Origin of the sequence: Spirosoma spitsbergense DSM 19989, from assembly GCF_000374085.1 — a bacterium.
GTDB classification, from domain to species: Bacteria; Bacteroidota; Bacteroidia; order Cytophagales; family Spirosomataceae; genus Spirosoma; species Spirosoma spitsbergense.
Window position 1 is genome coordinate 57,672 of the sequence record NZ_KB893400.1, and the last position, 53,180, is coordinate 110,851.

The window sequence follows — 53,180 nt, forward strand, 5'->3', positions numbered from 1 at the left end:
AAGGCTAAATACAAAAGCACTAAAGACATCAGGGTTATAAATGTATTTCGTCATATGGCAAGCATTAGCGTGTGTGTAGCTTCTTATAATGGAGAGTTTTTTATTCGACGCCAATTACAATCAATTTTAGAACAAATAGGCGTAGATGACGAAATTATTGTATCAGATGATGGATCGACTGATAACACATTACAAGTGATAAATTCGTTTGGAGATCCGCGAATTAGAATAGTGGTTAACGAATACCGACAGGGTCCGGTGGGAAATTACGAGAATGCGCTCAAACATACGTCTGGTGACTATGTTTTTCTGGCCGACCAAGACGATATATGGCTTCCTGATAAAGTACTTATCTTGAGTTCGCTGTTAAAAAGTTATGATTTGGTTTTGTCTGATTGTGAAGTTGTTGACAACTTTGGAACTGTTTTGCACGCATCATTCTTTAATTTTAGGCGCAGTCGACAGGGTTTTTTGAGAAATCTGTATAGGAATTCTTATATGGGTTGCTGTATGGCATTTCGACGTGAGGTTTTATTATACGTTCTTCCCTTCCCAAACTACATTCATATGCATGATTGGTGGATTGGCTTACTTGTCGAAGTTAAAGGCAACGCGTTTTTCTACCGCAAACCATTAATTCAGTATGTGAGACATGGAAGCAACGCATCACCCACGGGTGATGATGGATATGGGTTTACGAAGCGCTTTATTAACCGGTTTTTTCTTTTGTCAAGTGTAGTTAAGCGTCTGTTGAAGTGAATTTGTAAAGTTCATTTGTTGTCAGAACATAAAAGTGAAGTTTTAATGGTATCCGTTGTCATTCCCACTTATAATGCTGCTCCAGTATTACCTGCTTTACTGGATAGTCTGCATCAGCAGACTATCCAGCACGAACTAATAATAATAGACTCAGAATCAAAAGATGATACGCAAGCTATAGCTTCTCAGTGGGATGTACGACTAGTGCAAATAGAGAAGGCTTCTTTTAATCATGGTGCCAGTCGGAACTTAGGCTCCCGTTTAGCGAAACATGACATAATCATATTTATGACTCAAGATGCATTACCAGCCTCTTCCGATACTTTAGAGAGGTTAGTGAAGATGCTGAATAGCCAGGGTAATATTGCTATGGCCTACGGAAGACAGATACCATATGTTGAAACAGGTATTCTTGGCCGTTTTGCCCGTCTAACAAATTACCCTGATTGTAGTATGATAAAGACGAAAGCTCTTATCCCCAAAATGGGTATAAAGACCTGTTCTTGTTCAAACTCCTTTGCTGCTTACCATAAGACTGATCTGGAATCAGTGGGCGGCTTCCCTTCTGACACAATTTTAGGGGAAGACGTGTCAGTAGCTGCCCGTTTCATACTACAGGGGAAAGCAGTAGCTTACTGCGCAGAATCAAAGGTATTTCACTCACACGATTATACAGTTGTAGAAGAGTTTAAACGTTATTTTGACATTGGGGTGTTCCACCACGAGCAAAGAGCAATCTTAGGTGAATTTTCAAGAGCTGAGTCCGAAGGTTTTAAGTATATTATTCAGGAATGGAAATACCTTATTCGAAATGGATATAAGACGTTGATACCAGCTCAACTTGTAAGAACGTTGGCGAAGTATGTCGGTTACAAGATAGGACGCAATGAAGAACGGCTTCCTGTCTCCTTGAAGTGTCGCATAAGTATGCACCCTAATTTTTGGTTAAACAGTTCTAGAGTGGAATAACGTCGTAAACCAAAAAATCACTTTGTACTTCGGCATACCCTTCATAATTTACAGGTTCCCCAGTTGAGCTCCCTGACATTCTTGGCGTAACAGTTACGGTGCCAATTCGATTATTGAAATTGATGTCAACTATGACGCCGTTAATGTCAATGAAAGATGGATTTGTGACACTTTTATCTAATATAATGACTGTGGCAGAAGGTAAATCTAGAATACCTAAATAGTTCTGATTGACAATAATTTGTGCCTGAAAAGAAAGTACTGCTCCATACGCCGAACCATAGCTCCCGGCTTGAATGACTCCGTCCAGCCAGACACGATAATATCCTCCACGTCCGTTGGTAGAAGCAGGATTGTCTGCTTGCAAAAACCTAAATGCAGCTGCTGATGTTGGTGATCCAACCGTTCCTGCACCGACTTTACTATTGGATAATTGTCGACTCCTTCCTCCCTTTTTTTCAAAGGGAATTGACGTATTGAAAACTACATTAGCTGAATTTTTAAGTAGGTTGGGCGAAATGATATACTGGTTAGAAGAAATATCGTAGCAGGTAATTTCGCTATCTATAATTGAGCCAGCCGATGGCTGGTTTGCATTAGCATCAGGTGCATAATACACCACATAACGGTTATCACGCTCAGCCGATATAGGGAGAGAAATACGCAGCTTGAGTCCTCGAATCGTACATCCTGTCACATCAACGAGGGGAGCGGTTGGAGTAGTTACACTAGAGGAAACTACTGTTATCTCATTACCTTCAAATCCTCCATTCGTCGCTCTAATAACCTGAGAGAACGACTCAATTGTAGCATGAATACGCATATTCGTAGTGTATTGATTACACAGAATAGCTGTTTCATTTGAACCCGTAGTGCCAGTAAGTCGACTTAAATATCCTTGGAAACTGAGACTATTTGTCCCGTTCAATATCAAAGCTGGTTGTCTCTTTTCATAATTCTGTAGCGATAGTGCTTGTAGACTTAAGACGCCCATTGAACCGGTTCCTGCTGACAGAGTTTGATAAGTGCTCGACGCAGTGAAAGTTGCGCCGGTGCCCGAAAGATTAAGTTGGGTAGTATTACTTAAAATTACAGGCACGTTGGCACGGATAAGGCATTCATGAATGTAAAACTCCTCTGATCGAACCCCTAAAATGCCGATAGTACCGTAGCCACCATTAGCGGTTGGGAAATCCTGTAGTTGAAAATAGCAATTTCGTATACCACAGTTGAGTCCTCCATTAGAGGTTAGAGCAAATTGAACTCCAATTGTTGAACGGCCAGCACCATTGCCAGAATTTGACAGAAAGGTGAAATTTTCACATCCTGAAACTGACGAACCACTAAAATCAAATATAGAACGACCAGTAACGCCTATAATGCTGGTGCTTATATACTTTCCCCCGTCACCCATAAGCCAGATACCCACAGCATTCGTGATATTAATGGGAGCTGTGATATAATAGAATCCAGCCGGGAAGAAAACGCTGATTTGGTAAGTTCCACCACCCGTTGGATAACTTTGACTTTTGGCAAAATTGATTGCGTTTTGGATCGCTGCTGTGTCATCATGACCTCCGTCGCCAAAAGCTCCGTAATCTTTAACGTTTATCATTATAATAAATGGCTGAAAACTGACTTAAATAGCTTTACCGTTGCTCAAGGTACAATAAACTTATACAAGCTAACTATCTAATGATTTTTTCGTAAGTAACAAAGACGGGGTCAAGATAATAATTTCCTCCCTGTAAATTTTACTCACTGTTATATCTATAGTTGAAACGTCGGTCTGGTGCGCTGTCTCCGTTCTGGAAAAATTCTGTTATATCATTCATTTTTAGAATGTTGTCAGCCCAATGGAAGTCTATTCTGACTCTGTTTTTGGTCTGGCGAATCATGGTAACAGGTATGCTAAGCTCAAGTTCGCTATCAGTATAGCGAAAAGAAACTGTTGTAACGGGAACCCATGTTTTTCCACTCCATCTACTGAGCGTAGATTTATTGTTCTTTATGACTTTGTCAATAAGGAAATCGTAACCTGCCCAGCCAGTTTTAGCTGACTGATCAGCGTCAATGAACAGCAGCATCCAGTTCTTATCCGTTGAGCGGGTAAGGTTACGAACGGTTTTGGCGTAGAAGTAAACGTTTTTACTATCGTGTGCCACCCGACAGAACCTAATGTCATTACGCCCGGTATTATTTACGTATTTCACTTTATTGTCAGCCCTTAGCCAGTTACGATGCAATACATCTCCTGCTGGATCTACGAAGTTGGGCCTTACTGCTGTCCATTCATCAAATTTTCCGTCAATAGTAATAGCTTGGGGTGGGCTAGCTTTATCGGGAGGAGGTATCCCTTTGAAATGACGAATGTTAGCAATAAGCTGATAATAATAATTATCCGTATATCCACCCTTCATGGGGTCAATATCCCGATTATATTCGGAATTGTACAAATCTACGAAGAAGGTCTGTCCAGGATTCAAGGGTTTCCCCATAAAATTAGGTGCTTTCGTTTTGGTGCCAGCTTCTGGTTTATTGACAAAGCGTTGGCCAACCCATTCATTCCATCCCGTAACAAACACCACAGCAGGATTTACATCTAAAGCTCGTTTCCATTGTTCATCGAAATACAAACCCTGTTGTGTCTGGGGCGTTGTACCTTGTCGGTTGATAATACCGGCTCGTCCCTGTCGAAAGCTTTTACCTATATTGTTATCAAAGGGATGACTAGCCACTGCTACAGGTATTTCTTCAGCAACGGCCGGGTCTTTATCCCAACCGTAATTTTGTGGTGTTCGATCAAGCCATTGCCAGTGGTGTGGTTCGTTACGAGTGTTTGTCCATGCCCAACTGTATCGCCATGCGAAGAAATTCCGAATAATTGGATCGGTCATTTCTTCAACCTTGCCTAATATCAGCGGTTTGCCTTGCCAGCGGAACCACAGTTCCGAATATCGATTCTGCGAATAGAGTTGTTGATAAATATTGGTAACTGTTTGGGCACTTCTCGTGTAGGTAACAAAACATATGTATGGAGTAGGCATGCCATTCTTCCTCATATCAATGGATATTTCACAAAGTTTGTTTACCACAGACAAATAAGGATCTGCATTTGTTGTATCAAAAAAAAGAATGTCGACTCCTGCCAACGTTAATAATTGTAGATTACGCCTGATAACCCAGGGATCGTCTGCCTTAAAATAGCCAACTTCCGGCTCCCCCCACCAGTGCCAAGTTGCTTCTGGTCCAAACTTTGGATTACTTGGATTTGCTTTCGTTATGGCTGAAATGTTATATATTGCTTTATCATTGTACTGTCCATGCAACAGAAAATAGAAAATGCCAACGTACTTGTTCGTTTTATAGTTGCCAACTTGGGAATGCGTGGGTAATGAACGTCCCACCCCGTCTGTAGCTATCCAGTTTGAACTGATTGGTGCAACGATTGGGGAACCTATTGCTGGTTGTTGGTAATCTGCATAGAGGCAGTGTTCAATTTTTGTCGAAGAAAGAGTAAAGAACAATAAGCTGATTGTCAGTGTAGTGGAAATTATCCATTTCATGTAGTCAGAAGTTTGAATGTGAAGTGAAACGGGTATAAATCGGTGGGTTGCTTTCGTGACAATCTGGTGTTTAGCTCTTAAGCGATCTTGAAAGTGGATATCTCATGCTAGATCAACCATTTGACTGCTTCTTTAAAAAGTATACATTTGTAGGCTATTACAAGCAAAAATAATTTAGCGAAGATATATCACGGCACAAAAATTGCACGTATTTTAATACACATACTGGATGCGAAGAAGGACTTGCAGGATAAATACTTGTGGTTTGTCTTGTAAGAAAATAACCTTTGTGGGGATTATCACGGATATGAACGGAAAAATTTTAACTAGATCAGATGTGAAAAAGTTTTTACTAACAATTGGCTGTTGCTCGTTAGGCCTGACAGGTTTTTCTCAAACTAATTACGTAGCAACTACTCCCTCATCGGCAACGCCTGGGTCCGATAATACGCTTGTAGGTGTTGGAGCTGGTAATTTGAATATGAGTGGTGCTAGTAATTTATTTATCGGGCGCGGTACTGGTATTCAGAATATGTCCGGGACACAGAATGCTTTTGTAGGTGCTTCGGCGGGCAGCAACAACAGTTCTGGGGAAAATAACTCATTTTTAGGGTATAGCTCTGGGTTTAGCAATACTACTGGTAACAATAATACTTTTATTGGCTCGCGTGCGGGATACACAAACGGTGCAGGATACAACAATACATTTTCAGGCTTCAATGCTGGTTACTTCAATACGCAGGGAAACTACAATGCCTTCTTTGGTAGTGGGGCTGGCTACGCCAACTCACAGGGAAGCAATAACACATTCGTGGGAGCAGATGCCGGAAGTGCTAATACTACAGGAGTGGGTAACACCTATTTGGGATCACTATCTGGCTCTTCAGGAGCTAACGGGGTTCAGAACACGTTCGTTGGCGCAAATACAGGGACAAGTAACACTGGGGCAGGTAATACCTTTATGGGGTATCAGGCTGGCCAAAATAATCAATCTGGAGCATACAATGTGTTTATTGGTTCGGTAGCTGGAGCAAATAATACAACCGGTATAGGAAATCTTTTCCTAGGACAACAGGCTGGATTTAATAATACGAGTGGTAAGTACAATCTGTTCATGGGTAATAGTTCAGGAAGTGGTACAACAACGGGATTCGGTAATACGGCTATTGGAGACGGAGCAGCACTCAATAACACCACAGGCATTCAGAATACCTTTATTGGTCAGTATTCTGGCTTCGACAACTATACGGGAATTAACAATGTCTTTATAGGATTTGGTGCAGGTGTACCTACAGGGGCTAATAGTTTAACTAACGCCGTAGCTATTGGCGCATCATCCCGAGTTGCTATCTCCAATGCGTTGGTACTAGGCAATGCTGCGAACGTAGGCATTGGCACATCCGCTCCTGCAAACAAATTGGAAGTAGTGAGCAATGCTGCCAACACATCTGGCTTACGTTTAACCAATCTAAAAAGCACCAGTCCTGTAACGATAACTGCCACCAAATATCTTACCGTAGACGCTAACGGGGATGTGGTGTTAGGTAATGCCAGTGGAGCAGGTCGGGTTGGTGCTGATGAAGGTTTTTGGCAGGCAGAAGGTGAAAACCTGAAAAACACGAATGCAGGGGGTGTACTCATCGGTAATGTCGCTAAAACACCCGCTGGGTATCAATTATATGTAGCTGACGGAATATTGACAGAGAAAGTAAAAGTAGCGGTTAAAAATACGGCTGCCTGGTCGGATAAGGTCTTTGACCAGGGGTATAAACTGCGGAGTTTGGGAGAGGTTGAGTCGTATATCAATCAGAAAAAGCACCTGCCCGGTGTACCCTCGGCCGAAGAGGTAGTAAAAGAAGGCGTAGACGTTGGGCAGATGCAGGCCAAACTGCTGGAAAAAGTAGAAGAACTCACGCTCTACGTAATTGAACTGAAGAAGCAGAACGAGTCCCTCAAAAAGAAAAGCGCAGAACTGGAGCAGCGAGTCAATAAACTTCAACCAAAAGCCCGTAGATAACATGCGACTTTTATTCCTATTTATGGGATGCTGCCTCACATTGACTTGCCTGGCGCAGCAACCGCAACGGACATTACGTATTCAGCTTAGCTATGAAAACGCAGATCAACGCCTGGAGCAGGCTGTTGAAACGATTGTAGCTACCGGTAGAGTTGGAAAGACCGCCAGCGTTGAGTACAGAGCAGGCCAGTCTGTAACGATGCTACCCGGTTTTGAAGCGCAGCAGGGCAGTACATTCCTGGCGCAGATAAAGGCCGTTCAGGTGAATGGGGAGCCTTCGCTGCAACTTGCCGCGTTTCCCAATCCGTTTGAACAATCAACCACCATCAACTACTATCTACCTGCCGAAGGAAAAGTGAACCTGTGGGTTACCGACGCGCAGGGTAAGGTAGTAGGGCAGTTGTTACGGGATGAAAACCAATCGGCCGGTCAGCATACTATGGAATGGAAACCCACTTCTCTATCTGACGGGGTATATATTCCTGTCATTGAAGTCAATCAACAGCGGGCTGTTAGCCGAATTGTGAAGAAGTAATTGAGTGCCGTTCACGAACATAATGAAAAAGACCCGAGCGATGAACGGGTCTTTTTTACGTAATTGCGGGTTGTTTTTCCAGGTGTTATCTGGAAAGTAAAGACATCCATAGGAAAATTGACGGTCGGCATCATTATTGTCACCGCGTTCATTCACGTTATACCCGACAGTCAATGCGTACTTGCTCAAGGTCAGGTTTTTTAGTCGTATTGTTTTTTTTTGTCATTATCCCTCCCTGTTTACTGGCTCAACCAATCCGTAAGCCTACCCAATATAGCGCCGAAGCAGGCAGTTACTTTTCTTCCTCTACCGAAACACCATTCTGGCTACGGGCCAATCAGTACGGAATTGTCCCAAATCGCTCCCCTACATCAACCCTGCGCCTTGGCCTGTATAGCGACTATGATACCAGTAGGCATAGTACCGGACACTGGCGGGACGCGAAGTTTGATGTTGGCTATGGATTGACTGTTGTGGCCAACACAACCCAAAGCCTGCTACCGTACGAAAAAAGTGTGCTGTTGCCGGAAGCATACGTAAAAGTGCGTCGGGGAATTTTTGAAGCGTACATCGGGCGTCGGCGGGAACTGTTTGGATTGGCTGATTCCACGCTGTCAACGGGTTCATATGCCTGGTCGGGCAATGCGATGCCAATTCCTAAAATACAAATTTCCATTCCGGACTTCACGCCCATTGGTTTTACAAAAGGATGGGTGGCTGTTCAGGGTACATTTGCCCACGGCTATCTGGATGCGAATGGCTACATTAAGAATACCATGCTTCATCAGAAATCGCTTTACCTGCGATTGGGAAGGCAACGGGATGTGGTTCGTTTATATGGCGGACTGAACCATCAGGCCGTTTGGGGAGGGCAGGCGGCTGATCCGACGGGTATTCCGGGGACAATACCCGTTGGCGGTAAGCTGCCCAATGGGTTGATAAACTATTTTTATGTATTGACTACGCTCAACTACGGTCGGACTGATACGCAGCAGTACTCATTTTTTGATTTGACCAATCGGGTGGGGAATCACCTGGGTTCCATCGATATGGCCGTGGAAGTTGATTTGGTGCGTCATGTACTATACCTGTATAGGCAAAATCTTTATGAGGACGGGTCGCTGTTTTATTTGCTGAATATTGCCGACGGATTGAACGGCGTGCGACTGCGACGAAATAACCCGAAGGCAGTTGTCCGTGATATTTTGTTTGAGTTTTTGAATACAACCAGCCAGGGGGGGGACGTATTTGTATATGATGATCCCAATCGGCGGGGTAAAGACGATTATTTCAATCATCAGCAGTACCGGGATGGCTGGGCTTACCGAAAACATACCATCGGAACGCCTTTTATCGCCCCTGCTCCTGGGCCTCAGGACCAATATCCATACGGCACTTTTACGGCAAATAACCGGGTGTACGTGTTCCATGCCGGATTGGCAGGGAGTTTACCCATACGCTGGCGTACCTTATCCGGCCCGGTGACCTATCAAACTAAACTTTCGTTCAGCCGTAATCTGGGTACGTACGATAATCCGTATCAATCGATTCGAAGTCAGTTTTCAGCGTACGTAAATTTGGTTGCTCCCCTGTCTATTTTAGGGGGACTGCAATTTACCGCAAGCATGGCTGCGGATGCTGGTACGCTCTATCAAAATGGCGTCGGTACGTTTATCAGCGTAAAGAAAACATGGTATTCGCGTGTGTCTAATTAGTTTAGTGAAAGAATATCCCAATATATTGTATTTTTTTAAGAACGCATTTGTGTTTAATTTGCGCCTTGGTTCGGTGAACCGTTAGATAATATTCGTGTGAAACCGTAGAATTTAACTAGTAATTTAGCAGACTATAACTTAGTAGGCTTCTTGCCAAATTCTTGCTGAGAAAAAGTTGAGAGGTATGAGGCATCGTTATTCTATACTGTTCTTTCCGCTCCATGTAATCATTGATTTCCTGAGCCTGAATGCGGCCTTCGTTGGTGCTTACTGGCTCAAGTTTCAGGCACTTGAGCCGGTTTCTGAAGCCCCTTACGCGTCGTTTTGGTGGCTTTTCAATATAATATGGTTAGTTGAGGTATTAATTCTAAAACCATATATATATCCCCGCCAGCTGTTCAAATCCGGGCACCTGATCAAGCAGTTATTTTTGCTGGTATTTATCCATATTGCTATTATAGCGTTATACTGGGTCATTATTCAGGGGTATTATTACTCGAGGGAGCATCTGTTTATAACGTACGCGCTATTCCTTTCAGTTGGTATCGTTTTTCGAATTGGGGGAGTCGTTTTTCTCAAAGCCTATCGGGCCCGGGGATATAATAACCGACGCTATATTATTGTCGGCTACGGTAAGCTGGCTAATACCATTCGGGCTTTTTATGATGCCCATCCTGAAATGGGCTTTCACTTCTGTGGCTATTTTGATGAATCGACTACCGAGAACGCTGGCTTGCTGCAGGGAGGATATGAGTCTCTTCTGGAATACATTGGAAATAACCGGATCGATTGCGTTTACTGTTGTATGCCCTATATGGACAATCAACGGTTGAAATATGCCGTTGACAATGCCGAAATGGCTGATTATCAGGTGAAAATTCTGGTCGATTTCAGGGGTTTCCTGGCACGTGGCACATCTGTAGAATACCACGATTTCCTGCCCGTATTGAATTTGTCATCGCAAATGATGGCTGATTTACAGATCGATATTCTCAAGCGTTCTTTTGATATTTTGTTCTCGGTGGCAGCCCTTGGGTTAGGAATGCCTCTATTTATTGTTATAGCCATAGTGACACGGGCTACCTCTGTCGGCCCTATTCTCTATGCGCAGGAACGTATCGGACGCGAAGGTAAACCATTCAGGATATACAAGTTTCGGAGTATGTATGTGGATGCTGAAAAATCAGGGCCCCTCTTATCCGGTGGATTACTCGATAGTCGCATTACACCCTGGGGGCGCTTCATGCGTCAAACCCGCCTGGACGAAATCCCGCAATTCTATAATGTACTGATCGGCGATATGTCGGTAGTAGGTCCCAGACCGGAGCGACAGCATTTTATTGATCAGATCGTGGAGATTGCACCCGAGTACCGTTCTTTATTGAAAGTAAAGCCGGGTATAACCTCCATTGGCCAAATTAAGTACGGTTACGCAGCCAGCATCGAAGAAATGGTACAACGACTACGCTATGACCTGCTTTATCCTAAACGCCGGTCCTTTTTATTTGATATGTGGATCATCGCCCAAACGCTGAGGGTAATGGCCCAGGGGCGTGGTAAGTAATTGCTGCTGCCGCTCCATTCGTATAACCGGCTTATTATATGAGGGCTTTTTTTGCATGGGCTTGCTATGGCGTACTTATCTTTTCCAGTTGTACATCGGTCTACGCCCAGCATATACATCAGTACAGTATAGAAACCGGTGCCTTATTTTCCTCAGGCCAGACACCTTTCTGGCTACGGGCCAATCAGTACGGGATTGTTCCGGTGGAGAACCCCGCTCTACGATTGAATGCCAGATTATATTCCGATTATAAAGCAACGGATAGTACTGGCCACAAAGCCATCGTTGACTGGGGTTATGGTCTCAACGTTGTCACGAATGTAGGAGCAACAAATCAGTTTATTATTCCTGAAGCTTACGTAAAAGGGCGTTTTGGTGCCTTTGAAATCTATGCAGGCCGTCGAAAAGAGATCATAGGCCTTGTCGACACGCTTCTTACAAGCGGCTCCTATATCTGGTCTGGAAATGCGTTGCCATTTCCCAAAATTCAGGTTGCCTTACCTGCTTTCACGCCCGTACCTTTCACAAAAGGCATTGTATCCATTATGGGTACTTTTTCGCACGGCTGGTTCGAAAATGCTGATCGGTTGGTAAAAGGTTCCTACCTGCATCAATCATCCGTTTATGGAAGGCTGGGTAAACCGTCATGGCGCGTAAAGCTATACGGAGGGGCTAATCATCAGGTTATGTGGGCTGGACGTTCCGACTACCTGGATCCCACAGTAGCTGCCAATGGGCAACTACCATCCAGCATTAAATATTTTCCAGCCGTTGTACTGGGAACGCAGAACCCTTTTCCTGATGACCAGACTATTCAGACAATCAGCCGCTTTGAGGAAAATCGTATTGGTAACCATCTCGGGTCGATTGATGTAGCGGCTGAGGTTAATTTAAACCAGTGGAATTTATTCGCCTATCGGCAATTCGTTTATGATGATGGTTCGCTGTTTTACGGCACGAACTTGAACGATGGATTGAATGGCCTACGTATAAGAAACAATTATCAACCCGACAGATCAGCATTTTTTCTACGCCAGATTACAATAGAATATCTTTTCACCGGTAGCCAGGGGGGTGATGTATTTATTCTTGAGGATCCCCAGAGACGAGGCCGTGATGATTATTTTAACAATAGCCAATATCTCGATGGCTGGACTTATTTTGGGCGAACTATCGGTACGCCGTTTCTCACACCGCAACAAGAGGTAAATCCATCGTTACCACCTCGTTATGGTATAGCAAACAACCGCGTCAGTGCATTCCATCTTGGCTTAAGTGCATTAGTGTTCAATAAAGTGGATATCACATCCCGTTTGTCATTTAGTCGTAATGCAGGGACATATGCGGTTCTTTATCTCCATATTCCCGGCCAGTTTTCTGGCCTCCTGACTGCATCACTACCCATAAATCTGTTTGGTGGGACGGTATTGAATGGTTCTCTTGCTATAGACTCGGGTGGATTATTGCCTAATAGTGTGGGTGGGTATATTAGCCTGCGAAAAACGGGTATGATTAACAGAAAGCGCCCAGCTGTACATTCACCCAATAAGTATTTTTAATTAATGCTCCATCCCTGTTTTGTGGGGTGGCCATTAAAAAACTTTAACGTGATTTTTGCAGAAAATCGACAGGTATTTTTTTGTAAATACTATTTTTGCCGAAATCGGGTTGATATAATAATCATATAAGTAAAAGGCGTGAGAATGGTGCAGAAAGGGAAAATATGTAATTGGTTTATAATGGTAGTTTTAGTAGGAGTGGGGGGGGCATGTGGCCAGGACGCTCAGAAAAAATTGAACCAGTCGACCCAGAGTATGCGCACGTGCGCTGACGATCAGGCCCTTACTCGAACTGAGCAGGAGAAAATCAGGCAACAGATACATGCAGATGATAAAGCCCGGCAGATTGAAGAAATATTTCGGCAAAAAGTAAGGAGTGGACTTAATGGAAACGTACTGGTTGCCCAAAAAGGAATAGTGCTGTACAAACACTGTTTTGGGTTGGGTCATTTCGAACGAAGCCAGCGCGATACCCTGGTTGATGATTCGAAATTTCAGTTAGCTTCCCTCTCCAAAACGTTTACAGCCGTTGGTACCCTGAAACTTATCCAGGCAGGAAAGCTGAGTTTTGAGGATACTATTCAAAAATTCTACCCCGATTTTCCCTATCATGGCATCACCGTTCGTGAGCTGCTGAGTCACCGTAGTGGTCTGCCAAATTACCAGTACGCGTTTGATGACAGCATGAAGGTTAATTTTTACAAGAGAGAAAAACCTTACCCGTCCAATGCAACGATTATGCACTGGTTTGCAACGGTAAAACCAACACCCCAAAAATATAACATTCCCGGTCGGGGCTTCAGTTACAGCAATACGAACTACATGGTTTTGGCTTCAATCATTGAAAAAGTGAGTGGCCAAAGCTATGAATCATTCATTCACAGGAATATTTTTGAGCCACTGGGAATGCACCAGACTTTCGTGGCTACTACTAAAAATGACTCAATCAATCATCACCGGACGGCTGGCTATCAGTGGAACCGGCGCATTCCTAAAGATTATTACGATGATGTAGTTGGTGATAAGGGAATTTATTCTACTACCGGTGATTTATTCCGCTGGTATCGTGCCTTGAATGGGGATTGCCTGCTACCGAAAAAGATGCTGGCCGAAGCCTTTGTTCCCCGCAGCTTTGAGCGAAAAAGTGCTAAGAATTATGGGTACGGGTTTCGGATGATGCTGAACGAAACCAACCAACCCGAATATATTTATCACTCCGGTTGGTGGAAAGGATACAATACCATGTTCTGGTTTAGCCCCAAAGACGAATATGTGATTATTATTCTCGGGAATCGCTACAATACAACGGTGTACCGCGTTAAGGAATTGATCGATATATTACACGGAAATTCCAGTGATCAATCAGCAGAGACGGATGCCGAAGTAGAAATATGAGTAGAGCCGACTGGCTAGTCGGCTTTTTCCATTTTATACTGTTTCTATCATTAAGCGACCGTTCTCTATGCGATCTTTCCTATTCGCTATTTTTCTTATAACTACTTTGCCCGACATTACCTTTTCTCAGGAAGTAATTAACCTGTGGCCCTATAACGCTGTTCCTAACGCAATTTCCGGGGCCAGAATTACAGAAAAGTCTGAAACGGATGCCAATGGTATTCTACGGATCAGCAACGTATCCGTGCCCACTATAACAGCGTATCTACCGGCGAAGGCGAAGATGACCGGTGCGGCCGTTATGATTTGCCCTGGTGGGGGATATGGCATTCTGGCGGCTAGCCATGAAGGCTCCGACATAGCCCAATGGTTCAATGAAATGGGCGTAGCTGCTTTCGTGTTGAAATACCGACTGCCAAATCCGGAGATCATGACTAATCAGCAGGAGGTACCTTTGATGGATGCCATTCAGGGAATGACACTTATTCGGCAGAACGCGGGTAAATATGGTATTGATCCGGCTAAAATTGGCGTGATGGGTTTCTCGGCGGGGGGGCATTTGGCGTCAACACTGGCAACGCATTATCACCTCGATGCCAAAACCAGCGAAATGGCAAAGCCCGACTTCGCTATTTTGCTCTATCCAGTCATAACATTTGGCGAAAAAGCGCATGTCGGCTCCCGGAATAGTTTGCTGGGTAAGTTGACTACGTCGCCCGAAATGATTGCTTACTATTCTAATGAATTACAGGTAACGAATCGGACACCACCTACTTTTCTGGTTCATGCGGAAAATGACAAAGCTGTTCCGGTTGAAAACAGTATCAGTTTTTATCTGGCTTGTCTGAAAAATTCGGTTCCTGCCGAAATGCATTTGTACCCTGCCGGGGGGCATGGGTTTGGCATGCGTACCGCAACGTTTGGTTCGCTTAATACGTGGCCGGATGCCTGCAAGGCATGGTTGACCGCTTTAACCGTTCCCAAATCATAACATTACCCTCCTATAAATTTCAGTTTATTTATAGACAACCTCCCGAATCACGTAGTCTATTGATTACGTGATTTGGGAGGTTGTTTTAGTCGTCGGGCAATCATCTGTCAAACAGGCAGAACGCATTGGATGCGGCTAACTGGCCAGAAAATCGACCGCCTGCTTCAGTGTTCGCTCATTACTAGTTTCAGGGTCGGTATATGACCGTTCACCTACTTCTATGGTCAGTTCTTTTCCAATAAGCTGTTTGGTGTCCAGCTCCTTATTGGCTTCGGCATGAATACCTACCCGGTCAAACAGGCTGATAATCGCTGGCATACCGGCAGGCGACTGGTAAAACCGGTGTGATACATACCCTTCGTCATTCTCAAACCGGACGGCAAAGAAAGGGATACCCTTATATTCACTCGACCCCTCCTCAATATCCGTAATCGTTACCTGTTGCCGACCGTCGGGTAGCAACGCTTTATCCTGTCCCTTTTCTACTGCAATTTTCATAACGACAATTTGTGTTTTATTTGTATTATAAAAACTGAATGTGTAGCCGTTTGTTTCTGAAAAAAGGGTTTTTCTGGTAAAAATCTGCTCTAAGTCTTTATTTATATAAGGAGATTGTTTTTTAATATTTTACCTGTATTATAAATTTCTATCGACAGAATGACCAAAGCCGTTTACCAGTGTCCCGTCAGGACGCTAATAAACGGCTTTAGTCAGGCGTACAATTGAATTATTTATCGTTTAGAATCAGGGGAACACTTCCACGTCCATTCATGATGACAATTTTAGCATTTGGCGACGCTGCCAGTTCCTTCTGTGCTTTGATTTGCTCATACTGCAACTGCTTATCGCTCAGGCCTGTCGACAATATTTTCTGGTAATCGGCAATACCCTGGGCTTCAACCCGTTTCCGTTCGGCTTCCTGCCGCTCTTTCTGCAATACGAACTGCATCTTTTGGGCATCCTGCTCAGCATTGATTTTTGATTCAATGGTTTTTTTTACGGATGTGGGCAGGTCGATATTCCGAATTAATAATTGCTCCAGCATCAATCCACGCTGCTTAAAGTCAGCTTCAATCGTTTTATAGATACGGGTCTGAAATTCATCACGCCGGGTCGAGTATAACGCAACCGCGTCGTAGTAAACGGCATTGTCCCGAATACGGGTACGCGTAATGGGCCGGACTATTTTGTCCATGTAGTCTACACCAATCTGCCGATAAATCTTTGGCGCATCTGCCGGAATGAGCCGGTAAAGTACGGTAAGGTCGATAACCACTTCCAGTCCGTCGGCAGTGAGTACCCGAATGGCATCGTCACCCTGTTTCTGACCTTCATCGCGTGCGGCCGACATGGTGTAGTTCTGCGTTTTTACGTCAAACTCCGACACTTCAGCCAGTGGGTTGACGAAGTTCAGCCCTGCATTCAACGCACGTTCACTCACGTTACCAAAAAGGGAAACAACCCCCACCTGTCCGGCGTCAATTTGCCGGATACCAGAGGTAAGTGCGCCCAGCACAATCATAATAATACCGACTACTTTAACGGGTCTGGAAAAATGCGCGATAGCCAGGGCGGGGGTATTGATTGCAAAACCGGCAACTAATACCAGAATACCAAGAATGATAAAAAACATTGTATTGCGTGTATAAGCCGTCGAAATCAGACAGCCTTAGGTGAAAATAATGAGTAAAAGGCTATAACCTATTGTTCGTCAGCTCGTACTTTCCGGGAGGAGTGAATGTATGCTGGTTATAGAATTAACCAAATATAGCTGAATAGCAAGGGGTAAAAAATGGTATTTGGAAGAACGGGTGCCGGATTGGTCAATCGGCCTGGAAGAAGGATAACAAAAAAAGGCATCCGGTAAACAACCAGATGCCTTTCTTGACCACACTGTATAACCCTTCAGTAGATTATCGTGAAGTTTTCGTGCTCTTCTTCTTGTCTTTAGGCGCTACTGCTTCCGGCGTTGCTGCCGTAGAGGCTTCTTTCTGCGTAACAACTTCTCCTTTTAGATACAGAACCGTTTGGCCTGCCTCGGCATTGCTCGTTACCGTTACTGATTTGTTGAAAGGACCAGCAGCCGCTGCATTAAATGTAGCTGATACAGTGCCCGTTTTTCCCGGCATGACCGGTTCACGCGTCCAGCTTGGCTTGGTACAGCCACAGGAAGCCTGTGCATCATTGATAACGACTGGGTCGGAACCCGTATTCTTAAATTCAAATACATACGTTACCGGCTTACCCTGTTCAACTTTGCCAAAATCGTGCGTTTCCTGCGCGAATTTCAGAACTCCCTTCTGGGCGTAGCCAACTGCGACAAACACAAACAGAGCTACGAAAAGTGAAAAAGTCTTTTTCATTATACTAAACGGAATTATGATTTGGTTATTAAAATACTAAGTCTTGTACCGCTAGCCTGTGCAAACATTCTGCCAGAATGCATACTGTTGGCTGTTTCACTAACAAAGAAACAGATAAAATCGTTTTTTTGAAAGCTGACTTGTTTTATCTTACTTTACTTTCGCTTGGTAATCGACACACGGGTTGCCAGCGGCTTCATTGACAAATTGATAGTTAGACGATTTCAATCCGTATCCCTGTTTTGATAGCAAACGAACAACTCCGCTCGACTGATATTTTAAGTCGTGAAAAAATCCTGTTAGATTACCGAATGGCTTGTGAAAGCCGACAGGTAAGTCTGCTGGGTAGGCGCGATGTGATGGGAGGCCGGGCTAAATTTGGCATATTTGGTGACGGTAAGGAACTGGCTCAAATGGCAGCCGCACGGTTCTTCGACAAGGGTGATTATCGCTCAGGTTATTACCGCGACCAGACTTTTGTCGCTGCTTTAGGTGAACTGACCTGGCGGGAATTTTTCGCGCAGCTCTATGCGCATACGGATGTTGAAGCCGAGCCCAGCACGGCTGGCCGTTCCATGAACGGGCACTTTGCCACCCGCTGGCTTGATGAACAGGGGCTCTGGCGTAATCAGACTGAACTCTATAACTCCGTTTGTGATATTTCGCCCACAGCGGGGCAGATTCCCCGGTCGGTGGGACTGGCTTATGCATCTAAACTGTTTCGTCATAATCCCGATTTAGCAGCCCTGACCAATTTTTCCCGGAAAGGCAACGAAGTTGTGTTTGCCAATATTGGCGATGCCTCCACTTCTCAGGGTATGTTCTGGGAGACAATGAATGCCGCTGCCGTATTACAGGTTCCCTTGCTGACCTCCGTTTGGGACGATGGCTATGGAATTTCTGTGCCTACTGAATATCAGACCGTTAAAGGGAGTATATCGAAAGCGTTGGCTGGTTTTCAGCGGGATGATTCCAGCAAAGGTATCCGTGGAAAAGGGCTGGAAATTTTTACGGTAAAAGGGTGGGATTATGTTGGCCTGCTGGAAACGTATCAACAGGCTGCGCACATATGCCGCGAGGAGCAGGTACCTGTTCTGGTTCATGTGCAGGAGCTTACGCAGCCGCAGGGTCACTCATCATCGGGTTCGCATGAGCGGTATAAATCAAAAGACCGGCTGGCCTGGGAAGCAGAACACGACTGTAATCGGGTATTTCGGCAATGGATTCTGGAGAATGGATATGCCACTGCCGAAGAGCTGGAAACCATTGAGGAGGAAGCGAAGCGGGCGGCCAAGCAGGCCCGGCTTGAAGCCTGGAAAGCGTTTCAGGAATCCATGAAAGCGGATTTTGACAGCGCTCTTGAGCTACTTCAGCAGGTTGCCCGTCATAATCCAAAATCGGCCGAATTAATGGCTATTCGGGAAGAGTTACGAAAAGAATTCTCCCCAATTCGGCGGGATACCGTTTCGGCCGTGCGGAAAGCACTTCGGCTGCTCCGAACCGATTCCGGTACCGGGAAGCAACGATTAACAGACTGGCTGGAGCGTACAAATGCCGATAACAGAGAGCGATATAATTCACATCTGTACAGTGAGTCGCCGGACTCGCCAATGCGCATAAAAGGTGTTCCCGCACAATTTGCCGACGACAGTCCGGCACTTGATGGGTATCAGATACTACAACGGTATTTCGACAATCTGTTCACCCGCGATCCCCGTGTAGTGGCTTTGGGCGAGGACGTTGGTCTTATTGGCGACGTAAATCAGGGCTTCGCCGGTTTGCAGGAGAAGTTCGGAGAAATTCGTATTACGGACACGGGTATTCGCGAAACCACTATTATTGGACAAGGAATAGGGATGGCCATGCGGGGTCTGCGCCCTATTGTCGAAATTCAGTACTTTGACTACATCTATTATGCATTAGCCACGCTCACCGACGATTTAGCTACGTTGCTTTATCGCACCAAAGGTGGACAAAAGGCTCCGCTCATTGTCCGAACCCGTGGTCATCGACTGGAAGGAATCTGGCATTCCGGCTCACCAATGGCTGCTATGCTGGGCAGCCTGCGGGGATTACACATTCTGGTGCCGCGCAACATGACTCAGGCCGTCGGTTTTTATAACACACTCATCAAAGGAGATGACCCGGCACTGCTGATTGAATCGCTCAATGGGTATCGTCTTAAAGAGATTTTACCGAACAACTTAAGCGAGTTTTGTGTGCCGCTGGGCGTGCCGGAAACACTTCGTTCGGGTACCGACTTTACGATTGTTACTTACGGCTCTATGTGTCGGATTGTTATGGAAGCGGCCAGCCAGCTGGAGCAAATGAATATCAGTGTCGAGGTTATTGACGTGCAGACGCTTCTTCCGTTCGATGTGCATCATCTGATTGCCGAATCCGTCAGGAAAACAAATCGGGTGCTGTTCGCCGATGAAGATGTTCCGGGTGGCGCGTCGGCCTATATGATGCAACAGGTAATTGAGGGACAGGATGTGTATCGTTACCTGGATTCTGCTCCGCGCACGCTGTCGGCCAAGGCACACCGGCCACCCTACGGCTCCGATGGGGACTATTTTTCCAAGCCGAATGTTGATGATGTCATTGAGGCTGTATACGCGCTCATGAACGAAGCCGAGCCAGTACGCTTTCCCGAAATTTAACGGATGAGCGACCCAGGGCATACGCTTATTTATTCTCTACCATGTCATACTTTAAGGACGTAAAGACCGGCATTTTAACGTCAATCAAAGGGTTGAGTCTCACGTTTAGGCACTTGCGGAACGCCACTAAACGGCGTACCCCCGAAGGTATTGCCAGCGACAAGTACTTCGATTTGCAGGATGGCCTGGTTACACTCCAATACCCCTACGAACAATTACCCATCCCGGACAACGGACGCTATCGGCTCCGCAATGAGATTGACGATTGTATCGTGTGTGACAAATGCGCTAAAGTTTGCCCCGTCGACTGTATTACTATCGATGCCATCAAAGCGACCGAGGAGATTGGTCGCGCATCGGACGGGTCGCCGATTCGGTTATATGCGGCTACGTTTGATATCGACATGGCCAAGTGCTGCTATTGTGGTTTATGCACCGTAGTTTGCCCAACCGAGTGCCTGACGATGGACAAAAAATTCGACTACAGTGAGTTTGAACTGGGGAAACTAACCTACGAATTCTCGAACCTCAGTAAAGAACAGGCCGACGAGAAACGGGCATTGTACGAGCAGTTTTTGTTGGAAAAAGATGCTGCGAAAGCGGCCCAGACTGCGGCTAAAACAACGTCTGTTACGACTACAGACGCAACAACTGGCTCCACGAAGGAAGCACCAAAACGACCTGCGTTCCGGCCAACGGCGAAGCCTAAGACAATAGTATCCGCCGAGCCAGTACCCGATAAAGAGAATTCGGAAGAATCGACTGTCGAAAATTCGATTACGGATGCCACCCCCACCGAGATGGAGCGAATTGCCCAGGGAGGACTGGAGTTGGCAAAACACCCTGCTTTTGAGCCAACTCCGGTAACGGAAAGTCTCCCTACGGATGAAGCTATGAGGGATGAAGCAATCAGGGATGTGCCGGTTGCCGCTGAAAAGCCAGTAGCGTCAAAGCCCGCTTTCCGGCCAACCATGAAACCGCCGGTTGCCAAAAAAGAAGAAAAAGTGGAAGGGGAGCCTGAACCGGAAGCACCAAAACCAGCGGGTAAGCCGGCTGGTTTTCGCCCCACAATGAAACCGGCTGCGAAAGAATCCGTTGCTCCTCCTGCTACCGAATCGCCCAAACCAAAACCGGCTTTCAAACCGACAATGAAACCGTCGTTTCCGAAAGTTGAAGAGCTAAAAACAGACGCGCCAGTACCCGCCGAAGAGGTGGCAATACCGAAGTTAAAGCCCGCTTTTCGGCCCACCATGAAGCCAAAAGCAAAACCTGATGCGGCTAATCAAAGTAGCCCCGAAACAGATGAATAAATGCTCCAGCTTGCTTTCTATGCGTTTGCAGCGCTGACTCTCATCGGCGCGTTTGCGGTTCTGGTTACCCGCAATGTACTCTACGCGGCTTTTTTTCTGTTGCTGGCCCTACTGGGTACTGCAGGGTTATTTGTGCTGGCCAGTGCTGATTTCCTAGCTATTGCCCAGATAATGATCTATGTGGGGGGCGTGCTGGTGCTGGTGATTTTCGGGGTGATGCTCACTCACAAGCCGGATTCACCCATCGACATGAGTAATCAGCAACCGAATCGTATTCCCTCCTCAAATCGCAGGGGAGTCGGTTCTTCCTGGATTGTGGGTACACTGGTAGCCGGCAGTTTGTTTGCGGCTCTGTTTATCGTGTTGGTTCGGGCAAATTTCAGACTGTTGAGCCAACCCGTTGGATGGAAAAGTGCCGTTAATACAATCGGTATGCAACTGATGACCGAATACGTCGTTCCCTTTGAAACGGTTGCAATTCTGCTGCTCGCTGCGCTTGTAGGAGCTACTTACCTGGCCTCTCCACTCGCTAAACCGACCCGACATGCAACCCGTTGACAGTTTTCTTTTTTTGCTGGTAGGAGCCGCTTTATTCTGCATCGGCCTGACTGTCGTGGTGCTCAAACGGCATGCCATCGTGGTCCTGATGGGCATTGAACTCATGCTCAATGCGGTGAATATCAATCTCGTCGCTTTCAGTCAATACGATCCCGACCGAATACAGGGGCAGATGTTGGCGTTGTTTGTTATCATTGTGGCGGCTGCCGAATCGGCCGTTGCCCTGGCTATTCTCATCCAGGTTTACCGCCATTTCCGAACGGCCCAACTGGATGAACTGACCGAATTGAACCGCTGATCGTAACCATACGCCAATTTATCTGATAAATGGTGTGGCCGATACGTGTGAAGCTAGTTGAACCGAAATACACGGCTATTTGCTTCCCCGACAGATAATCGGGATATTTGCGGCCAATTCTGCCCGAATACGAATGCCCGTTGATACCTTCCAACTACTTCACCTGCTTACTGCTGCCCTGTTAGGGTTGCCTTTTGCGGGCTTTCTGGTTTTGGTATTGGCAAGCCGTCGGGTGTCGGGCGTACTGGCCATCCTGCTGACGACAACCGGGCTTGCCCTATCCGTCCTGCTGGCCTTAAAACTTCCTGAGCAGGGAGTTTCCATTCAGGCAAACTGGGCTACGCTGTCGGGAATATCGTTCCCAATCCGTTTTAGCGTCGATGCTTTAGCAGTTCTAATGCTGGTGGTAGTTCACTTTGTGGCGTTGTTAGTACAGATTTATTCTATATCCTACCTGCACGATGAGCCGAAGCTGAGCCGGTATTTTGCCTATCTGCAATTGTTTATTGGTGCCATGCTGGGCATTGTGCTGGCGGGAAACCTGCTGGTCATGTACGCTTTTTGGGAGTTGGTGGGGCTGGCATCGTACCTGCTCATTGGTTTCTATACCGAACGACCTGCGGCATCCAAAGCCGCTCAGAAAGCATTTCTGATGAATCGGGTTGGTGATATTGGGTTCCTGATTGGTATTTTCCTGACCTACTACTACTACGGTACGCTTGACCTCGTACTACTGACCGCAAAGGGGGGTACCGTTGTTATCCCGACCGCGTTGGGGTTGTGTCTGTTTATGGGCTGTGTGGGCAAATCGGCGCAGTTTCCGTTGCTAACCTGGCTGCCCGATGCCATGGAAGGACCGACCCCTGTTTCGGCCCTTCTGCATGCGGCTACAATGGTTGCGGCCGGTATTTTTCTTCTCGCCCGGATTCACCCGCTGCTCTCGCCCGATGCCCTGATGGTGATAGCCTTAGTTGGTACGATAACCACCGTTTGGGGAGGTTTTTCAGCCCTGTTTCAGACGGATATTAAAAAAGTACTGGCTTTCTCTACCGTTTCGCAACTGGGCCTGATGGTGGCGGCAATGGGGACCGGCCATGTGCAGGGAGCCATGTTCCATCTGCTCACTCATGCATGTTTTAAAGCGGGATTATTTCTGAGTGCGGGCGCGGTAATCCATGCCGTGCATACGCAGGACATGCGGTTGATGGGGGGATTGCGCCGTTCTCTGCCGACTACCTTTCTGGCTTATACCGCTTGTGCGGCCGCGCTGGTTGGGCTACCCTTCTTTTCTGGTTTTCTATCGAAAGAAACCATACTGAATGGTGCCTTTAGCTGGGCGGGCGAACATGATAACTTCCTGACGTATATCGTTCCGGTGTCACTTCTGCTGTCATCGGCACTCACTGCACTGTACATGGCCCGTCAATGGCGGCTCATTTTCTTTGGTCAATACCGGAACGAACTTATTCCGGCATCGCAGGCGCACGAACCCGACTGGCTCATGCGAGGCCCGGTGGTTTTACTGGCGATTTTTTCGGTAGGATTCTGGTTTTCCATAAACCCACTCTCTGCGCATGGGAGCTGGTTCTTTCGGGTTTTTCCACTAATGGAGGAAATAACTTTCTGGTGGATGGCTCCTCTTTCTATTGGTCTGGTATTAGTGGGAGGATGGCTTGGATTCCAGATGCAGGACCCCCGTCCCGACTCCAGTGTTGTCCAGCTGTCACTCCGATACGGTTTTCTCGATTTCTTCTACCAGTACCTGGTTATCAAACCAACGATCAGGCTGGCATCCCTGCTTAACCGGACAGACCATCGGGTGGTTGATGGGCTGGTCGATGGGTTTGGCGTATCCGTAGTTGTTTTAGCCCATATTATCCGCGTCGTCGATAAACTGGGACTTGATGGGTTTGTCAACCGAATTGCCTGGTTAGTAGGGCGATTGGGAAGGCTGACACGCTCCGTACAAAACGGTCGGATTCAGTCTTATATTACAGCGGCAGTGGTCGGGTTGTTAGTCGTACTTTGGTGGATTTTATGAGGATACCGGTAGCCCAATAAACTGGCGTTGCCCGTAATAACTATGATTCTTTCGCTACTTATTTTTCTTCCGTTACTTGGTTCGCTGGTTGTCGCGTTGCTGCCCGATAATCAAGGGGCAACGTTTCGATGGATTGCTTTACTGATTACACTGGCAGATGTTGCTCTGGCGGCCGTCACGTATGTGTCATTTGATACAACCCTTGCCGGGTATCAGCTCGTAGAGCAGGTCAACTGGATAACATTACCCCTTGGGGGATTGGGTGTTGCGTCCATCGATTATCTGGTTGGGATTGATGGAATAAGCATGCCACTGGTTGTTTTGTCGGCCGTGGTTATGCTGGTCGGTGTGGTTGCGTCCTGGCAACTGACGCATCGGCTCAAAGCGTATTATGCCCTGTATCTGCTGCTGACGGGAACCATCATGGGCTGTTTTGTCGCACTCGATTTCTTCCTGTTTTTTCTGTTTTTCGAGTTCATGCTCCTGCCCATGTACTTTCTCATCGGGCTGTGGGGGGGGGCACGCCGGGAGTATGCATCTATTAAATTTTTCCTGTACACATTGCTCGGCTCATTGCTGATTCTACTGGTTATGATCAGCCTGTACCTGTCCGTTATGGATCCCGTCAGTACGGCGGTGCTGGCTGGTCTAATCAATAACCCGGCGGAAGCAACGGCCGATGTCATCCGTAGTGTACAGACGTACCTTCAAAACGGGCAGTTGAATCCGGGACAAATCGTCCATACGTTCGATATGCGCTATCTGGCCGATGGTGGCAACTACCTGCCCGGGGCCTTCCTGAATCCTGCCGCCGAACCGATTATTCTGGGCCTTCCTGCCCGCTTGCTGGCTTTTTGGGTGATATTCATCGGCTTTGCCATCAAGCTTCCTATCGTACCGGTGCATACCTGGTTGCCCGATGCCCACGTGGAAGCGTCAACGCCGGTTTCGGTCGTGCTGGCGGGCGTGTTACTCAAGATTGGCGGCTACGGTTTTCTGCGAATTGTCTGGGATTTCTTTCCCGATGGAGCCGCCGAGTACGCCAAAATACTGGCGGGCTTAGGGGTATTGTCCATTGTGTACGGCGGGTTGAATGCGCTGGCTCAGTCCGACATAAAGAAGATGATTGCCTATTCGTCAGTGTCGCACATGGGGTTTGTGCTGCTGGGCGTGGCTTCCCTAACGGCCGAAGGGGTTAACGGGGCTATTTATCAGATGGTTAGTCATGGCGTATTGTCCGCCATGCTTTTTCTCATTGCCGGTGTCCTGTATGACCGCACTCACGACCGGCGTATTGACTCCTACCGGGGCCTGATGCAACCCATGCCCCAATACACTGTCCTGACGGCCATTGCTTTTTTTGCCTCACTGGGGCTACCGGGTTTTTCGGGATTCGTGGGCGAATTGTTTACCCTCATGGGTGGTTTCCAGTCGGCCTGGCTGCCCGGCTGGCTTACTGCCCTGGCTACGACTGGTATCCTGCTGGCGGCAGCCTACTTTTTGTGGACCCTCCAGCGGATGTTTTTTGGACCCTACTGGTCCCGTCATGAAGCGACTACCGTGTTAAACGACCTTACGTTTCGTGAAAAAATCTTATTGATTCCTTTGGGTGCCATGGCGCTGGGCCTGGGCCTGTTTCCAAACCTTATCTTTAATCTGAGTGGTGCTACCGTAGCGCAGTGGCTGGTAAAGTTTGCCGTGGAATAACAGGTTAGCGCCCGTATTGACTCCGACGAACAACTTGCCAGACGAAGCCAATAAGGCCGACCAGTGCCAGCGGGCCTAACAGGTTGAGCAACTGCCAGCCGGTACGATTGTCATCAACCCGAATTTTATCCAGCGGACGTAGGGTAACGGAACGGGAACGGGCGGTAATAACGCCGTTCGGGTCAATTAGGTAGTCAATCGCATTCAGGGCAAAATCCTTGTTGGCGTACGTATTCCGTGTGTATCGGTCAAAGCCAAGCGGGTAGGGCATATTACGCTTGTAATCGACATCATTGATAATTAAATCGCCGTCCGAACAAATGAGGATTCGGGATGCCGTGCCCTCAGCCCTGAACCCATTGGCACGCGGGTCGCCGGGGAGAATTCGATTGGCAAACAGCGATTGGAATTTTCCCTCGAGCAAACACCCAATGATGTGCGTCCCATCCGTATACGTGCTGGGGTCCGGTTGCTGACGGGCCTCATTGTACGAAATAAGGGCGGGTGTTTTCAGGATTTTAGTATAGGGTGAGGTTAGCAGCAGCGGTGTTTTCTGAATTAGCTGACCATCGCCACCTATAGACCGCACAGTATCCAGCGTACTGACAAACTTCCCCAGCACGGCATCGAGATTGCGAACAATGGGGTTTCCCGATGACCCAAAGTTGTTGAGCAATGGGTAGAACCGCCAGGGCACCAGTTGAATATTGGGTTTATCGCCCAGATTACCCACGTTGAGCGGAATGGCCGCACAATAATAATCCTTTACAATATCGCGGTTGATGCGCACGCCCCAGCGGAAAAATAAATTATCGAGGTTCAGGCTCAGGGGCTGAGCATACGTGCCTTCGTTATTGACACTATCGACCCGCTGCCCATCGACAAAAAACAGTGCCCGCCCGCCGTTGACGACAAACTGGTCCAGTTTGAAGATTTCTTCTTCCGAAAAAGCACTGTCAGGCTTGGGAACGATGACCAGATCAAGACCCATAACAGGACCGGGCTTGGCTATATCGATAAAGAACAAATCGTATTGCTGTTGCACGGAAGCCAGCAGGTCAGAAAAACGGGAAGGGGGCACTTTCGTATGACTATATAATAAGCCAACCCGTTTGCGGTCTTCTTTGGTCTGGGTAAGCTTTTGGATAGCCGAAGCCAGCTGAAATTCAACGCCTTCGTAGGATTGGTTCAACTGTTCCTCTGCTGTAGCGGTTTTGTTTCCCTTTAGTAGTTGAACCGGCGTTTCCCGGCCTTTGTAGGAAACAATAGCACCCGGAAAAACCAGTTTCTCCGTCCGTTTGCCGCCCTCGCTCGCGTAGAGGTTGGTAGGCAACAAACCTTTTTGCTGGAGTTTATCAATCAGTTTGTTCTTTTCATCGGTATTGGTAACGTCGTCCGGGTCGAGGAATCGATACGTGATTTTTTGATTTGCTTCGGCGAGTCCACGCTGGGCCTGAAACCCGTCCAGGGTTTCGCGAACTGCATTTTCGAGTCGCTTGAATCCGGGGGGTAAATCACCCGTTAGGTAAACGTCAATGTGTACATCATCGGGCAAGTTGGTCAGCAGGTGTTGCGTGGCGTCGGAAAGTGTAAAGCGCTTTTCCTGCGTGAGGTCGAGCCGAAAAAAAACGAACGCCGACAGTACATTGACAACCACTAGGGCAGCAATGACAGTAAGCGTTCGCACAAGAGAAGATTTCATACGGACTATAACGAAAGAACGCCTTATCCTATGCCTTCCGGCGCTGGTTTTCTTCAGTTCAACTGTTGAAAAGGAAGTTGGGCTATGTTTATCGCCCTGGCATCGTTTTTAATCGTTTGTAAGGATTCGATAAGCTCCGGGGCGATATCGAGTTCCTGCATCAGCCGATGCAGGCGGGTTTCCAGGTACACCAATCGGGTAATCATCTGGTTCATTTGCACGTCCTGCTGATCTTGCCGGGCCAGTAAATAATCGGCCTTTGCTTCCAGTTCATCCAGGCGTTTTTTTTCGTAGTTGGTCATGAGTGTTCGTTTAAAGATGGGTCATTACAAAAGCGGTAGTAAGGGCAAAATGCTACTTTTAAGACTATTGGATTGCTTTTGGTCACGATACCAATCCTGGGTTGCCAGCTACCGTCCATAAAAACCACCGTTATCGTAGAAACTCCGGCGCCGACTCAGCTTAAGTTCCTGCAGAATAGAGGACCGGGCACGCAAATCGAAGGAGTAGTTGCCGGATCGGAAATTGTTTCCCGAATAAGGTGTCCAGTTAAACGCCATTTCCCAGCAGTGCAGGTCGCGGTTTATTCCGATTGTCGTTAGCGTCGGGCTTTTGAACACAAAATCATACCCGGTATTGATGGTTACTTTCCACTTGGGTGTCAGGCTTAGGTCGCCGGTTAGGGTCAACGCCTGTATTACCTGCGATTGTTGGGGCGTCAACTTCGTCAGACCAAACGTATAGCTGACATTCATGGACCAGGGCACATTAAAGTCAACGTATAATTCCGGGTTATTGTTGATGGCCTTCATCGTAGCGTCGGACGCGTTTGGGCTGGTTTTGGGCTTTTTCCCCTGCTTGGGGGCAAACCGCGCGCTTAGGTAAGCCTGTAAGTTCGTCAGGCGAAGTAATCCCTGCCCGGCCTGAAACGCATACAGATTAGGCACTCGAATGAACTGCTGATTGACATAGGGCACTTCCGCATTCAGCGCCTGAATGGAAGGAGAATAAGATAGGGGCGTTAAGATACTGGACGTGGTGGGGAAGTAGTACTGTGCCTGACCACCGTAGCCCCGGTACGCGTAGGGGTCGAAGGTGGAAGAAAAGTTAAAACTGATGTTTTTGAAAATCTGCGTGTTGGCACTGACGGCAATGGGCGATAACTTGTAGTCGGGAGCCAGCAGGTTATAACTTCCGTTAAGGCTCAGGTTGTCGAAAATTGGAATCTTTTTAAACTCCTGCCCCGCCGAATCACTTCGGGTTCGAACTTTCATTTCCAGTTGATTGACTATCCCGAACGAGATAAATGCTGACTGCGTACTAGATGCACCGCTACTGCCCCCGCTGCCATCCACCCCCCGGAATACGGAAATAGTCCGGCGGTAGAGGGGTAAATTGGTCAGTGGTCCTTTTGCATCCAGCACAAAAAACTGTCCGAATGAGGGATTGGTAAAATCTGGTACGTAGCTAAACGAAATAGACGGGGCAACGGTGTGCCGAATGGCTTCAATCCGCTTGCTGCGGATGAAATAAGTGCCGTAGAATCGGGTGTTCATACTGGCATTGACCGAGAAGTTGTAGGATGGGAAGAAACCCCGAACGGTGTCAATCTTTACATCGTTGTGGGTGGCGTTATACTCCAGGTCGGGGCGTAGCTTCTTGCCGTATATATTGCCCTGGAGCGAGAAGCCCGGTGTAACGTTTATGTACCGTAGTAACTTGATGTTGGGCAGCGAAATGGGAATGCTGTAGCGGGCCTGTACCACGCGGTTCGCAAAGATTTGACTGGCATTTTCCAGGCTGAATGCAATCAGGTTCGGGTCGGCCTGAACGATGCCCAGCCGTAAATTAGTGGATCGGGTAATACTGTCCTGAATGCGCTGAAGACTGCTGATCGTCGTTAAATTGGTAACGACCGGAAAGCCAAGCCCGGTCGTGTCGATCTGCCGCCGGATGGTATTATTCACGGCAAAAGATCCGCTCACGTCAAGCCCGACCCGGAAGCTTTCGTACCAGCGGCCCGAACCGCCTTTGAGCGCAAAAGGGGAGATCTGGTTGAGACCAAAGTTGAAATCAGTCGACACATCGGTTTTGCCATTTTCCCGAACCCCCGTTTGCTGGTTTACCTGACCAAACTGCTGGTTGACCCGCACATTGGCCCCCGCCCGAACGTACTGCCCAAAGCTACGGCTGTACTGCACGGAGGAACCAGCCACGTTGGAAATGTAGGACTGGGTACTATAGGAGTTAAACTGGTTATAGCTATTGCTGCTGACGTTCACATTGGCTGAAAAACTCCCCCGGCCACGGGGAACCGGCGAGTGCGACCAGGTAAAGGAAAAGTCATTACGTGCCTTCTGCGTCGTATCGACCCGGTCGCCGGAGCGGTTTCGATTGAACTGCAGGTTGACCCCTCCGCTATACCGGTACCGCTTGTTGTAGGCGGATGACAGGCCTAGTCCCCAGCTTCCGCGTGAGTAAATCTGCCCTTTAAATTGCAGGCCCAGGTTTTCGTTAACGGCCCAGTAATAGCCTCCATCACGCAGGTAAAATCCCCGCCCATTTGGTTCTTCCCCATATTGCGGAACAATAATGCCGGATACCCCGATTTCCTTTTGCTTCGGAAACGGAAAAAAGCCGAAGGGTAACCCAATAGGTAATGGAATCTGATTGATAACCAGGTTGAACGGACCAGCTACTACCTGTTTGCCATGAATGACCTTCAGTTTACTGGCGTTGATGTGGAAGTGGGGAGTCGCCAGATTACAGGTTGTGTATATCGCTTTGCCGATGTACAGATTATCTTCGTCGTCCTTCTTAACCGTTTGCCCCCGGATATTTCCTTCGCCCTGCTGCGTAATAACGCCCTGAATCCTTCCCTTTCGGGATTTGAAATTATACCGAATCTCTTTCGCGTCGTACTTCCCGTCGCCATCCGAAAAAATTGGCCGACCGATTAACTTTTGTATGGTTGAATCATAACGCCCTTTCGCGTATACCTCATTGGTAAGGTAATTCATGCGGATATAGTCGGCTTTGAGCGAAATATCGCCGTAGTCGACACTGGCCTCGCCGAATAACTCAACCGTCTGTCCATCAGCCGCGTAGATGGTAGAGTCTTTGGCCTGATAATTGACAGTTGTTTTGAAATCATCAGTTGTTTTCACCGAATCGATCTGTACGGAGTCGATAGTGGCAACCGTAGCGGTAAGGTTTTGCGGGCGGACAATATTCGGCGAAACGATACCTAACTTACCGGCTTTAGGTTTTACCAGCACCGGCTTCGATGGAATGGCCGCAACTTTTTTGTCGGTAGCCAGTGTCGTTGTGGGTCGGGTAGGGCTGATTGGTGTTGTAGGCGGTGAATAAGGAACCTCCTGAGCGGGGACCGTAGCCGGAGGAATACCACCCTTCGATGGATTAACGGGTAAGGGCTTGGCCTGCACTACCGATGGGGTAACAGGAATCGGCGTAGGTTTTGTCGCGACCTGTTTTTGAGACGGAACCGTTTGGGCCGAGTCTTTTATCGCAACCCGTACTACCGGTGTATAGGGAAGAACCGTTACTGGTTTGACCAGACCGGGGGATAAGGAAACGGGTTTGGGAAGTGGCGTGCTTACCCGTTTCGGCAGTAGACGACTGATCTGAATCTCCTTTACTGATTCGCGTTGGCTGGACGTATTGGAGACAATACGTATCGAGTCGATATTGACGGGAATAATGGATATAGACTTAACTAAGTTGATAGACACCGGCGGAATACGCACCAGAAGTGGCCGTACACGTTTAGGTGTCAGTGCTGTAACCTTTATTACCTGTCTCTGTTCTGTCAGGCGTATGGAATCACCCGTGGTAATTACCTTCTGTATCAGGAGGGAATCGGCATTGGGCGGGCGAACGACTACGTTGGGTGGACGAACAATTACATCGTTAGGAGGTATAGTATTAGATGGTACGGTGTTTTTATTGGATGGGGTGGGCCCCAGCCGACCGGGGACGGAATTAGGCCGGTTGAGTTCGCGCTCCAGCTCGCTTTCCTGCGGTGTTCGGGTTGGTTTTGGTGTAGTGGTAGTAGATGATGGTTTACTCTGCCCTGATGCACCCAACGCGATGAAGAGTAAGGCAATGCAAAACGTTGCACTCCTTTTACCTGTTCGTGCCAATAAGTGCCACAAAATAAAGTAGCCTTTTTTTGAGTTTATTAAAAAAATTATATTTGCCAATATATCGTTAAGTCTATGACTTACAAAGGTATCCACGAACCGCTATTCTACTACCGCTTTGAAACGTTTTCCGCTGTTAAAAATTATTAAACGAATGCGTTATCCAACTCCCGGAATAATGAAAACTCTGGTGTTGGCAGTGATGCCTTTACTCGCCCTGAAAACACCTGTTTCTCTGGTCGATGGTCTGACTCAGGACACGGTTCGCCGGGCCGAATCCCAGGAAACGAATCAGTCCCCAAGTATACCTAATCAACTTAGGACGGTGGTACTCGATGCGGGTCATGGCGGAAAAGACCCAGGCACGCATGGACGGTACGTTAAAGAGAAAAACATCAATCTTGAGCTTATCCTGCAACTGGGCCGGAAAATAAAGCGTAATCACCCGGATATTAGGGTAATCTACACCCGCTCTACTGACCATTTCGTTGATTTATACGAGCGGGGAGCCATTGCCAACCGGAACCGGGCCGACCTGTTTATTTCTATTCACTGCAATGCAAGTCCGTCAAGCAGTCAGGTGCATGGCACCGAAACATACACGTTAGGATTGCATCGAACGGAGCGTAATCTGGATGTTGCCCGGCGTGAGAATGCGGTAATCCTTCAGGAAAAAAATTACCAGCAAACCTATAAAGGCTTTGACCCCAATTCGCCGTTGGCCACCATTATGCTGGCCAATTACCAGCACGCTTTTATGGGTAGCAGTATCAACTTTGCCCAAAAAATAGAGCAAAGCTTCCGGCGTAATGCAGAGCGGAGGAGCAACGGTGTAAAACAGGCTGGTTTTATTGTACTCTGGAAGGCAACGATGCCCAGTGTTTTAATTGAGAGTGGTTATTTAACCAACCCTGCCGAAGAAAATTTCCTCCGGTCAGGAGATGGGCAGGAAGAAATTGCGGAGGCTATCTACAAAGCATTTGACCGCTATAAAGAGGAAATCGAAGCCGGGGGATAAACCCATATAACCAGGGTGCTTCTTTAGTGCTGTTCTCTTACCTTCAGGGCAACCACTCATACGAAAATCGCCGATTTTTGAGACAAACAATCCCGAAAGTTGGTTATACCGACAAACAAACGGAATGGTGTTGCCTCGCAGGTGGCTTACCTTCACACACGCATGAAAGTTTCTCAGGAAGTAAAAGTAGGCTTATTGGCTGTTGGCTCGCTGATGATGCTCTATTTTGGGTTTCGCTTTTTAAAAGGTTCGGATTTCTTTTCCTCCAATCATACGTATCAGGTTATTTACGACAATATTGATGGATTGACCGCTTCTAACCCGGTTCGAATCAATGGTTTATCGGTTGGCCGGGTAAAGACCATCGAAATCCTACAGGACCAGAACAACAAGTTACTGGTTACACTGGACCTCAATAAAAATATACGGGTAACAAAAGGGACAGAAGCGATTCTGGCTGACAACGGACTGTTGGGCGGTAAAGAGATTTTGCTGAATATCAAAGCAGGCCAGCCGGACCTGGAAGAGGGTGGTATGCTGGTCGGTACGAAAGAAACGGGACTAACCTCGCTGATCCGGGAAAAAACACTCCCGGTACTGAATAACGTAGACTCGCTTACCTACCAATTGAACCGGGTTGTGGCCCAGTTCGACCAGACAGGGGCCGTATTAAAACAGACACTCCGCAGTGCCGATGCGGGTATGAAGACCCTCGACCTGACTGTTTCCGAAAACCGGGCTGGCTTGCGGGCTACGCTGGCTAGTGTAAATAATCTGGCAAATTCACTGGCGGAAACAGAAAAGCAGCTTAATCCAATTTTGAGTAAAATGGATACGTTTGCCGACTCACTCCAGGGGCTGCAGATGAAACAGACGTTGCTCACGGTGAATAAAACAGTGGGTAATTTGCAGCGGATGCTGAGTGACATAAACAATGGCCGGGGGTCGTTAGGTAAGTTAGCTTCCGACGAGGCCCTATACCGGAACGTGAACGCCACCACTATGAGCATGGAGCGACTGCTGCGCGATCTGCGTGAAAACCCGAAGCGGTACGTGCATTTCTCCCTGTTCGGTCGGAAGAATAATAAGTTGCCGGGCGAAACGGATACGCTGTTTTTAGCCGCACCGTCCAAAGTCATGGCGCCTGACTCGGTGAAGTAGCCATTGCCGTTGACCGTATCATTACGTAAAAGACCTTATGCAAACCCTGCTCGATGAACTTGCTCAGCGCACGACAAAAACACAACTGGGCGGAGGCCAAAGAAAAATTGATGCCCAGCACGAAAAGGGTAAACTAACGGCCCGCGAGCGAATTGACTACCTAACAGACTCCGAGAAGCCGTTTGTTGAAATAGGCTTGTTTACCGGCGAAGGCATGTACGCCGAACATGGTGGATGCCCATCCGGTGGTGTTGTTGTGGGCATTGGTTACGTATCGGGACGGCAATGCGTAATCGTGGCAAATGATGCGACGGTGAAAGCCGGTGCCTGGTTTCCAATTACGGCCAAAAAGAACCTCCGGGCGCAGGAAATAGCCATGGAAAACCACCTGCCCATTATTTACTTGGTGGATAGTGCGGGTGTTTACCTCCCCTTGCAGGATGAAGTTTTTGCCGATAAAGAACATTTCGGACGTACGTTTCGGAATAATGCGCACCTTTCGGCAATGGGCATTTTGCAGGTGGCGGCTATTATGGGCAGTTGCGTAGCCGGTGGGGCTTACCTGCCCATTATGTCGGACGAGAGCCTGATAGTAGAGGGCACGGGGTCTATTTTTCTGGCTGGTCCTTACCTGGTAAAAGCGTCTATTGGCGAAGATGTCGACTCAGAAACCCTTGGCGGAGCCACGACCCACACGGATATTTCGGGCGTAGTCGATAATAAATACCCCGACGATAAAAGCTGTCTGGACGCTATCAAACGCATTTTTGATAAGTTAGGTCATCACGAAAAAGCGGGTTTCGACCGGGTTGAGCCAGCCTTACCCACTAAGAACCCGCACGATATTTTCCAGATTCTGCCTGCCGACCGCGTGAAACCCTACGATATGCAGGAAATTGTGGATAGGCTGGTGGACAACTCTGAGTTCGATGCGTATAAGCCCGACTATGGTCAGACGCTTCTGTGCGGCTACGCCCGAATTGACGGCTGGGCCGTTGGCATTGTGGCTAATCAGCGTAAAGTGGTAAAAGCAAAAGGGCGAACGGGCCAGCCAACCGAGATGCAGATGGGCGGGGTTATCTACGGTGATGCGGCCGATAAAGCCGCCCGCTTCATCATGAATTGTAACCAGAAGCGGATTCCGCTGGTGTTTTTGCAGGATGTGTCAGGCTTCATGGTGGGTAGTCGGGCCGAGCAGGGCGGAATTATTAAAGACGGGGCCAAAATGGTGAGTGCCATGGCCAATTCTGTGGTGCCTAAGTTCACGGTCGTTATCGGCAATTCGTACGGAGCGGGTAATTACGCCATGTGCGGCAAGGCCTACGACCCTCGCCTGATGCTGGCCTGGCCAACGGCACAAATGGCGGTAATGAGCGGGGCTTCTGCCGCCAAAACGTTACTCCAGATTCAGGTAGCATCCCAAAAAGCAAAGGGGAAACCCATGACTCCGGAGGAAGAACAGGCGCAACTGGATAAAATTACCGATCAGTACAACGCACAGCTTTCTCCTTATTACGCGGCCGCCCGGCTTTGGGTCGATGCTATTATTGATCCGCTCCAGACCCGCCAAATCCTGTCAGAAGGTATTGTTGCTGCCAACCACGCCCCCATCACAAAGGCGTATTCGGTAGGGGTGATTCAGACGTAGTTACTTGCCGCATTCTCCTTGCTTTACAACTCTGATCCCGTAACCCTCAGCGAAACAGGCGTTTCCGTACGTTTTTCCGTTACAACCACATACGGGCTGGTATATTAACGTACACAAACGACCATCACTGGGTTTTTCTACACAATCCGGGTCAACTTCCTTGTGGCAGCCAGCCCCGATGGTAAGCCAGAAAGCCAGTATAACTATGTGACGCATGCCGTTTCTTTTCCAACCATGACCCCAATCAGGGCGTGATGGTTGGAAAAGAAACGGCATTGCCTACTTTTCCCGAAGGGCTTTTACTTCCTCCGCTGTAATCGCATCGGCTTTATTACCAAAATTGCTTCGGATATAGGTCAGTACATCGGCAATCTGGGTGTCATTCAGGAAGGCGTGGGCGGGCATGGCATTGTCGTACATGTCGCCTTCAATTTCCTGTCCCTGCAATCCCTTCAATACCACATTAATGAGCCGACTTTTATCACCTAAAACCCAGTCGGTACCGCGCAAAGGCGGGTTTAGGTTGGGAACGCCCGAACCGCTCGCCTGGTGACAGGTAAGGCAGTTTTGTTCATACACGAGTTGGCCAGGCGACTTGGTTACGGCTGGTTTGTCGGTTTTAGCCGCCGGTTTTTTGGTTTGGGCCACTCCGACGGACAACGACAGGCAGGCAAAAAGGGTAAGTATCGCTTTCATGAATTCAGGGTTATTTTCTCCAGGTCAACGTGTTGAGTAAGTGTAGAATGTCTTTGCGAATGTATTGAATAACGGGTTGCAGCGAATCGTTTTCAGTAGCCGTGTTGAAGTACAGAGCGCCACGCAAAAAGTGCGTTGTCGAGTCCGTCGTGATAAACTGTACCTGGCTCGGTACTTCGCCCGATAAATCAATCAAGCTGGCTTCCAGTCCCGATTTTAACCGGATTTTCTTCTCTTCGATGGCGTAGGCTTTGATGTTATGCCGGGCCGCCAGTTTATACGAGTCCTCCAGCATCGCTCTCAACCGGTTCACGTCGTTCCGAACGGGCTTGTAGGTCAACTGTACGCTGGCGTGAAAGGTTGGATAGTTAATGAAAATCCAGTCGGGTTCCGACCGGGCGAAGGTATCCGGTAAAATTCGGGCAACTTTATTATACTCAAACTGATAAGGATGCGTAGGTTCGAGTAGGGTATAATCGGCCACCGGTAAATCGATTCGGGGAAAACCTTTCGGTTTGGGTATGTAATTCTCCGACGGGCTACTGCCACAGGCACTAAGCACAAGACCAGTAAGAAGTACAAGAAAAAGCCTGATCACGGGTGCAGGGTAGGATGGACGGCCACGTCCGGTTTAGATTAGTTGATGGTTGCTGGATGCGGCCCTCCTGGCTATGTAAGAACGTAAACGTCTGGCTGTTTGGTACCAGGCTATTGCGTTCTGTAATCGAGGCCACTTACGCATTTACGTCTTCCATTTCTTCCTGCCGCACGGGTTGTCCCATCAGGGTAGCAAAGCGGTTGACGTTGAAGGTTGGTTCAAACCAGACTTCGCCCATTACCGGATGCTTTACTGGCACATCCGGGTTCTTTATTTCGTTCAGTAAGATTCCGGTTTCGCCGGTTGTGTGGCGCTTTACCTGTCGTACGGTGTACATCTTATCCCGTTTGGGCGTCTGTATGCCAAACTCCGCATAAAAGGCCAGTACGGGAGCCGGGAAATTGTCGTTGGTGCAAATAACTTCCATTCGTTTATCGTGTGTTAAGCGTTGCCGGGTTGTCGCGGTGTTTTGTTTCCCATCATGATTCAACAAAGATAAGCTGATAGAAATTTCTTCAATTGCCAAATTTTCTTGATGGTCTTCTTCCTATACTGTTATTTCTTCCCTAACGGTATGTTTATTAAGCTACCGGAATCAGTAATCACCACCATTTCACATGCTTCTCCTTTTCCTGGAAGGTATAGCTAAATTTTTTACAATTCACCGTGTCAAATCAAATTGGATAGGGTAAATTGTCAAACTAATGTTGACCAGATTTCTGATCACCTGTTTGTTCTGATGTTCGCTCTTTTATGGCTACTGCCCAATTCCCGCAGCCGGAAAACCCACTCGATGTACTGATTGTAGGTGCTGGCCTGTCCGGGATAGGCACCGCCCACTGGCTACAGGAACAGTGCCCAAACAAGCGATACGCTATCCTGGAAGCCCGGGAAGCCATTGGCGGCACCTGGGACCTTTTCCGCTATCCGGGTGTTCGCTCCGATTCGGATATGCATACACTAGGGTACGGATTCAAACCCTGGCGAAACCCCAAAGCCATTGCCGATGGTTCATCTATCCGGCAGTACATCGAGGAAACCGCCCGGGAAGGTAGCATCGTTGACCACATTCATTTCGGCTATAAAGTGATAGGAGCCAGCTGGTCGAGCCAGGAGGCCTGTTGGCGCGTTGAAGCTGTGCATGTGCCAACAGGTGCGCCCCGCATTCTTCGAACCCGGTTTCTGTATATGTGCAGTGGCTATTATAGCTATGAGGAAGCCTACCGACCGGAGTTTACCGCTGAAGCCGACTTTCGGGGAACGGTTGTTTTGCCGCAGTTCTGGCCACAGGAGTTGAACTACACCGACAAGCGGGTAGTGGTCGTTGGCAGTGGAGCAACGGCTGTGACACTGGTGCCCGCCATGGCGCAGTCGGCAGCGCACGTAACCATGTTGCAGCGGTCCCCTACGTATGTGGTTGCCCTGCCCGGTCAGGATGCGATTGCACTCTTTCTTCGGCGTTACCTGCCCGAGCGTTTGGCTTACGGATTTACCCGTTGGAAAAACCTTCTGCTGGGTATGGCCGCGTACAAGCTTACCCGGCGTTTTCCCCGGCATATGAAACGCCGTTTTGTTAAAATGGCCGCCCAGCAGCTTGGCCCGGACTATGATGTCAACACGCATTTTAGCCCGCGCTATAATCCTTGGGATCAGCGGCTTTGTGTAGTGCCGGACGGTGATTTGTTCCAGGCAATTAATCAGGGGCTAGCCTCCGTAGTTACCGATGAAATTGACCGTTTCACTGCCACGGGCCTGCGGCTTAAATCCGGGCAGGAACTTCCGGCCGATGTGGTAGTCCTGGCAACTGGACTGAAAGTGAAACTGTTCGGGGGAATGTCGCTAACCGTCGACGGGCAGGTCTACCAACCGAACCAACTAATGGCCTATAAGGGAATGATGCTGGGTAACGTGCCGAACTTCGCACTCGCCTTCGGCTATACCAATGCGTCGTGGACGTTGAAAACAGACCTGACGGCGGGCTACGTGTGTCGGTTGCTCCGCTACATGGACCACCACGGTTACTCAATTGTTGTGCCGCGCCCGCAGGACGATGTGCAGCCCGAACCGCTGCTTAGTTTTTCGTCTGGCTACGTGCAGCGTGCTCAGAAACTGCTGCCTAAGCAGGGTTCCCGTCGGCCGTGGCGCGTGTTCCAGAATTATCTACAGGACATGCTCACCATCCGCTTTGGCCGCCTGGCCGATGGCGTCTTACACTTCGGTCCTAAAGGCGCACTCCCATGAATCTGACCAGCAAAGTAGCTCTGATTACCGGGGCGGGTAGCGGCATAGGGCAGGCTATTGCCCTGTCTCTGGCCCGGCGCGGCTGCCACCTGGCCCTGGTGGACATCAATCCGCGGACACTGGAGCAAACGCACCAACAGGTCCAGGCACTGGGCAGGCGGGTCACCAGCTATCCGCTCGATGTGACGAGTCGCGAGGGGGTGAATACGCTGCCGGCTCAGGTTATATCGGACCACGGTTGCCTTGATTTGTTGGTCAACAACGCTGGGGTAGCCGTTGGGGGTACCTTCGGGCAAGTGAGTGAAGTTGATTTCGATTGGGTCATGGACGTTAATTTTCTGGCGGTGGTGCGCATGACGCGGGCGTTCCTGCCGTATCTGCACCAGCGCGATGAAGCTCGTCTCGTTTATCTCTCCAGCATATTCGGTATCGTTTCGCCCCCTGAACAAAGTGCGTATTCGGCCAGTAAGTTTGCCGTTCGGGGATTTGCCAACGCGCTGCGCCACGAACTGGAAAACACACCCATTGGGGTGACTGTCGTGCATCCGGGTGGGGTGGCTACGGCCATTGCCCGGAATGCCCGGGTGCCTTCGGGAACCAGTCTGGAAATAATTCGTCAGAAGCAGGCACTTCAGGAAAAAATGCTGCGACTGCCGCCAGAACAAGCCGGCGAAATTATCGTAAAAGGTATCGAGCAGGGACGCGCCCGCGTTATGGTAGGCACCGATGCAAGGGCGATTGCGTGGCTGGAACGGATCATGCCCGTGGGCTACTGGCAGGCGATGAAAAAGTTTTTACGCTGACAATACATCTGGTAAGTCTAACGCCTGAAAAAGCCCCCTATGCGCCTGATTTTTATTCCCGGTTTTGGCGAAACGCAACGTATCTTCAGCCAGATAGCTCCTCAACTACCGGGCGAACACGTGTTTGTTGAGAATTCGGATTTGTTGGGTAGTCAGCCTATGCCCTCGCTCACCGCCATCGGGTACGCCCGGATGCTGGTCGACAAGCACCACATAACGTCGGCAGACTGGGTGATCGGGCATTCTATGGGGGGCTGGATTGCCTACGCCATCAAACACCTGACCGGCTGCTCAATTATACAGATTGCCTCCTGGACCGACCCGGCAAAGGTGGTACTACCAGTCAAAAATTCAGCGATCATTCATTGGCTGGTTCGGAAGGGCTGGTACTTGAACCAGTTCAATAAACGGCTCTTGCTAGGACTAGTCTACCGAAATAAACCCTCCGCCCAAATCTTTGGCGAAGTATTCCAAAACTTAATTGATAGTCCGCCTACCTACGTCATCAATCAATTACGGATTATTCTGAATCCGCTGGGTGAACAGATTGACGTTCAGCCTGAGGTGATCATTCACTCAAAGAAAGATACGATTATTCGTTACCCGGACAATCGCGTGAGCACCGTATCAGGTGATCATTTCAATCTGATTACCCACCCTGATGAAGTCATTACGGCTATTCGGCCTTTCCTGACTCCCTGATGATGTCCTGGCAGAACGTTGTCAAATGTCAACGTAGCCTTCTACAGAATAGGCAGGGGTTTGCGTGGTCGGCAAATGAATCGGAGGGCGGGAATGATAAAAGCGAAACCCTGGTCAATTTTTCGTTATGAAGAACAGAAAATCGACCAGGGTTTCGTCAACAAAGATGGAAAAAATCCGGCTGGTAATCTATGACAGGTTTACCCTTCAAACAGGTTACCTAGTTGCCCAAGTACGGAACCACCTTCTTTATGGCTCTGGGCACTGTTAGGGGCTAAACGCTGTACCAGTTTTGAAATTGGCATCGACTGAATCCATACTTTGCCGGAACCGCGAAGGGTAGCCAGGAACAGACCTTCACCCCCGAATACCATGCTGCGCAGGCCACCCGCCCGCTGAATGTCGAAGTTGATGCTGGGCTCAAACCCAACCACACAACCCGTGTCGACCCGTAGCGTCTCGTTATTTAATGTCCGCTCAATGACTACGCCACCAGAATGAATAAATGCCATACCGTCACCCTGTACTTTCTCCAGAATGAAGCCTTCTCCGCCAAAAAAACCGGCTCCCAGCCGCTGATTGAACTGAATACTCAGTTTAGTGCCAAGGGCTGCACAAAGGAACGCGTCTTTCTGGACGATGAGTGTATTGCCGTAGATATTGGCCAGGTTAACGGGCATAATGGTGCCGGGATACGGAGCTGCGAAAGCCACTTTCCGCTTACCAACGCCCCGGTTGGTGAAGTGCGTCATAAATAACGATTCGCCCATAACCATCCGTGAACCGGCCTGAAGCAGTTTGCCCAAAAAGCCCTGATCGGGTTGCGAGCCATCACCCATTTTGGTTTCAAACGTGATGCCATCTTCCATGAACAGCATGGAGCCCGCTTCGGCAATGACGGTTTCGTTGGGGTCCAGTTCGATTTCAACAACCTGGATGTCTTCGCCAATGATTTTGTAGTCGATTTCGTGTGAGTACATAGGAGTAGTCGTTAAGCGTTTATCGTCTGTTTTTTTACGAGTGAAAACTACGGAATCGTGTGCATTTCGTCCAGTAGTTTTCTGACAAACGGTGCGAAAGTTTCCCAGTCGGGCCTTTTTACGGATTAGGATACCACCAAAACCTACTTATCATCATCATCCAGCAAATCCTTATCGTCGATGAGGTCATCATCGTCTACTTCGGCTTCCCCGGCCTCGTCCTGAGGCTCCGGGGTGCCTTTCAGATTCAGGTCGGTACGGTGACGGAGCTTTTTATCATCAACCGTTTTGTTCAGAAACTGATTGATTTTGTCGATGTCGAAACTAGTGGTGATCTCACCGAACGAGTTGATCTGAATATCAAACCCTTCCAGTTCTTTGTGAACACGGGGCTTGTCGTTTTCGTCGGGGTTCGCTTTTTTCTTGGCCATTGTATTTTGTGTTTGACGTATAAACCTAAAAGGTACAAAAGACCTTTTAGGTTTAAAAATTAGCTCTTCAGCACTTTCAGATTATCCAATGCCTTCTCCAGCCGTTTGACCGTTTCGTCCTGACCGATGATTTCCATCGTCAGCATCAGGTCGGGGCCAGCACCGGAACCGGTTAAGGCCAGGCGCATGGCCTGCATGATTTTGCCCTGCTTGATACCTGCCTGCGTCATGGCATCGGAAAGCGTGTGTTTGATCGTTTCGGCCACAAATTCTCCATCGAACGGAATCAGCGCATCCCGGAAAGCAGTTACGGCTTTCACTGCGTCGTCATTCCATTTGGCCGTGGCAATGGCTTCATCATAACTCGTTGGTGCGTTGAAAATGGTATCGGCTTCCGCGAAAATCTCCTGAGCGAAATTGACGCGACCTTTCAGCAGAGCCGCAATTTTTTCGGCTTTTTCGGGTGAGCAGGAGAAGCCGGCGGCTTCGGCCTGTTGTTGAACAGCAGGCGCCAGGGCGGTATCGGGTTGCTGACGAATGTACTGATGATTAAACCACTGCGCCTTCTGAATATCGAAACGGGCACCGGCTTTATGTACCTGCGTCAGTTCGAAACTGGCGATTAGTTCATCCATCGTAAACAGTTCCTGTTCCGTACCGGGGTTCCAGCCCAGCAACGCCAGAAAATTAATCGTCGCTTCGGGTAGGTAACCATCTTCCCGGAAGCCACGGGCTACCTGTCCGGTAACGGGGTCTGTCCATTGCAGGGGGAAAATTGGGAATCCGCCCAGGTCAGCATCACGCTTACTGAGTTTTCCGTTTCCTTCGGGTTTCAGCAGCAGGGGCAGGTGAGCGAACTGCGGCATGGTAGACTCCCAGCCCAGATACCGATATAACAGCACGTGGAGTGGTGCCGATGGCAGCCATTCCTCTCCCCGAATAACGTGCGTAATACCCATCAAATGATCGTCTACAATATTGGCCAGATGGTAAGTAGGCAAACCATCGGATTTCAGCAGAACCTTGTCGTCGATGGCGGAGGAATGGACGTTGACCCAGCCTCGAATCAGGTCGTTCAATCGGACTTCTTCCTTGCGGGGCGTTTTCAGTCGAATTACATAAGGCTCACCAGCCTCCATGCGGGCGCGTACATCGTCGGCCTTCATGGTTAGTGAATTTCGCATTTGCATCCGGGTAATGGCATTGTACTGGGCGGCTGGTGCATTGGCTTCTTCGAGTCGTTTCCGCATGGCATCCAGTTCTTCGGCCGTATCAAACGCGTAGTAGGCCTTGCCTTCATCAACTAGTCGCCGGGCTTCTTTCTGGTAAATATCCCGCCGTTCCGACTGCCGGTAGGGAGCGTGGGGGCCCCCTGTTCCCTGGCCTTCGTCAATTTCGATACCTACCCAGCGAAGGGCTTCGAGGATATACTCTTCGGCACCAGGTACAAACCGATTCTGGTCGGTATCCTCAATCCGAAGGAGCATTTGGCCGCCCATTTTTCGGGCAAATAAATAATTATACAGCGCAGTTCGCACGCCACCAATGTGCAGGGGACCGGTAGGGCTGGGTGCGAAACGAACGCGAACGGGAGTTGACATGAGAGAGAGTGAAAGAGTGAAAGAGCGAAAGAACGAAAGAGTGAAAGTTGCTGGCGCGTCCATCGTTTGCGTTAGCAACTTTCGCTCTTTCGCCCTTTCATTCTTTCACTCATTGTATAGCTATTACTGAAATTTCAACATTAACATCTTTGGGAAGGCGGGCTACCTCAACCGTTTCGCGGGCGGGCGGCTGGTTGTCGAAAAACTGTCCGTACACCTCGTTGATAGCTCCAAAATCAGTCATGTCCTTCACGAAAATGCTGGACTTTACGATGTGGCTGTACTCCATGTCGGCTGCCTTTAGAATGGCGCCGATGTTCTCCATTACTTTCAGTGTTTCAGCCTTAATATCACCTTTTGGGGCTAACTCAGCGGCAATCTGCCCGGAAACGAATAACATGCCCGCGGGGGACGCATCAGTAACTTTTACGGCCTGACTGTAAGGCCCAATGGGAGCTGGAGCCTGCTCGGTATAAACAATTTGTTTATTCATGGTCTTTAAATTCTACTTTCGTCTGCAAGTTACCACTAAAGGCGGGAAGGCCGAAAAAGTGCGGTGCTCTTCCTGCTGAAAGCTTATTCCAAACAATCCTATGTCTACTAATGGCATCGTGGAAAGAATTACTGACTAATACGGCTACCGATATCGAAACGCAGTTCGACCGGCTGAAAACACGGCTTTCCGGACGACTCGATGCGGATGAACCGTACAAAATTATTTACTACCGAGGCTTCGGCAGTCCGGAAGCCGTCTGGTTAAAAGGCCGGGTTTTGCGCCAGAAATGGTTAACGACGCCCAGCGACCGGGATACGTTCTGGCATAATATGCTGGCTACCTATCAGCGTTTTGACAGTGATGCGGTACCGAATGCAACAGTACGAATAGACGCCTTCGGTCAAACGCATACGACCGTAACGGATAAAGAAGGGTATTTTGACCTGACTATCAATCCGCCAAATGATTTACCCCCTAGCCGGGTATGGTTTCCGGTTCGCTATTCGGTGGATGGAATGGTACAGCCTGCCTTCCCAAACGGAGCCGGTGGCAAGTCTATCGTGAAAGACGGTTATCTGATGGTTTCGCCCACATTTAGTCAGTTTGGGGTTATTTCTGATATTGACGATACGGTGCTGGTAACGGATGCGACAAACCTGCTTCAGACGGCAAAACTTACTTTTCTGGGTAATGCCTATACCCGATTGCCCTTTGCCGGCATAGCTGCTTTTTATCGAGCCTTGCAGAGTGGTCCCGTCACGACGTTGTTCAACCCCATTTATTTTGTATCCAGCAGCCCCTGGAATCTGTACGACCTGCTGGTTGATTTCTTCCGGATTCAGGGAATTCCCAAAGGGCCCATTCTGCTGCGTGATTTTAGTTTGAGCACCAAGCTTTTTGCATCCGAAGGGCATCATACGCACAAATTAGCGATGATTCGCAAGGTGCTGGATGTAAACCCAAACCTGGCATTCGTACTCATTGGCGATAGTGGCCAGCAGGACCCTGAAATTTATGCGCAGGTGGTACGCGAAAACCCCGGCCGGATTCGGGCGGTGTACATTCGGGACGTATCAGAAGACCGGCGCGATGAATCGGTACGTGAACTTATCCGAACCACCGAAGCATATAATGTACCCATGCTGCTGGTGTCAGACACGGTTGCCGCTGCTGAACATGCGGCTTCGCTGGGACTGATTGACCCGGACACACTCCCCGAAATCCGGGCTGACCGTAGGTCTGACAAGGAAGATTGATTATTTCCCGACAGTACGCAACCCTTTTTCAGGGCCTGCCGTATTGATGAATGAACCGGTTCAACTGTTCCTTTTCTCATCTTAAAAACACAGTTGATGCTATGAACTATTTCGTTTACGTATAAACGAAGCACTTTGTCCAACACTCCCAACATACCGGCACTATCCGACGTTCTGGCGGGTTGTCTGCGCAACCACCGGCAAAGTCAGGAATTGCTCTACCGGCAATTTTATGGGTATGCTATGAGTGTTTGCCTACGCTATGCCCCTACCCGCGAGAGCGCAATGGAGGTGCTAAATGATGGTTTCCTGAAGGTATTTACCCGCCTGGACCAGTATGACCCGCTGCAGCCCTTCAAAGGATGGCTCCGGCGTATTCTGATCAACACGGCTATTGACCACTATCGGCAGGAAGTACGCCATCAGCATGAAACGATTGAGCCATTCGAACAAACCGTCGTTTCTCAAACGCCGGATGCGCTTAGTCAGTTGGCTCACGATGATTTAATGGAATTGATTCAACGATTATCGCCTGCCTATCGGCTGGTTTTTAACCTGTATGTTATGGATGGATTTACGCACGAAGAAATTGCCGGGCAACTGGGAATTTCAGTTGGTGCGTCGAAATCGAATCTGGCGCGGGCACGCGAAAACCTGCGCCAGTTATTAAAACACTTAAACAACGATGAGTATGTCAGAGCTAACCGATGACCAATTGGATGGCCTCTTCAGAAAGTCGGCTGAAGAGTTCAAAATGCCGTTCGATTCGGCGGCCTGGCAGGATATGAAAGCCCGCCTTGATGCAAACGACCACATTGTGCCCACCAGTGGAGTCTCACTGGTGAAGAATATCCTGCGCTGGGGCCTACCCCTTGTATTGTTATTACTGCTTATTGGTTGGGTTGTTTATCAATCCGACAAATTTGCCGGGCCCGTTTCCGTATTGTCAGTACAAAGTAACCCCGATACCGTAAAGGCAGTAATGGACTGGGGAGGAGGGCCACTTGCATCTAAACGGCCTGATAATGGAGAAGTTGCCAATGTAAAATCAATGCGTATGCCGGAACAGGCTGTTACAAGTTCCAGGCAAGAAACTGGCCTGGAGCTTATAATGCCTGACTGGAGTACGCTAGAGAGCCGTCCCAACACCGTACCAGTGCGACCAACTAAAACGCGGGTTATGCCTGACAGGATAAGGGCTGTAAAACGCAGCGGGAAAGAAAAAATGGACTACTCCGAATCGGTATCTACAGCAAAAAAGAAAAAAGTAGCTCGCTCACCGCTGGATAAGTTGCCCTACACAGTCGCTAAGGCACCAACAAGTACCAGCCGTGTTTTTCGCAGGAAGAACCTGACAGCTGGTAGCTCATTGGATGAAAAACTTCGAAAAAATACGGCTGATAATGAGTTAACTACTACTCCCAACAGTATGCATTGGTCAAAGGACAGGCTGGTATCCGATAAACAGCGCGGCACGAATGCACTGGTAGACATGCCCGCAAATGGTTCAACGGGAAGTGAAAATGAATTTCCTGTAGCTGTAAATGAGTCGACCGCCATCGTATTGTCAGACGTAGCAGAACTGGCTAGTCGACCGATGAAATGGGCAAAGCCGTTACCCGTTATTAGTCGCCCTGTTGAGATACATCCCGACACCACCGCCAGAAAAATTGCTTCTCAACCGGCAACCATTCGGGGGCTAAGTGTTCGGTTTGCCGTATCACCCGATTTGAGCGGGATTGGATTGACGAACTTCACCCGACCAGGTACCAACGTAGGGTTATTTCTCGAATATAAAGTGGCATCGCGCTGGAGTATTCAGGCAGGAGTAATTAAGAGCACGAAAGTGTATAAAGCCGCTACCACCGATTATGCATTGCCCGACTACGCCCTCAAATGGGCTGTGAAGCCTGAAGGGGTCGACGGTCGCTGTAGTATGATTGATATTCCCGTAAACATACGGTACGACGTAGCCCTGCGTTCCCGACTGAATGGTCAGGCTCCCAGCCGGTGGTTTGTGAGCGGTGGCGTAACATCCTATATCATGAATCAGGAGGATTATACGTACCAGTATGCCGACCCCACAAGTCCGCACATTTACCCATACAACTGGGGATGGAGCGGAACGAGTGGGAGCTATGGATTCAGCGAACTAAACCTCTCTGCCGGGTATGAGCGGGCCATCAGTCGCCGATTGTCGTGGCAAGTGGAACCGTTTATGAAGGTTCCGCTCAAGCGGATTGGCTACCTGAAACTTAATCTATTGAGCACAGGTACTTTCTTCTCCCTGCGGTATAAACTTTAAAAATCAACTCACCGCCCGGGCAACTAATTATTGTATCTATATGAAAACGAACAACCAAATGGAAAGCAATTTAACAACTGACCAAATGAAGCGCGGAGAATTTCTGCGTAGCCTGGGTATGAGCAGTGCCGCATTGATGGCCTTTTACTGCATGGGTACCGGCCTGACCGCCTGTTCCAAAAGCAGCGACCCTACACCTGCTACCACACCTACTACCCCAACCACGCCAACCACATCGACTGGACTGACAGGTAATGCAGAAACGGCCAAGGGAGCGGTCAATTTCACGCTTGACTTAACAGACGCCAATTATAGTAAGCTTAAAACAGCAGGTTCTTTTGTGAAAGTGGGAGACGTACTGGTTGCCAACACGAAAGGGAACAAGTTTGTAACGATTCAACGCCTTTGTACGCACCAGAATAACGATCTTGTTGCCTATCAACTGGCTTCCGATGATTTTGGCTGTAGTGCGCATGGTTCCCTATTTGCCACCGATGGCACCGTGAAACAGGGGCCGGCTACCAGTGCTATGAAACTGTATAAAACAACCCCGAGTACGGATGGGAACAAACTCACGATTACGGCATAAAATCTGGTGTTGGTTGAACGTGCCCACTCTTTACTGTCTTTCCATGAAATGCATATGTCTGATATTGTGGCTGGTTTTTGCAATGGATTCGTTGCACGCGCAGGATTCCACTACTGTACGTCGGGACACGACCATTACCCCAGTAGCAGCAGGCGCTGACGAAGCGACCGACCTGCTGGCAAGCCTGACCGACTCCACCGACGCACAGCCTTTGTTGCCGCACAAGATGCTTTTTACCCAACGGGCATTCTGGGGGCCAAAAGGATTATTACGAACGATGAAGATTGCCCCACTGACACCAGAGGGCCGTATTCATGAATTAAACGTTAGGCGTACGATGCTCGTAGCGCACCAGATTGGCGGATTTGTTACACTGGCGGGCTTTGTCGCTCAGGGATTACTAGGTGCTAAGTTATACAACGCACAAGGTCAGGACTACGTAGATACCAAACGATGGCATGAACGGTCGGCCACGTTTATCAACATTGCCTATGGCACCACACTGGCGCTGTCACTAACGGCCCCTCCTCCGGTGGTAGGAGCGAAAAGAGGATTCACCTCCATCAAACTGCACAAATATCTGGCTATTGTTCACCTGACGGGTATGGTCGCCACCAATGTGCTGGCTGGACTGATTGATGAACATTACAACCTGAAACCCTACCACCGGGCTGTTGCTTATACCACCTTTGGAGCCTATGCCGCTTCCATCATCGCCTTAGCATTCTAAAACTATGAAGTACGTTGTTCACTGTTGCTGCCTGCTGGTAGCGTGTATTTTCGTTGCTTTTAGTCCGGCACCGATGGGAAAACGTAAACTGCTGGCCGATAAAGGGCTGTCGACCGTTACTTATGCGGCCAAACATCCATTGCACAAGTGGGAAGGCGTGAGTCATGATGTGAACGGGGCCGTTATCTACAACGACGATACGAAGCAGCCCGAAAGTGTGGCTATTGCGATAAAAGTAGCCTCGTTCGATAGTGACAATAATAACCGGGATTCGCACGCCATAGAAGTGCTGGAAGGGATAAAATATCCCAACGTGACATTCGTCAGTTCTGACATTGAAGCGGGTTCAACGGGTATGCTGATGGCTAAAGGAACATTGACCTTTCATGGAGTGGCCAAACCCGTTACGGTACAGGCTACCCGCAAGGATGCGGGTAATAAAATGACGCTGACAGGAGAGTTTCCCGTTAGCATGACCGATTACAAGATCGAACGGCCATCACTGATGGGAATAAAAACGGAAGATGAAATGAAGCTACGCTTCAACGTCGCCTTTTCACTTTAAACCGGGATGTCCGTTGTCGGTACCGATTCTACTCTGCGAATACCATTTCGTTTCAGCCCGCGCCGGGCCAGAAGGGCACTAATCAGTACCAAAAGAGAACCCAGGAAATAAGGCGCACCGGGTAAATAAAGAGGGGTTTTGACAGCGGTGAAGTACGAAAAGAGATTGGTCATGATGAGCGGACCAAAAATAGATGTTGTACTGGTCAGACTGGTCAAAGCACCCTGCAACTCTCCCTGTTCATTGGGCGGAACCTGATTCGATATAATGCCCTGAATAGATGGCTGGGCAATGCCCCCCATGGCATAAACAGCCATAAAAGCAAACATCATCCAGCTTTGGCTGGCAAAACCAAATAGGGAAAGCCCGATAGCGCTAAATAGCAGACCAACGTACACTGACCGTTCCTGCCCTAGTTTCGGAATGATAACCCGGCTCAGTCCACCCTGTACTATGGCAAATGATACACCAATAGCGGCCAGCGACAAGCCAACGGTCTTCTCATCCCACTTGAATTTCTCCATGGTGTAGAACGTCCATGTTCCCTGCACGGCAAACCCGGCAATGTAGACCAGCACCAGGGAGGCCACTAAGCCAAGGATAATTGGGTACTTACCCAATCGCATCAGCGAACCAATCGGGTTGGCTCGTCGCCAGTCGAACGGACGACGGTTTTCAGGAGCGAGCGATTCGGGCAGGACGAAAAAGCCGTACAGGAAATTAACCATCGTTAAGCCTGCTGCTACGAAGAAAGGCACACGTGGGCCGTAGGAGCCAAGAAAGCCCCCAACGGCGGGACCAAGAATGAAGCCTACACCAAAAGCGGCACCAACCAGCCCAAAATTCTGCGCTCGTTTTTCGGGGGGACTGACATCGGCAATGTAGGCAGAAGCGGTTGTGAAACTCGCGCCCGTAATGCCCGCTAATATGCGCCCAATGAACAGCCATTCAATAGTTGGTGCAAAGCCAGTCAGGATGTAATCAAGTCCGAAGCCAAACAACGAAAAAAGCAACACAGGTCTGCGCCCGTAGCGGTCGCTCAATCCGCCCAGTACGGGAGAAAAGATGAACTGCATAATGGCATAGGAAAAGATCAGCCAGCCCCCCCAACTAGCCGCCTGACTTAGGTTGCCGTGAATAAGCTGTTCGATTAGTTTCGGGAAAACCGGGATGATAATACCCAGTCCCGTAACATCAATCAACAGGGTGATGAAAATAAAGACAAGAGCCGGAGCCTGACGGGATTTCATAGGAAGGAGCGAAGAGTGAGGAGCGAGGAGTGAGGGGCCATTTGATTATTTTTTACTTACACCGGATGGCTCCTCACTCCTCGCTCCTCACTCCTACTTACTCAAAAATTAAGCGTATGTATTCAGCATGACCGGCATAACCAGCATCAGAATGTCTTCGTTTTCTTCTTTATCTGCCGGAATCAGCAGACCTGCCCGGTTGGGAGCCGACATTTCGAGGGTAATCATTTTGGCACTCAGATTACTCAGCACTTCAGCCATCAGTTTTGCATTGAAACCAATTTCCATAGCCTCGCCATCATAATCGCAAAGGAGCTTCTCGTTGGCTTCGTTGGAATAATCCAGGTCTTCGGCCGAGATGGTTAGCGCGTTTGGCTTGAGCGACAGGCGAATCTGGTGCGTAGTCCGGTTAGCGTAAATCATAATCCGCTTCAGCGAGTTGAGCAGATCAGTACGACCAATGGTCATCACGTTCGGATTGTTGGTCGGAATCGCATTTTCATAATCGGGGAAACGCTCATCGATCAGGCGGCAGATTAGCTGCGTTGGGCCAAACGTAAACGACGCATTCGACTGACTGAACTCTGCCGTAACTGGCTCGTTCTCGGGCAGCGATGACTTTAGCAATTGCAGCGCTTTGCGGGGAATAATAAAGGAGTTACTACCCGATGCACCAAGGTCGGTCCGGCGGTAGCGGATAAGTCGGTGACCATCCGTGGCAACAAAGGTTGCATTAGCGTCCGTCAGTTGCAGCAGTACCCCTGTCATGGCAGGGCGCAGGTCGTCGGTGCTGGTGGCAAAAACAGTATTGTTGATAGCACTCAGCAGTACATCCGAGGTCATTTCAACCGACATGCTCTTGGTTACAGTCGGTAGTTTGGGGAAGTCAATCGGGTTCTCGCCCGATAGTTTATACCGGCCATTATCCGTAAGGATTTCAGTGCCAAAGGTTTCGGTGTCAATATTAACCGTTACGGGCTGTTCGGGCAGGCTGCGAAGGGTATCCAGCAACAGTTTGGCCGGGATTGCAATGGCTCCGCTCTCGCTGGCATCCACTGGAATCTGGGTGGTCATGGTAGTCTGTAAATCCGAAGCCGTTACAGTAAGCGTACCGCTCGATGAATCCTCGCCAACGTCGATGCGAAACAGGAAATTTTCGAGAATGGGAACAATCGGATTTGTGGCGACAACGCCGTTAATATGCTGAAGGTTTTTGAGCAGTACAGATGAGGAAACTATGAATTTCATGAGCCAGTTGATTAAGGCGTTTTATTGACAGATATAAGGACAAAAGTAGCAAAAAAAGCCGACTCATTTGTGCGTTTTTTGTTAACCTCAATGAGTAAATAGCCTGCATTGAACGGCCTTACGACAGTGGTTGTTTACAGCGTATTAGCAATAGAAATTATGGAAACCGAAATTGTGAATCGCGTTGCTGGCAGTGGACTGGTTACCCTTGATCTGGAAGACTATTATCACCCTGGTGAGCGGGTTGTTTATGACCTGAAGGACAATCTTTTTATGGGATTGATTTTAAAGGAAAAGGATTTTCGGGCGTTTTTGAAAGAACACGACTGGAGCCAGTATGCTGGTAAAAATGTAGCCATTACCTGCACTGAAGACGCCATTGTGCCTACCTGGGCGTATATGCTCCTTACGTTGCAGTTGCAGCCTCATGCAAGCAGCATCGTGTTCGGCAATCTGACTGACCTGGAAGAAAAGTTATATTTCGATGCTATCTCCCGCATCAACCGGGAAGGCTATCGCGATGCCCGCGTTGTAGTAAAAGGCTGTTCCAACGTACCCGTGCCAACGGCGGCTTACGTGGAAATCACGCGGGTACTGCGCCCCGTTGTGCAGAGTCTTCTGTTTGGTGAACCGTGCAGCACCGTGCCCCTTTACAAACGCCCGAAGGTATGAGGGATGGATTGTGGAATTGTATTGACTTGCTGAGACGGGATTTTCCGCAGAAAAAATACAAAAATGGCTTCGGTAACTAGTACCGAAGCCATTTTTACTAAATGCTGTAAGCCTGCTACTTACTTACTGATGTTACGCATGGTTGATCTATCTGTAGCAACCTCTTTCTAAATTTACTCAAAAACACCACAAAAAGCGCTCATGGAGTTTATATCCCNTATTTTTGACCTCTACTCGGACTATTTGCTGGTCAATCAGAACCAGCCAACAGCCACCCGACTATCGGCACTGGTGGATGGGAAACTCTCCCATGAT

47 protein-coding genes (1 of these 47 only partly in view) are annotated in these 53,180 nt (G+C 48.5%); 29 read left to right on the forward strand and 18 right to left on the reverse strand.

Features of this window, described 5'->3' with window-relative positions; translation table 11 throughout:
- The 3 genes in view from B157_RS0103405 to B157_RS0103415 are tightly spaced (at most 45 nt apart) and all read left to right on the forward strand, a layout consistent with a single transcriptional unit that may run on beyond the window.
- Window positions 1-40: the 3' portion of a hypothetical protein gene (locus B157_RS0103405; RefSeq protein WP_020601978.1), read on the forward strand. The gene continues 1,268 nt to the left of window position 1, outside the view; only the last 40 of its 1,308 coding nucleotides appear in the window; its start codon lies beyond the left edge, outside the window; it ends in the stop codon at window positions 38-40.
- Between the two features lie 14 nt (window positions 41-54).
- Complete coding sequence (locus B157_RS0103410) at window positions 55-759, forward strand: glycosyltransferase family 2 protein (RefSeq protein ID WP_020601979.1); 705 nt, start codon at window positions 55-57, stop codon at window positions 757-759.
- A gap of 45 nt (window positions 760-804) precedes the next feature.
- The gene (locus tag B157_RS0103415; RefSeq protein WP_020601980.1) at window positions 805-1,728 is read left to right on the forward strand and encodes a glycosyltransferase family 2 protein; all 924 of its coding nucleotides are present in this window, start codon (window positions 805-807) and stop codon (window positions 1,726-1,728) included.
- On the opposite strand, the gene B157_RS0103420 is transcribed toward B157_RS0103415, so the two are convergent.
- Together B157_RS0103420 and B157_RS0103425 are read right to left on the reverse strand one after the other, a co-directional pair.
- Window positions 1,715-3,343, reverse strand: coding sequence for a glycosyl hydrolase family 28-related protein (locus B157_RS0103420; protein ID WP_020601981.1), 1,629 nt, complete (start codon window positions 3,341-3,343; stop codon window positions 1,715-1,717). The two genes, B157_RS0103415 and B157_RS0103420, sit on opposite strands and share 14 nt — an antisense overlap.
- Window positions 3,344-3,482: 139 nt before the next feature.
- Window positions 3,483-5,294 (reverse strand): hypothetical protein, encoded by a 1,812-nt coding sequence (locus tag B157_RS0103425; protein WP_020601982.1) that lies wholly within the window; start codon window positions 5,292-5,294, stop codon window positions 3,483-3,485.
- Between the two features lie 481 nt (window positions 5,295-5,775).
- Here B157_RS0103425 and B157_RS0103430 point away from each other — a divergent pair, with 481 nt between their 5' ends.
- The 7 genes from B157_RS0103430 (at window position 5,776) to B157_RS0103460 (ending at window position 15,070) form a co-directional block, all read left to right on the forward strand.
- Window positions 5,776-7,311 carry a hypothetical protein gene (locus B157_RS0103430; RefSeq protein ID WP_020601983.1) on the forward strand — a complete coding sequence of 512 codons (1,536 nt, stop codon included), beginning with the start codon at window positions 5,776-5,778 and terminating at the stop codon, window positions 7,309-7,311.
- 1 nt (window position 7,312) lies between these two features.
- On the forward strand, window positions 7,313-7,846 hold the full coding sequence (locus B157_RS0103435) for a T9SS type A sorting domain-containing protein (RefSeq protein WP_020601984.1): 534 nt from the start codon (window positions 7,313-7,315) through the stop codon (window positions 7,844-7,846).
- Window positions 7,847-8,019: 173 nt separating this feature from the next.
- Entirely contained in the window at window positions 8,020-9,561 is a 1,542-nt protein-coding gene (locus B157_RS0103440) for a capsule assembly Wzi family protein (protein ID WP_026308457.1), read from the forward strand.
- Window positions 9,562-9,745: 184 nt separating this feature from the next.
- Complete coding sequence (locus B157_RS0103445) at window positions 9,746-11,125, forward strand: sugar transferase (protein WP_020601986.1); 1,380 nt, start codon at window positions 9,746-9,748, stop codon at window positions 11,123-11,125.
- 38 nt (window positions 11,126-11,163) lie between these two features.
- Window positions 11,164-12,684: a capsule assembly Wzi family protein gene (locus B157_RS0103450; RefSeq protein ID WP_020601987.1), complete on the forward strand. Its 1,521-nt coding sequence runs from the start codon at window positions 11,164-11,166 to the stop codon at window positions 12,682-12,684.
- Between the two features lie 144 nt (window positions 12,685-12,828).
- Window positions 12,829-14,079: a serine hydrolase domain-containing protein gene (locus B157_RS0103455; RefSeq protein ID WP_020601988.1), complete on the forward strand. Its 1,251-nt coding sequence runs from the start codon at window positions 12,829-12,831 to the stop codon at window positions 14,077-14,079.
- A gap of 67 nt (window positions 14,080-14,146) precedes the next feature.
- A complete protein-coding gene (locus B157_RS0103460) occupies window positions 14,147-15,070 on the forward strand; it encodes an alpha/beta hydrolase (protein WP_041951876.1) in 924 nt (307 codons plus the stop codon).
- 135 nt (window positions 15,071-15,205) lie between these two features.
- Here B157_RS0103460 and B157_RS0103465 read toward each other — a convergent pair whose 3' ends face one another.
- The 3 genes from B157_RS0103465 to B157_RS0103475 all read right to left on the reverse strand — a co-directional run bounded on the left by B157_RS0103465 (window position 15,206) and on the right by B157_RS0103475 (window position 17,433).
- Window positions 15,206-15,568, reverse strand: a complete 363-nt coding sequence (locus tag B157_RS0103465) for a hypothetical protein (RefSeq protein ID WP_020601990.1) — start codon at window positions 15,566-15,568, stop codon at window positions 15,206-15,208.
- A 229-nt stretch (window positions 15,569-15,797) separates the two neighbouring features.
- Entirely contained in the window at window positions 15,798-16,703 is a 906-nt protein-coding gene (locus tag B157_RS0103470; RefSeq protein ID WP_020601991.1) for a prohibitin family protein, read from the reverse strand.
- Window positions 16,704-16,983: 280 nt separating this feature from the next.
- The gene (locus tag B157_RS0103475; RefSeq protein ID WP_020601992.1) at window positions 16,984-17,433 is read right to left on the reverse strand and encodes a DUF1573 domain-containing protein; all 450 of its coding nucleotides are present in this window, start codon (window positions 17,431-17,433) and stop codon (window positions 16,984-16,986) included.
- A gap of 242 nt (window positions 17,434-17,675) precedes the next feature.
- Between B157_RS0103475 and B157_RS0103480 the strand changes: the two genes are divergently transcribed.
- The 6 genes from B157_RS0103480 (at window position 17,676) to B157_RS0103505 (ending at window position 26,010) form a co-directional block, all read left to right on the forward strand.
- Entirely contained in the window at window positions 17,676-20,096 is a 2,421-nt protein-coding gene (locus tag B157_RS0103480; RefSeq protein ID WP_026308459.1) for an alpha-ketoacid dehydrogenase subunit alpha/beta, read from the forward strand.
- Window positions 20,097-20,137: 41 nt separating this feature from the next.
- Window positions 20,138-21,406 (forward strand): 4Fe-4S dicluster domain-containing protein, encoded by a 1,269-nt coding sequence (locus B157_RS0103485; protein ID WP_026308460.1) that lies wholly within the window; start codon window positions 20,138-20,140, stop codon window positions 21,404-21,406.
- A complete protein-coding gene (locus B157_RS0103490; RefSeq protein WP_020601995.1) occupies window positions 21,407-21,964 on the forward strand; it encodes an NADH-quinone oxidoreductase subunit J family protein in 558 nt (185 codons plus the stop codon).
- Complete coding sequence (gene nuoK / locus B157_RS0103495) at window positions 21,951-22,262, forward strand: NADH-quinone oxidoreductase subunit NuoK (RefSeq protein WP_020601996.1); 312 nt, start codon at window positions 21,951-21,953, stop codon at window positions 22,260-22,262. The genes B157_RS0103490 and nuoK overlap by 14 nt, the downstream gene beginning before the upstream one ends.
- Before the next feature lie 133 nt (window positions 22,263-22,395).
- Entirely contained in the window at window positions 22,396-24,303 is a 1,908-nt protein-coding gene (locus B157_RS0103500; protein WP_020601997.1) for an NADH-quinone oxidoreductase subunit 5 family protein, read from the forward strand.
- A 42-nt stretch (window positions 24,304-24,345) separates the two neighbouring features.
- Window positions 24,346-26,010, forward strand: a complete 1,665-nt coding sequence (locus B157_RS0103505) for a complex I subunit 4 family protein (protein WP_020601998.1) — start codon at window positions 24,346-24,348, stop codon at window positions 26,008-26,010.
- 4 nt (window positions 26,011-26,014) lie between these two features.
- Here B157_RS0103505 and gldG read toward each other — a convergent pair whose 3' ends face one another.
- The 3 genes from gldG to B157_RS0103520 form a co-directional block, all read right to left on the reverse strand.
- Entirely contained in the window at window positions 26,015-27,712 is a 1,698-nt protein-coding gene (gene gldG / locus B157_RS0103510) for a gliding motility-associated ABC transporter substrate-binding protein GldG (protein ID WP_026308461.1), read from the reverse strand.
- A 53-nt stretch (window positions 27,713-27,765) separates the two neighbouring features.
- Window positions 27,766-28,014 (reverse strand): hypothetical protein, encoded by a 249-nt coding sequence (locus B157_RS0103515; protein WP_020602000.1) that lies wholly within the window; start codon window positions 28,012-28,014, stop codon window positions 27,766-27,768.
- Between the two features lie 108 nt (window positions 28,015-28,122).
- Entirely contained in the window at window positions 28,123-31,818 is a 3,696-nt protein-coding gene (locus B157_RS0103520; protein WP_425423186.1) for a putative LPS assembly protein LptD, read from the reverse strand.
- A 235-nt stretch (window positions 31,819-32,053) separates the two neighbouring features.
- Between B157_RS0103520 and B157_RS0103525 the strand changes: the two genes are divergently transcribed.
- From B157_RS0103525 to B157_RS0103535, 3 genes are all read left to right on the forward strand, one after another.
- Window positions 32,054-32,893, forward strand: coding sequence for an N-acetylmuramoyl-L-alanine amidase family protein (locus B157_RS0103525; RefSeq protein ID WP_020602002.1), 840 nt, complete (start codon window positions 32,054-32,056; stop codon window positions 32,891-32,893).
- A gap of 162 nt (window positions 32,894-33,055) precedes the next feature.
- The gene (locus tag B157_RS0103530; protein ID WP_041951884.1) at window positions 33,056-34,054 is read left to right on the forward strand and encodes an MlaD family protein; all 999 of its coding nucleotides are present in this window, start codon (window positions 33,056-33,058) and stop codon (window positions 34,052-34,054) included.
- A gap of 37 nt (window positions 34,055-34,091) precedes the next feature.
- Window positions 34,092-35,702: an acyl-CoA carboxylase subunit beta gene (locus tag B157_RS0103535; protein WP_020602004.1), complete on the forward strand. Its 1,611-nt coding sequence runs from the start codon at window positions 34,092-34,094 to the stop codon at window positions 35,700-35,702.
- On the opposite strand, the gene B157_RS37235 is transcribed toward B157_RS0103535, so the two are convergent.
- The 4 genes from B157_RS37235 to B157_RS0103550 form a co-directional block, all read right to left on the reverse strand.
- A complete protein-coding gene (locus B157_RS37235; RefSeq protein WP_342664685.1) occupies window positions 35,703-35,978 on the reverse strand; it encodes a Kazal-type serine protease inhibitor family protein in 276 nt (91 codons plus the stop codon).
- A 3-nt stretch (window positions 35,979-35,981) separates the two neighbouring features.
- Window positions 35,982-36,398, reverse strand: coding sequence for a c-type cytochrome (locus B157_RS0103540; protein WP_020602005.1), 417 nt, complete (start codon window positions 36,396-36,398; stop codon window positions 35,982-35,984).
- A gap of 10 nt (window positions 36,399-36,408) precedes the next feature.
- The gene (gldD, locus tag B157_RS0103545; RefSeq protein ID WP_026308462.1) at window positions 36,409-36,996 is read right to left on the reverse strand and encodes a gliding motility lipoprotein GldD; all 588 of its coding nucleotides are present in this window, start codon (window positions 36,994-36,996) and stop codon (window positions 36,409-36,411) included.
- Window positions 36,997-37,132: 136 nt separating this feature from the next.
- Window positions 37,133-37,423 carry a hypothetical protein gene (locus B157_RS0103550; protein WP_018617676.1) on the reverse strand — a complete coding sequence of 97 codons (291 nt, stop codon included), beginning with the start codon at window positions 37,421-37,423 and terminating at the stop codon, window positions 37,133-37,135.
- A gap of 326 nt (window positions 37,424-37,749) precedes the next feature.
- On the opposite strand from B157_RS0103550, the gene B157_RS0103555 reads away from it, so the two are divergent.
- The 3 genes from B157_RS0103555 to B157_RS0103565 are packed head-to-tail and all read left to right on the forward strand — an operon-like array spanning window position 37,750 to window position 40,742.
- On the forward strand, window positions 37,750-39,237 hold the full coding sequence (locus B157_RS0103555) for a flavin-containing monooxygenase (RefSeq protein ID WP_020602007.1): 1,488 nt from the start codon (window positions 37,750-37,752) through the stop codon (window positions 39,235-39,237).
- Window positions 39,234-40,040: an SDR family NAD(P)-dependent oxidoreductase gene (locus B157_RS0103560; protein ID WP_020602008.1), complete on the forward strand. Its 807-nt coding sequence runs from the start codon at window positions 39,234-39,236 to the stop codon at window positions 40,038-40,040. Before B157_RS0103555 ends, B157_RS0103560 begins: the two co-directional genes overlap by 4 nt.
- Window positions 40,041-40,079: 39 nt before the next feature.
- Window positions 40,080-40,742, forward strand: a complete 663-nt coding sequence (locus B157_RS0103565; RefSeq protein ID WP_020602009.1) for an alpha/beta fold hydrolase — start codon at window positions 40,080-40,082, stop codon at window positions 40,740-40,742.
- Between the two features lie 200 nt (window positions 40,743-40,942).
- Here the strand turns inward: B157_RS0103565 and B157_RS0103575 are convergent, their stop codons facing one another.
- The 4 genes from B157_RS0103575 to B157_RS0103590 form a co-directional block, all read right to left on the reverse strand.
- The gene (locus B157_RS0103575; RefSeq protein ID WP_020602011.1) at window positions 40,943-41,722 is read right to left on the reverse strand and encodes a TIGR00266 family protein; all 780 of its coding nucleotides are present in this window, start codon (window positions 41,720-41,722) and stop codon (window positions 40,943-40,945) included.
- 143 nt (window positions 41,723-41,865) lie between these two features.
- Window positions 41,866-42,153 (reverse strand): hypothetical protein, encoded by a 288-nt coding sequence (locus tag B157_RS0103580; protein ID WP_020602012.1) that lies wholly within the window; start codon window positions 42,151-42,153, stop codon window positions 41,866-41,868.
- Window positions 42,154-42,212: 59 nt separating this feature from the next.
- On the reverse strand, window positions 42,213-43,754 hold the full coding sequence (gene gltX, locus B157_RS0103585; RefSeq protein WP_026308463.1) for a glutamate--tRNA ligase: 1,542 nt from the start codon (window positions 43,752-43,754) through the stop codon (window positions 42,213-42,215).
- A gap of 109 nt (window positions 43,755-43,863) precedes the next feature.
- A complete protein-coding gene (locus B157_RS0103590) occupies window positions 43,864-44,247 on the reverse strand; it encodes a Rid family detoxifying hydrolase (RefSeq protein WP_020602014.1) in 384 nt (127 codons plus the stop codon).
- Between the two features lie 110 nt (window positions 44,248-44,357).
- Here B157_RS0103590 and B157_RS0103595 point away from each other — a divergent pair, with 110 nt between their 5' ends.
- From B157_RS0103595 to B157_RS0103620, 6 genes are all read left to right on the forward strand, one after another.
- Window positions 44,358-45,506 carry an App1 family protein phosphatidate phosphatase gene (locus B157_RS0103595; RefSeq protein WP_020602015.1) on the forward strand — a complete coding sequence of 383 codons (1,149 nt, stop codon included), beginning with the start codon at window positions 44,358-44,360 and terminating at the stop codon, window positions 45,504-45,506.
- A gap of 135 nt (window positions 45,507-45,641) precedes the next feature.
- The gene (locus tag B157_RS0103600; protein ID WP_026308464.1) at window positions 45,642-46,217 is read left to right on the forward strand and encodes an RNA polymerase sigma factor; all 576 of its coding nucleotides are present in this window, start codon (window positions 45,642-45,644) and stop codon (window positions 46,215-46,217) included.
- A complete protein-coding gene (locus tag B157_RS0103605) occupies window positions 46,192-47,811 on the forward strand; it encodes a porin family protein (protein WP_157618293.1) in 1,620 nt (539 codons plus the stop codon). Before B157_RS0103600 ends, B157_RS0103605 begins: the two co-directional genes overlap by 26 nt.
- 40 nt (window positions 47,812-47,851) lie before the next feature.
- Window positions 47,852-48,400 carry a QcrA and Rieske domain-containing protein gene (locus B157_RS0103610; protein WP_020602018.1) on the forward strand — a complete coding sequence of 183 codons (549 nt, stop codon included), beginning with the start codon at window positions 47,852-47,854 and terminating at the stop codon, window positions 48,398-48,400.
- 82 nt (window positions 48,401-48,482) lie between these two features.
- Window positions 48,483-49,130 carry a hypothetical protein gene (locus B157_RS0103615; RefSeq protein WP_020602019.1) on the forward strand — a complete coding sequence of 216 codons (648 nt, stop codon included), beginning with the start codon at window positions 48,483-48,485 and terminating at the stop codon, window positions 49,128-49,130.
- Between the two features lie 4 nt (window positions 49,131-49,134).
- Window positions 49,135-49,695, forward strand: a complete 561-nt coding sequence (locus B157_RS0103620; protein ID WP_020602020.1) for a YceI family protein — start codon at window positions 49,135-49,137, stop codon at window positions 49,693-49,695.
- On the opposite strand, the gene B157_RS0103625 is transcribed toward B157_RS0103620, so the two are convergent.
- Window positions 49,692-50,945, reverse strand: a complete 1,254-nt coding sequence (locus B157_RS0103625; protein WP_020602021.1) for a TCR/Tet family MFS transporter — start codon at window positions 50,943-50,945, stop codon at window positions 49,692-49,694. The genes B157_RS0103620 and B157_RS0103625 overlap by 4 nt on opposite strands.
- 108 nt (window positions 50,946-51,053) lie before the next feature.
- Window positions 51,054-52,193, reverse strand: a complete 1,140-nt coding sequence (dnaN, locus tag B157_RS0103630) for a DNA polymerase III subunit beta (protein WP_020602022.1) — start codon at window positions 52,191-52,193, stop codon at window positions 51,054-51,056.
- Window positions 52,194-52,352: 159 nt separating this feature from the next.
- Here dnaN and B157_RS0103635 point away from each other — a divergent pair, with 159 nt between their 5' ends.
- A complete protein-coding gene (locus tag B157_RS0103635; RefSeq protein WP_020602023.1) occupies window positions 52,353-52,865 on the forward strand; it encodes a DUF2480 family protein in 513 nt (170 codons plus the stop codon).
- The last annotated feature ends 315 nt before the right edge of the window (window positions 52,866-53,180 follow it).

Coding starts and splice junctions, on each gene's coding strand:
- B157_RS0103490 (WP_020601995.1), top strand. CDS start 21,407: ATGCTCCAGCTTGCTTTCTATGCGTTTGCAGCGCTGACTCTCATCGGC.
- B157_RS0103425 (WP_020601982.1), bottom strand. CDS start 5,294: ATGAAATGGATAATTTCCACTACACTGACAATCAGCTTATTGTTCTTT.
- B157_RS0103605 (WP_157618293.1), top strand. CDS start 46,192: ATGAGTATGTCAGAGCTAACCGATGACCAATTGGATGGCCTCTTCAGA.
- nuoK (WP_020601996.1), top strand. CDS start 21,951: ATGCAACCCGTTGACAGTTTTCTTTTTTTGCTGGTAGGAGCCGCTTTA.
- B157_RS0103475 (WP_020601992.1), bottom strand. CDS start 17,433: ATGAAAAAGACTTTTTCACTTTTCGTAGCTCTGTTTGTGTTTGTCGCA.
- B157_RS0103435 (WP_020601984.1), top strand. CDS start 7,313: ATGCGACTTTTATTCCTATTTATGGGATGCTGCCTCACATTGACTTGC.
- B157_RS0103450 (WP_020601987.1), top strand. CDS start 11,164: ATGAGGGCTTTTTTTGCATGGGCTTGCTATGGCGTACTTATCTTTTCC.
- B157_RS0103465 (WP_020601990.1), bottom strand. CDS start 15,568: ATGAAAATTGCAGTAGAAAAGGGACAGGATAAAGCGTTGCTACCCGAC.
- B157_RS0103560 (WP_020602008.1), top strand. CDS start 39,234: ATGAATCTGACCAGCAAAGTAGCTCTGATTACCGGGGCGGGTAGCGGC.
- B157_RS0103535 (WP_020602004.1), top strand. CDS start 34,092: ATGCAAACCCTGCTCGATGAACTTGCTCAGCGCACGACAAAAACACAA.
- B157_RS0103505 (WP_020601998.1), top strand. CDS start 24,346: ATGATTCTTTCGCTACTTATTTTTCTTCCGTTACTTGGTTCGCTGGTT.
- dnaN (WP_020602022.1), bottom strand. CDS start 52,193: ATGAAATTCATAGTTTCCTCATCTGTACTGCTCAAAAACCTTCAGCAT.
- B157_RS0103540 (WP_020602005.1), bottom strand. CDS start 36,398: ATGAAAGCGATACTTACCCTTTTTGCCTGCCTGTCGTTGTCCGTCGGA.
- B157_RS0103455 (WP_020601988.1), top strand. CDS start 12,829: ATGGTGCAGAAAGGGAAAATATGTAATTGGTTTATAATGGTAGTTTTA.
- B157_RS0103500 (WP_020601997.1), top strand. CDS start 22,396: ATGCCCGTTGATACCTTCCAACTACTTCACCTGCTTACTGCTGCCCTG.
- B157_RS0103525 (WP_020602002.1), top strand. CDS start 32,054: ATGAAAACTCTGGTGTTGGCAGTGATGCCTTTACTCGCCCTGAAAACA.
- B157_RS0103530 (WP_041951884.1), top strand. CDS start 33,056: ATGAAAGTTTCTCAGGAAGTAAAAGTAGGCTTATTGGCTGTTGGCTCG.
- B157_RS0103460 (WP_041951876.1), top strand. CDS start 14,147: ATGCGATCTTTCCTATTCGCTATTTTTCTTATAACTACTTTGCCCGAC.
- gltX (WP_026308463.1), bottom strand. CDS start 43,754: ATGTCAACTCCCGTTCGCGTTCGTTTCGCACCCAGCCCTACCGGTCCC.
- B157_RS0103580 (WP_020602012.1), bottom strand. CDS start 42,153: ATGGCCAAGAAAAAAGCGAACCCCGACGAAAACGACAAGCCCCGTGTT.
- B157_RS0103440 (WP_026308457.1), top strand. CDS start 8,020: ATGCGTACTTGCTCAAGGTCAGGTTTTTTAGTCGTATTGTTTTTTTTT.
- B157_RS37235 (WP_342664685.1), bottom strand. CDS start 35,978: ATGCCGTTTCTTTTCCAACCATCACGCCCTGATTGGGGTCATGGTTGG.
- B157_RS0103415 (WP_020601980.1), top strand. CDS start 805: ATGGTATCCGTTGTCATTCCCACTTATAATGCTGCTCCAGTATTACCT.
- B157_RS0103635 (WP_020602023.1), top strand. CDS start 52,353: ATGGAAACCGAAATTGTGAATCGCGTTGCTGGCAGTGGACTGGTTACC.
- B157_RS0103555 (WP_020602007.1), top strand. CDS start 37,750: ATGGCTACTGCCCAATTCCCGCAGCCGGAAAACCCACTCGATGTACTG.
- B157_RS0103430 (WP_020601983.1), top strand. CDS start 5,776: ATGAGTGGTGCTAGTAATTTATTTATCGGGCGCGGTACTGGTATTCAG.
- B157_RS0103420 (WP_020601981.1), bottom strand. CDS start 3,343: ATGATAAACGTTAAAGATTACGGAGCTTTTGGCGACGGAGGTCATGAT.
- B157_RS0103410 (WP_020601979.1), top strand. CDS start 55: ATGGCAAGCATTAGCGTGTGTGTAGCTTCTTATAATGGAGAGTTTTTT.
- B157_RS0103445 (WP_020601986.1), top strand. CDS start 9,746: ATGAGGCATCGTTATTCTATACTGTTCTTTCCGCTCCATGTAATCATT.
- B157_RS0103565 (WP_020602009.1), top strand. CDS start 40,080: ATGCGCCTGATTTTTATTCCCGGTTTTGGCGAAACGCAACGTATCTTC.
- B157_RS0103610 (WP_020602018.1), top strand. CDS start 47,852: ATGAAAACGAACAACCAAATGGAAAGCAATTTAACAACTGACCAAATG.
- B157_RS0103615 (WP_020602019.1), top strand. CDS start 48,483: ATGGATTCGTTGCACGCGCAGGATTCCACTACTGTACGTCGGGACACG.
- B157_RS0103590 (WP_020602014.1), bottom strand. CDS start 44,247: ATGAATAAACAAATTGTTTATACCGAGCAGGCTCCAGCTCCCATTGGG.
- B157_RS0103485 (WP_026308460.1), top strand. CDS start 20,138: ATGTCATACTTTAAGGACGTAAAGACCGGCATTTTAACGTCAATCAAA.
- B157_RS0103515 (WP_020602000.1), bottom strand. CDS start 28,014: ATGACCAACTACGAAAAAAAACGCCTGGATGAACTGGAAGCAAAGGCC.
- B157_RS0103550 (WP_018617676.1), bottom strand. CDS start 37,423: ATGGAAGTTATTTGCACCAACGACAATTTCCCGGCTCCCGTACTGGCC.
- B157_RS0103620 (WP_020602020.1), top strand. CDS start 49,135: ATGAAGTACGTTGTTCACTGTTGCTGCCTGCTGGTAGCGTGTATTTTC.
- B157_RS0103575 (WP_020602011.1), bottom strand. CDS start 41,722: ATGTACTCACACGAAATCGACTACAAAATCATTGGCGAAGACATCCAG.
- B157_RS0103595 (WP_020602015.1), top strand. CDS start 44,358: ATGGCATCGTGGAAAGAATTACTGACTAATACGGCTACCGATATCGAA.
- gldG (WP_026308461.1), bottom strand. CDS start 27,712: ATGAAATCTTCTCTTGTGCGAACGCTTACTGTCATTGCTGCCCTAGTG.
- B157_RS0103470 (WP_020601991.1), bottom strand. CDS start 16,703: ATGTTTTTTATCATTCTTGGTATTCTGGTATTAGTTGCCGGTTTTGCA.
- B157_RS0103625 (WP_020602021.1), bottom strand. CDS start 50,945: ATGAAATCCCGTCAGGCTCCGGCTCTTGTCTTTATTTTCATCACCCTG.